This is a genomic window from Mycobacterium sp. NGS51, assembly GCF_059812525.1.
Genome location: NZ_JCALCV010000001.1, coordinates 334,777 through 392,447, shown reverse-complemented (window position 1 = coordinate 392,447; position 57,671 = coordinate 334,777). Strand labels below are relative to the sequence as shown.

The 57,671-nt window shown below is 64.4% G+C and carries 56 protein-coding genes (2 of these 56 only partly in view); 19 read left to right on the top strand and 37 right to left on the bottom strand.

From position 1 onward, the window contains the following. The 13 genes from AC5Y5W_RS02030 to AC5Y5W_RS01970 form a co-directional block, all read right to left on the bottom strand. Positions 1-938, bottom strand: the 5' portion of a protein-coding gene (locus AC5Y5W_RS02030; RefSeq protein WP_500008818.1) for a cytochrome P450. 265 nt of this gene lie to the left of the window's left edge; 938 of the gene's 1,203 nt are visible here — the first part of the coding sequence; the start codon lies at positions 936-938; its stop codon lies beyond the left edge, outside the window. Between the two features lie 769 nt (positions 939-1,707). Continuing rightward, the gene (locus AC5Y5W_RS02025) at positions 1,708-2,013 is read right to left on the bottom strand and encodes a DUF1330 domain-containing protein (RefSeq protein ID WP_500008817.1); all 306 of its coding nucleotides are present in this window, start codon (positions 2,011-2,013) and stop codon (positions 1,708-1,710) included. A gap of 12 nt (positions 2,014-2,025) precedes the next feature. Next, positions 2,026-2,214: a ferredoxin gene (locus tag AC5Y5W_RS02020; protein ID WP_500008816.1), complete on the bottom strand. Its 189-nt coding sequence runs from the start codon at positions 2,212-2,214 to the stop codon at positions 2,026-2,028. Further along, positions 2,211-3,494, bottom strand: a complete 1,284-nt coding sequence (locus tag AC5Y5W_RS02015; RefSeq protein ID WP_500008815.1) for a cytochrome P450 — start codon at positions 3,492-3,494, stop codon at positions 2,211-2,213. Before AC5Y5W_RS02015 ends, AC5Y5W_RS02020 begins: the two co-directional genes overlap by 4 nt. Positions 3,495-3,656: 162 nt before the next feature. After that, entirely contained in the window at positions 3,657-4,160 is a 504-nt protein-coding gene (locus tag AC5Y5W_RS02010) for a hypothetical protein (RefSeq protein ID WP_500008814.1), read from the bottom strand. Continuing rightward, positions 4,157-4,762, bottom strand: coding sequence for a TetR/AcrR family transcriptional regulator (locus tag AC5Y5W_RS02005; protein ID WP_500008813.1), 606 nt, complete (start codon positions 4,760-4,762; stop codon positions 4,157-4,159). Before AC5Y5W_RS02005 ends, AC5Y5W_RS02010 begins: the two co-directional genes overlap by 4 nt. A gap of 149 nt (positions 4,763-4,911) precedes the next feature. Further along, positions 4,912-6,060: an acyl-CoA dehydrogenase family protein gene (locus AC5Y5W_RS02000; RefSeq protein WP_500008812.1), complete on the bottom strand. Its 1,149-nt coding sequence runs from the start codon at positions 6,058-6,060 to the stop codon at positions 4,912-4,914. Between the two features lie 2 nt (positions 6,061-6,062). Next, on the bottom strand, positions 6,063-7,208 hold the full coding sequence (locus tag AC5Y5W_RS01995; protein WP_500008811.1) for a thiolase family protein: 1,146 nt from the start codon (positions 7,206-7,208) through the stop codon (positions 6,063-6,065). Next, positions 7,201-8,007: an enoyl-CoA hydratase/isomerase family protein gene (locus AC5Y5W_RS01990; RefSeq protein ID WP_500008809.1), complete on the bottom strand. Its 807-nt coding sequence runs from the start codon at positions 8,005-8,007 to the stop codon at positions 7,201-7,203. The genes AC5Y5W_RS01995 and AC5Y5W_RS01990 overlap by 8 nt, the downstream gene beginning before the upstream one ends. Next, complete coding sequence (locus AC5Y5W_RS01985; RefSeq protein ID WP_500008808.1) at positions 8,007-9,215, bottom strand: CaiB/BaiF CoA transferase family protein; 1,209 nt, start codon at positions 9,213-9,215, stop codon at positions 8,007-8,009. Before AC5Y5W_RS01985 ends, AC5Y5W_RS01990 begins: the two co-directional genes overlap by 1 nt. Continuing rightward, positions 9,215-9,973 carry an SDR family NAD(P)-dependent oxidoreductase gene (locus AC5Y5W_RS01980; RefSeq protein ID WP_500008807.1) on the bottom strand — a complete coding sequence of 253 codons (759 nt, stop codon included), beginning with the start codon at positions 9,971-9,973 and terminating at the stop codon, positions 9,215-9,217. The genes AC5Y5W_RS01985 and AC5Y5W_RS01980 overlap by 1 nt, the downstream gene beginning before the upstream one ends. After that, positions 9,973-11,139, bottom strand: a complete 1,167-nt coding sequence (locus tag AC5Y5W_RS01975) for an acyl-CoA dehydrogenase family protein (RefSeq protein ID WP_500008806.1) — start codon at positions 11,137-11,139, stop codon at positions 9,973-9,975. Before AC5Y5W_RS01975 ends, AC5Y5W_RS01980 begins: the two co-directional genes overlap by 1 nt. A gap of 132 nt (positions 11,140-11,271) precedes the next feature. Next, entirely contained in the window at positions 11,272-12,567 is a 1,296-nt protein-coding gene (locus AC5Y5W_RS01970) for an amidohydrolase family protein (protein WP_500008805.1), read from the bottom strand. Positions 12,568-12,841: 274 nt separating this feature from the next. Between AC5Y5W_RS01970 and AC5Y5W_RS01965 the strand changes: the two genes are divergently transcribed. From AC5Y5W_RS01965 to AC5Y5W_RS01935, 7 genes are read left to right on the top strand one after another with little or no spacing between them, the layout of a single operon-like run. Further along, the gene (locus AC5Y5W_RS01965) at positions 12,842-13,372 is read left to right on the top strand and encodes a carboxymuconolactone decarboxylase family protein (protein ID WP_500008804.1); all 531 of its coding nucleotides are present in this window, start codon (positions 12,842-12,844) and stop codon (positions 13,370-13,372) included. Between the two features lie 4 nt (positions 13,373-13,376). Continuing rightward, the gene (locus AC5Y5W_RS01960; RefSeq protein WP_500008803.1) at positions 13,377-14,654 is read left to right on the top strand and encodes an aromatic ring-hydroxylating oxygenase subunit alpha; all 1,278 of its coding nucleotides are present in this window, start codon (positions 13,377-13,379) and stop codon (positions 14,652-14,654) included. Continuing rightward, entirely contained in the window at positions 14,638-14,961 is a 324-nt protein-coding gene (locus tag AC5Y5W_RS01955) for a hypothetical protein (protein WP_500008802.1), read from the top strand. The genes AC5Y5W_RS01960 and AC5Y5W_RS01955 overlap by 17 nt, the downstream gene beginning before the upstream one ends. 3 nt (positions 14,962-14,964) lie before the next feature. Beyond that, positions 14,965-16,179, top strand: coding sequence for a metal-dependent hydrolase family protein (locus tag AC5Y5W_RS01950; RefSeq protein WP_500008801.1), 1,215 nt, complete (start codon positions 14,965-14,967; stop codon positions 16,177-16,179). Continuing rightward, on the top strand, positions 16,163-16,582 hold the full coding sequence (locus tag AC5Y5W_RS01945) for a nuclear transport factor 2 family protein (RefSeq protein ID WP_500008800.1): 420 nt from the start codon (positions 16,163-16,165) through the stop codon (positions 16,580-16,582). Before AC5Y5W_RS01950 ends, AC5Y5W_RS01945 begins: the two co-directional genes overlap by 17 nt. Next, positions 16,579-17,670, top strand: a complete 1,092-nt coding sequence (locus tag AC5Y5W_RS01940) for an acyl-CoA dehydrogenase family protein (RefSeq protein WP_500008799.1) — start codon at positions 16,579-16,581, stop codon at positions 17,668-17,670. Before AC5Y5W_RS01945 ends, AC5Y5W_RS01940 begins: the two co-directional genes overlap by 4 nt. A gap of 26 nt (positions 17,671-17,696) precedes the next feature. Beyond that, entirely contained in the window at positions 17,697-18,464 is a 768-nt protein-coding gene (locus AC5Y5W_RS01935) for an acyl-CoA dehydrogenase family protein (protein ID WP_500008858.1), read from the top strand. 77 nt (positions 18,465-18,541) lie between these two features. Here AC5Y5W_RS01935 and AC5Y5W_RS01930 read toward each other — a convergent pair whose 3' ends face one another. Then, positions 18,542-19,714 carry an acyl-CoA dehydrogenase family protein gene (locus AC5Y5W_RS01930; RefSeq protein WP_500008798.1) on the bottom strand — a complete coding sequence of 391 codons (1,173 nt, stop codon included), beginning with the start codon at positions 19,712-19,714 and terminating at the stop codon, positions 18,542-18,544. Between the two features lie 197 nt (positions 19,715-19,911). Here AC5Y5W_RS01930 and AC5Y5W_RS01925 point away from each other — a divergent pair, with 197 nt between their 5' ends. The 5 genes from AC5Y5W_RS01925 (at position 19,912) to AC5Y5W_RS01905 (ending at position 24,595) form a co-directional block, all read left to right on the top strand. Next, positions 19,912-20,568, top strand: a complete 657-nt coding sequence (locus AC5Y5W_RS01925) for a TetR/AcrR family transcriptional regulator (RefSeq protein WP_500008797.1) — start codon at positions 19,912-19,914, stop codon at positions 20,566-20,568. Positions 20,569-20,605: 37 nt separating this feature from the next. Beyond that, complete coding sequence (locus AC5Y5W_RS01920; protein ID WP_500008796.1) at positions 20,606-21,427, top strand: acyl-CoA thioesterase; 822 nt, start codon at positions 20,606-20,608, stop codon at positions 21,425-21,427. 241 nt (positions 21,428-21,668) lie between these two features. Further along, a complete protein-coding gene (locus tag AC5Y5W_RS01915; protein WP_500008795.1) occupies positions 21,669-22,871 on the top strand; it encodes a cytochrome P450 in 1,203 nt (400 codons plus the stop codon). A gap of 47 nt (positions 22,872-22,918) precedes the next feature. Further along, positions 22,919-23,755 carry a mycofactocin-coupled SDR family oxidoreductase gene (locus AC5Y5W_RS01910; RefSeq protein ID WP_500008857.1) on the top strand — a complete coding sequence of 279 codons (837 nt, stop codon included), beginning with the start codon at positions 22,919-22,921 and terminating at the stop codon, positions 23,753-23,755. 15 nt (positions 23,756-23,770) lie between these two features. Then, complete coding sequence (locus AC5Y5W_RS01905) at positions 23,771-24,595, top strand: SDR family NAD(P)-dependent oxidoreductase (protein WP_500008794.1); 825 nt, start codon at positions 23,771-23,773, stop codon at positions 24,593-24,595. Here the strand turns inward: AC5Y5W_RS01905 and AC5Y5W_RS01900 are convergent. The 11 genes from AC5Y5W_RS01900 to AC5Y5W_RS01850 all read right to left on the bottom strand — a co-directional run bounded on the left by AC5Y5W_RS01900 (position 24,592) and on the right by AC5Y5W_RS01850 (position 36,288). Next, positions 24,592-25,392 carry an SDR family NAD(P)-dependent oxidoreductase gene (locus tag AC5Y5W_RS01900; RefSeq protein WP_500008793.1) on the bottom strand — a complete coding sequence of 267 codons (801 nt, stop codon included), beginning with the start codon at positions 25,390-25,392 and terminating at the stop codon, positions 24,592-24,594. The two genes, AC5Y5W_RS01905 and AC5Y5W_RS01900, sit on opposite strands and share 4 nt — an antisense overlap. A 5-nt stretch (positions 25,393-25,397) precedes the next feature. Next, positions 25,398-26,252, bottom strand: a complete 855-nt coding sequence (locus AC5Y5W_RS01895) for an LLM class F420-dependent oxidoreductase (protein ID WP_500008792.1) — start codon at positions 26,250-26,252, stop codon at positions 25,398-25,400. After that, complete coding sequence (locus AC5Y5W_RS01890) at positions 26,249-28,675, bottom strand: CaiB/BaiF CoA-transferase family protein (protein WP_500008791.1); 2,427 nt, start codon at positions 28,673-28,675, stop codon at positions 26,249-26,251. Before AC5Y5W_RS01890 ends, AC5Y5W_RS01895 begins: the two co-directional genes overlap by 4 nt. Positions 28,676-28,677: 2 nt before the next feature. Continuing rightward, entirely contained in the window at positions 28,678-29,628 is a 951-nt protein-coding gene (locus AC5Y5W_RS01885) for an enoyl-CoA hydratase/isomerase family protein (protein ID WP_500008790.1), read from the bottom strand. Continuing rightward, positions 29,621-30,751: a M24 family metallopeptidase gene (locus AC5Y5W_RS01880; RefSeq protein WP_500008788.1), complete on the bottom strand. Its 1,131-nt coding sequence runs from the start codon at positions 30,749-30,751 to the stop codon at positions 29,621-29,623. Before AC5Y5W_RS01880 ends, AC5Y5W_RS01885 begins: the two co-directional genes overlap by 8 nt. Next, positions 30,741-31,970: a M24 family metallopeptidase gene (locus AC5Y5W_RS01875; protein ID WP_500008856.1), complete on the bottom strand. Its 1,230-nt coding sequence runs from the start codon at positions 31,968-31,970 to the stop codon at positions 30,741-30,743. Before AC5Y5W_RS01875 ends, AC5Y5W_RS01880 begins: the two co-directional genes overlap by 11 nt. Before the next feature lie 21 nt (positions 31,971-31,991). Continuing rightward, the gene (locus AC5Y5W_RS01870; RefSeq protein ID WP_500008855.1) at positions 31,992-33,053 is read right to left on the bottom strand and encodes an amidohydrolase family protein; all 1,062 of its coding nucleotides are present in this window, start codon (positions 33,051-33,053) and stop codon (positions 31,992-31,994) included. A 176-nt stretch (positions 33,054-33,229) separates the two neighbouring features. Beyond that, positions 33,230-34,471, bottom strand: a complete 1,242-nt coding sequence (locus AC5Y5W_RS01865; protein WP_500008787.1) for a cytochrome P450 — start codon at positions 34,469-34,471, stop codon at positions 33,230-33,232. Positions 34,472-34,474: 3 nt separating this feature from the next. Continuing rightward, the gene (locus AC5Y5W_RS01860; protein ID WP_500008786.1) at positions 34,475-34,669 is read right to left on the bottom strand and encodes a ferredoxin; all 195 of its coding nucleotides are present in this window, start codon (positions 34,667-34,669) and stop codon (positions 34,475-34,477) included. Continuing rightward, positions 34,666-35,430, bottom strand: coding sequence for a TetR/AcrR family transcriptional regulator (locus AC5Y5W_RS01855; RefSeq protein WP_500008785.1), 765 nt, complete (start codon positions 35,428-35,430; stop codon positions 34,666-34,668). The genes AC5Y5W_RS01860 and AC5Y5W_RS01855 overlap by 4 nt, the downstream gene beginning before the upstream one ends. Positions 35,431-35,475: 45 nt before the next feature. Beyond that, on the bottom strand, positions 35,476-36,288 hold the full coding sequence (locus tag AC5Y5W_RS01850) for an SDR family NAD(P)-dependent oxidoreductase (RefSeq protein WP_500008784.1): 813 nt from the start codon (positions 36,286-36,288) through the stop codon (positions 35,476-35,478). 276 nt (positions 36,289-36,564) lie between these two features. On the opposite strand from AC5Y5W_RS01850, the gene pstS (AC5Y5W_RS01845) reads away from it, so the two are divergent. The 3 genes from pstS (AC5Y5W_RS01845) (at position 36,565) to pstA (ending at position 39,617) form a co-directional block, all read left to right on the top strand. Then, positions 36,565-37,707, top strand: coding sequence for a phosphate ABC transporter substrate-binding protein PstS (gene pstS, locus AC5Y5W_RS01845; protein ID WP_500008783.1), 1,143 nt, complete (start codon positions 36,565-36,567; stop codon positions 37,705-37,707). A gap of 63 nt (positions 37,708-37,770) precedes the next feature. Further along, positions 37,771-38,715: a phosphate ABC transporter permease subunit PstC gene (pstC, locus tag AC5Y5W_RS01840; RefSeq protein WP_500008782.1), complete on the top strand. Its 945-nt coding sequence runs from the start codon at positions 37,771-37,773 to the stop codon at positions 38,713-38,715. After that, a complete protein-coding gene (gene pstA, locus AC5Y5W_RS01835) occupies positions 38,712-39,617 on the top strand; it encodes a phosphate ABC transporter permease PstA (RefSeq protein ID WP_500008781.1) in 906 nt (301 codons plus the stop codon). Before pstC ends, pstA begins: the two co-directional genes overlap by 4 nt. 31 nt (positions 39,618-39,648) lie before the next feature. Here pstA and AC5Y5W_RS01830 read toward each other — a convergent pair whose 3' ends face one another. From AC5Y5W_RS01830 to AC5Y5W_RS01780, 11 genes are all read right to left on the bottom strand, one after another. Further along, positions 39,649-41,652, bottom strand: a complete 2,004-nt coding sequence (locus AC5Y5W_RS01830) for a serine/threonine-protein kinase PknD (protein WP_500008780.1) — start codon at positions 41,650-41,652, stop codon at positions 39,649-39,651. After that, positions 41,639-42,751, bottom strand: coding sequence for a phosphate ABC transporter substrate-binding protein PstS (pstS, locus tag AC5Y5W_RS01825; protein WP_500008779.1), 1,113 nt, complete (start codon positions 42,749-42,751; stop codon positions 41,639-41,641). The genes AC5Y5W_RS01830 and pstS (AC5Y5W_RS01825) overlap by 14 nt, the downstream gene beginning before the upstream one ends. 180 nt (positions 42,752-42,931) lie before the next feature. Beyond that, positions 42,932-43,747 (bottom strand): alpha/beta fold hydrolase, encoded by an 816-nt coding sequence (locus AC5Y5W_RS01820; protein ID WP_500008778.1) that lies wholly within the window; start codon positions 43,745-43,747, stop codon positions 42,932-42,934. A gap of 95 nt (positions 43,748-43,842) precedes the next feature. After that, positions 43,843-44,433 carry an NADPH-dependent FMN reductase gene (locus AC5Y5W_RS01815; RefSeq protein ID WP_500008777.1) on the bottom strand — a complete coding sequence of 197 codons (591 nt, stop codon included), beginning with the start codon at positions 44,431-44,433 and terminating at the stop codon, positions 43,843-43,845. Positions 44,434-44,441: 8 nt separating this feature from the next. Then, positions 44,442-45,431: a cyclase family protein gene (locus AC5Y5W_RS01810; protein WP_500008776.1), complete on the bottom strand. Its 990-nt coding sequence runs from the start codon at positions 45,429-45,431 to the stop codon at positions 44,442-44,444. Continuing rightward, positions 45,419-46,243 (bottom strand): coniferyl-alcohol dehydrogenase, encoded by an 825-nt coding sequence (locus AC5Y5W_RS01805; protein WP_500008775.1) that lies wholly within the window; start codon positions 46,241-46,243, stop codon positions 45,419-45,421. Before AC5Y5W_RS01805 ends, AC5Y5W_RS01810 begins: the two co-directional genes overlap by 13 nt. Then, on the bottom strand, positions 46,240-47,541 hold the full coding sequence (locus AC5Y5W_RS01800) for an LLM class flavin-dependent oxidoreductase (protein ID WP_500008774.1): 1,302 nt from the start codon (positions 47,539-47,541) through the stop codon (positions 46,240-46,242). Before AC5Y5W_RS01800 ends, AC5Y5W_RS01805 begins: the two co-directional genes overlap by 4 nt. After that, on the bottom strand, positions 47,538-49,262 hold the full coding sequence (locus AC5Y5W_RS01795; RefSeq protein ID WP_500008773.1) for an FAD-binding protein: 1,725 nt from the start codon (positions 49,260-49,262) through the stop codon (positions 47,538-47,540). The genes AC5Y5W_RS01800 and AC5Y5W_RS01795 overlap by 4 nt, the downstream gene beginning before the upstream one ends. Next, entirely contained in the window at positions 49,259-50,176 is a 918-nt protein-coding gene (locus AC5Y5W_RS01790; protein WP_500008772.1) for a 3-carboxyethylcatechol 2,3-dioxygenase, read from the bottom strand. Before AC5Y5W_RS01790 ends, AC5Y5W_RS01795 begins: the two co-directional genes overlap by 4 nt. Next, positions 50,124-51,812, bottom strand: a complete 1,689-nt coding sequence (locus AC5Y5W_RS01785) for a bifunctional 3-(3-hydroxy-phenyl)propionate/3-hydroxycinnamic acid hydroxylase (protein ID WP_500008771.1) — start codon at positions 51,810-51,812, stop codon at positions 50,124-50,126. The genes AC5Y5W_RS01790 and AC5Y5W_RS01785 overlap by 53 nt, the downstream gene beginning before the upstream one ends. A gap of 1 nt (position 51,813) precedes the next feature. Continuing rightward, positions 51,814-52,677 carry an alpha/beta fold hydrolase gene (locus AC5Y5W_RS01780; protein WP_500008770.1) on the bottom strand — a complete coding sequence of 288 codons (864 nt, stop codon included), beginning with the start codon at positions 52,675-52,677 and terminating at the stop codon, positions 51,814-51,816. A gap of 128 nt (positions 52,678-52,805) precedes the next feature. Between AC5Y5W_RS01780 and AC5Y5W_RS01775 the strand changes: the two genes are divergently transcribed. The 3 genes from AC5Y5W_RS01775 (at position 52,806) to AC5Y5W_RS01765 (ending at position 56,643) form a co-directional block, all read left to right on the top strand. Further along, positions 52,806-53,471, top strand: a complete 666-nt coding sequence (locus tag AC5Y5W_RS01775; protein ID WP_500008768.1) for an IclR family transcriptional regulator — start codon at positions 52,806-52,808, stop codon at positions 53,469-53,471. 14 nt (positions 53,472-53,485) lie between these two features. After that, positions 53,486-55,102, top strand: a complete 1,617-nt coding sequence (locus AC5Y5W_RS01770) for an FAD-dependent oxidoreductase (protein WP_500008767.1) — start codon at positions 53,486-53,488, stop codon at positions 55,100-55,102. Positions 55,103-55,206: 104 nt separating this feature from the next. Further along, the gene (locus AC5Y5W_RS01765; RefSeq protein ID WP_500008766.1) at positions 55,207-56,643 is read left to right on the top strand and encodes a WS/DGAT/MGAT family O-acyltransferase; all 1,437 of its coding nucleotides are present in this window, start codon (positions 55,207-55,209) and stop codon (positions 56,641-56,643) included. Positions 56,644-56,648: 5 nt separating this feature from the next. On the opposite strand, the gene AC5Y5W_RS01760 is transcribed toward AC5Y5W_RS01765, so the two are convergent. Beyond that, positions 56,649-57,449: a lysophospholipid acyltransferase family protein gene (locus tag AC5Y5W_RS01760; protein WP_500008765.1), complete on the bottom strand. Its 801-nt coding sequence runs from the start codon at positions 57,447-57,449 to the stop codon at positions 56,649-56,651. A gap of 105 nt (positions 57,450-57,554) precedes the next feature. Between AC5Y5W_RS01760 and AC5Y5W_RS01755 the strand changes: the two genes are divergently transcribed. Further along, on the top strand, positions 57,555-57,671 hold the 5' end (the start) of the coding sequence (locus AC5Y5W_RS01755) for an NAD-dependent epimerase/dehydratase family protein (protein ID WP_500008764.1). The gene runs 969 nt beyond the window's last position; the window shows 117 of its 1,086 coding nt (coding positions 1-117); it begins with the start codon at positions 57,555-57,557; its stop codon lies beyond the right edge, outside the window.

The following is a 57,671-nucleotide window of genomic DNA, read 5'->3' as shown; positions in this document are numbered from 1 at the left end:
CCGACGAGAAAGACAGGTTTGCCCGCCGGGATGGTGATGCCGTGCAGCTGTACATCTTTCATCGAACGGCGGACGTTGTATTGCGACGGCGCCTCGTAGCGCAACAATTCTTCCACCGCTGCGGGAACCTTGCTGCGGTCCTCGAGCAGCATCTGCCACTGCCGGGGATTGCGGGCGAACACCGTTGCCGCGTTCCCGATCAACTTGGTCACGGTTTCGGCGCCCGCGCCGCCCAGGAGCGTGGCAAATCCGGCGATCTCGGAGCCCTTCAAGCGCGTCTTCTCGCCGTCGTCGCGTTCGATCTCCGCGGCGATCAGGCCGCTGATCATGTCCTCTTGCGGTTCGGCCCGCCGCTGTCCGATGAGCTCGTAGTACATCATCCAGGCGTCGGCCATCGCCCGGGCCCCAGCTTCCGACATCTCGATCTGGCCCGGCTCGCGATGCAGCAATGCGTCGATCCACAGCCGCACCTTTTGGCGGTGCTCGGCGGGCACGCCGAGCATCCGGGTGATCACCTCGACCGGAAACAACGCCGAAAAGTCTTGCACGACATCGAAGTCGCTAGGATCGACTGCCGCCAGAAACCGCTCGACTTGCTCGGTCACCATCGGCTTGAGCGACATGATCGCCCGTGGGGTGAACACCTTGTTCACCAGGCTGCGCATCTGCCGGTGCTCAGGTGGGTCCATCGAGATGATCATCTTCGCCGGGAGCTTTTGACCCGTTCGCACCATCGCCAGATCCACGCCGTAAGCCGACGAATACGTCTCGAAATCCTTGAACGCCGCCGCGACATCCGCATGCCGCGTCAACGCGTAGAAGTCATACTGTTCGCTGTAATAAACCGGCGCCTCGGCTCGCATCCGGCGATATGTCTCATAGGGTCCGTTGAAGAACTCGTCGGAAAACGGATCGAATACCGGCCCGGCGACCGCCATCACGCGGTCTCGCTCCCAGCAATGAGCTGCACAGCCATACCGTAACACTAACAGTATTGCCGCCAGTATAACCGGCCGGGCTGATTTCGGGTATTCCGTTCCGTCTCAGTTTCACCAGGCTTCTCAAGAAGTTTGGGATGTGGCAATGTGCCCGCCTCGTGGCGACAAATGGCGTTGCACGCAGGTAGGCGCGTGGTGAACTGTTGACTCACGGCACGGAAGTCGCTGTCTGCCACATGAGTACCGCGAAAGCCGGGATATTCAATGCGCCCGGCTATCAGCGACAAACTCGTCGGGTAGCGCAATGCCAACATTCGTGCCAATCCGATGTGTGGCATCGCGCGGCGTCCAACAGGTCCGCTCTCTGCGTCCGAGACGGACTCCGACGCCCGCTCGCTCATGGGGCAGAGCCGTGCAGCGTAGCGCGCCGGCCGCCTATGCTCCAGTTCCCAAGCTGCACCGCGTCGTTCATCGCAAACCGTCAAACGAGGCTCAGACAACCGATTTCGTTGTCCCTCGTAGGTGGGCATCGCGAAATATCACTATTCGCGGTGACGCATGTGGCGGAGCAGGCTACAGTATCGAGAGTGACGAACTCGTCGACATCTTCAAGGATTGGATCCCCCGTTGTCGCTGCGAGGCGGGCACATTGATGCACCGCCCGTTCAGGGTGGCTCCTGTGACACACGTGGCGCGACCGTCCATTCGGTTTCTGGCACTGCTTCAGTGTCACGTTGGAGCCCCGCGAGAAGAGCTCCGCGGTTAGCTGCTAGCCAGGCGTGGTCGGCATGTCGAAACCGGAGAGAATGACGGCATTGCAGTCGGCCGCGGCCTGCCGCAGTTTCGCCGCCTTCTGGTAGCCCTCCGACTCGTACCAGGCGCGGGCCGCATCCACCGACTCGAATTCCAGCACGATGGTCTGGTCACCATGCCAGCTGCCTTCGATGACCTTGGGAGCCGCGTCCACCGCGAGAATGTTGACCCCGGCCATCGCTCCTCCCGCCGCCCGGGCATACGCCTTCATCCCCTCCGGGTCTTTGATGGCCTCGGTCAGGATGACGTATCCCTTGGACATAGCGACAGCTCCTTAACTCGTCTCGATGGCCTGTTCTGGGCACTCTTTGACCGCATCACGAACCGCATCTTCGAACTCGGCGGGTATCTCGGGCACTATCACCGTCGAGTAGCCATCGTCGTTCAACTCGAACACCGACGGGCAGATCGTGGTGCAGATCCCGTGTCCGCGGCAGCGATCCTCGTCGACCCTGGCTTTCACTGAGCGCTCCCTGCCGTGAATTCGAGGTGCAGTTCAGTCAAGCCGCGCAGGATGTAGGTCGGAACATATTGGTAGCGACGGTCATTGGCCGGGCCATGCTGGCGTTCTGAGATCTTGATGTCGGCGGTCCGGTCCAGCAGACGCTCGATGGCCACTCGGGTTTCGGCCCGGGCCAGCGGTGCACCCGGACAGCTGTGAATCCCGCGTCCGAACGAGATGTGCTGCCGTGCGTTCTTGCGGGCAAGCTCGAAGGTCTCCGGGTTCTCGAACCGGCGGGGATCGCGGTTGGCGGCGGCATTGACGACCATTACCGTTGTGCCGGCGCGGATTTCGACTCCGCCCACGCTGGTGCTAACACGAGACAGCCGGAAGTCGCCCTTGACCGGACTTTCGATGCGCAGCGCCTCTTCGATGAAGTTCGGGATCAGGCTGCGGTCATTGCGCAGCTTCTCCTGAATGTCGGGACGTTCCCCGATGACCTGCAGCGCTGCGCCGAGTAGCCGCACCGTCGTCTCCTGACCCGCCGAGAACACATTGGTAGCAACGCGGGCCACGTCGGTCACATCCGGCGTGGACCCGTCGGGGAAGGTCGCAGTAGCCAGACCCGTCAACACGTCATCGCGAGGCGTACGGCGACGGTCCTCGACGTACTGCGCAAACGTGCCGTAGAGAAATTCCAATGGGCTGTGCGCCAGCGACTTTTCGCCCGTGCCACCGACGCCGCCGCCCGCATTGCGGTGAATGCCGGTGACGAATTCCTCGCGGTCTTCTTCGGGCACGCCGAGCAAATCGGCGATGACCAGCAGTGTGAACGGGCCCGCGAAGCCCTTAATGAATTCGCCCTCGCCCGGTGCCAGGAAGTCGTCCAGCACCCGGTCAGCGAGCACCCACATGGCGTCCTCGTTCTCCTTGAGGCGCTTGGGAGTGATCAGCCGCATCAACAGCGCACGATGATCCGTGTGCGTGGGGGGATCCAGTGTCGGCAACTGGTCGCTGAACGGCAACTCGGCGCGGTGCTGCTCGATCAGTTCGGTCACGTCGTCACCCTCCAGCGGCACCGGGAAGCCGGGGAACGGCCCGGTCACCGAAACGCACGACGAGAAGGTCTCCGCGTTGCTGGCGACCTCGACGGCCTCCTCCCAGCCGGTCACCATCGTCACCCCGTAGTGCGGCTCCCGCATGACAGGGCACTGCCCGCGCAGCGCGTCGAAGTACGGATATGGATCCTCGACCAGACGTCCGTCCTTGAAGAAATCCATCGCGGTGAAGTCATCCGCCATCTACTGCTCCGTTCGCGGCTAGTGAGAACGTCCCTCTCAGCGATGAATATTACATTTCCACAGCAGGTCGCCAGCGTCAACGTGGGCTACCGTGGTCGATCTCAATGCACGGCGCGGCACCCGGGGTGCCAGGCGCCGGATCCCCGCCGGCGGAGGCCGGGCTCAGCTGGCCGGGACCAAGTCCGCAGCGACCGACGGGCAGGCCATCACGCCGGTGCGGAAGGTCTCGACCAGCCCGATTCCCTCTCCTACCGAGCCTGCCGCGAGGGCCTGGGCTTTGAATGCCTGTGCCGCCGCGCTCAGCCGGTGATGGACCAGACCGACACTGTCGTTCAGTTCGGCCGGCCACGTCTCACCCCACAGGGTGACTTCGGTGGCGCCGGCATCCAGGGCCTGCAGCACGCCCTGGCGAACCCGGGAATCGCATCCGATGAGATCGGCGGCGGCTGCCAGGGTTTGCGGAACCGGACGGTGCCCCACCGTGGCCAACGCATGTTCGAGGTCGATGACCTGGGCACCGAGAATCTGTAGTGGCCGTTCATCGGAATGGTCGGCGACCAGGACCGTCACATCCCATCCGGCCATTGCCCGGTCGAACAGCCAACCGCCGGCGAACCGCACCACGTCGATGACGTTCGCCGCGACGACGTCGAGTCGGTACCTCATGTCGTGCTCGGCGGCGTCATGTCGCGGGCCAGCGACTCCGCGTACTCCTTGAACACTTCGGTCAGCGGTATCGAAGGATCGAGCAACCATGTGGTCTCCATTCCGGTGATGAAGGCGAGAATTTGCACTGCCTTGACGGCGACGTCCATATCCATCCGAAATTGGCCGGTCTGCTGACCCTGCCGGATGAGAGCGGTGACGATCTCGACGGCGTCCTGGTATCTGCTGAGCAGGCGGTCATGCAGGGGCGCATCGGGATCCATGTTTTCGGCCAGCAGCACGGTGTAGGTGCCCACCAGCTCCGGTGACCGGTAAAAGCGGTCGGCGACCGCTGCGATTTCGGCAATCAGGTCGCCGGCCCGGTCCGCGTGGGCGTCGTCGTCGGCATCGCGGACATCGACCACCGCGTGCAGCAGCTGGTCTTTGGATTCGAAATGGTGCAGCAAGCCAGCCGGGCTGACACCGGCTTCACCGGCGATCTGGGCCAATGTGGTGTTGCGCCACCCGTTGCGGGTCAGCAGCCGCTGCGCGACCTTGAGGATCCGCTGTTTGCGGTCTTCGCCTTTGGCCAGCAGCGTGTCGTAAGGCCGTGTCTCCGGCACCGGACTCCTTCGGTTCAACCAACCGGTGGTGATCGCCAGCGCGGCGGAGCCGGGCGCAGCGGGTCGCCACCAACCAACCTAGTGAACACACAGTAGGTTGGTTTGCGCGTTGTGACAAGGGTCTCAGTGCAGGAGGTTGGCAGCGCCTGTCACAGACCGAGTGACTTCGCGATGATCACCTTCATCACTTCGCTCGTTCCGGCATAGATGCGGGCCACGCGCGCATCGGTGTAGAGCCGGGCGATCGGATACTCCATCATGTAGCCGTAGCCGCCGAACAGTTGCAGGCAACGGTCGACGACGCGGCCCTGCATCTCGGTACAGAACAGCTTCACCTTGGCCGCGTCGGATCCCGACAACTCGCCGGTGACCAGTTCGGCCGTCGCGCGGTCGACCATCGTCTGCGCGGCCTCGATCTCAGCGGACATTGCGGCCAACTCGAACTTGGTGTTCTGAAACGACGCGACCGGCGTGCCGAATGCCTTGCGCTGCTTGACGTAGTCGATTGTCGCGGCGACGGCCGCGCGGGCTTGGGCCACCGACCCGATGGCGACAGTCATCCGCTCCTGGGGCAGGTTGTGGCCGAGGTAGCCGAACGCCTCGCCCTCCTCGCCGAGCCGATTGGACACCGGCACCCGGACGTCGGTGAACGACAGTTCGGCGGTGTCCTGAACCCGGCAGCCCATCTTGTCCAGCGCGCGGCCCTTGACGAAGCCGGGCATCCCGTCCTCGACCACCAGCAACGTCAGCCCACGCCGGCGGTTGTCAGGATCGGTCGACGTCCGGGCGACCACGATGACCAGGTCGGCCAGCAGACCGCCGGTGATGAAGGTCTTGGCGCCGTTGACGACGTAGTCGTCGCCGTCGCGTACGGCGGTGGTGCGGATACCGGCCAGGTCGGAGCCGGTGCCCGGTTCGGTCATCGCGACCGCCGTCAACAGGGTGCCGGCGGCAAGACCGGGAAACCAGCGCTGCCGTTGCTCGTCGTTGGCGTAGTGCAGGAAGTAGGGCAGGATCACTTCCAGCTGGGTGCGGACGGTACCCATGGTGACCAGAGCGCGGGCGGCTTCCTCCTGCAGGATGACGTTGTAGCGGTAGTCGGGCAGGCCCGAGCCGCCGTATTCCTCGGGGATGGCCATGCCCAACATGCCCAGCGCGCCGAGCTTTTCGAAGATCTCGCGCGGCATCCGACCGGCTTTCTCCCAGTCGGCGTAGTGCGGTTCGATCTCTTTGTCCACGAAATCGCGGGCCAATTGCCGAAACGCCTCGTGGTCTTCGGTGAACAGCTCTCGACGCATGCTCAGGCCACCAGTTCCACCAGGGTGGCGTTGGCGGTACCGCCGCCCTCACACATGGTCTGCAATCCATAACGAATACCGTTGTCGCGCATGTGATGTGCCATTCGGGTCATCAGCACCGCGCCGGACGCGCCCAGTGGGTGTCCCAGCGCGATCGCGCCGCCGAGCGGATTGAGCCGCTGGGTGTCGGCGCCGGTTTCCGCCAGCCACGCCAGCGGCACCGGGGCGAATGCCTCGTTCACCTCGAACACACCGACGTCGGCGACCGAGACGCCGGCTTTGGCCAAGACCTTCTCGGTGGCGGGAATGGGACCGGTCAGCATCAGCACCGGATCGGCCCCGGTCACCGCGCCGGCCCGGTAGCGCACCAGCGGGGTCAGGCCGAGTTCGAGCGCGGTTGCTGATGTGGTGACCAGCAGTGCCGCAGCGCCGTCGGAGATCTGCGACGAGTTGCCGGCATGGATCACTCCGTCGTCGACGAAGGCCGGCTTGAGCGCGGCGAGTTTCTCCACGCTGGTCCCCCGCCGCACGCCCTCGTCCTGGGTGACCGCGGTGTCGTCGACGAACACCGGCACAATCTGGGCGTCAAAGGCGCCGCTGTCCTGGGCGGCGGCGGCAAGTTCGTGCGACCGCGCCGAGTACTCGTCGAGCCGGGTCCGGGAAAAGCCCCACTTCTTGGCGATCATCTCCGCAGACAGCCCCTGGTTGAAGGAGAAATCACCATAACGCTCAAGGACTTTGGGTCCATACGGCATTCCGGTGGCTCGGGCTGCGCCCAGCGGCACCCGGCTCATCACCTCCACGCCGCCGGCCACGACGACGTCCTGCTGGCCCGACATCACCGCCTGTACGGCGAAATCGAGGGCCTGCTGGCTAGAGCCACACGCCCGGTTGATCGTGGTTCCCGGAATGCTCTCCGGCCAGCCCGCGGCCAGTACCGCGTAGCGACCGATGTTGCTGGACTGGTCACCGATCTGCGATACGCAACCCCACACCACGTCGTCGACGATCTCGGGATCGATGCCGCTGCGTTGCACCAATTCATTGAGCACGATCGCCGACAGGTCGGCGGCGTGCATCCCCGACAGTGCCCCGTTGCGTTTGCCGACCGGGGTACGCACCGCCTCGACGATGACTGTTTCACGCATCTGTCTGCTCCGATCTCGAAACTGCCCACCGACCAGTAAACGACGGCTCCCGTCGTTCGGCGAACGCGGCATAGGCCTCGGCGGCATCAGCCGTGGCGAAGTTGACCACCTGCGCACGGGCTTCATTGGCCAACGCGTCACGCAGGGTCGCATCGGCGCCCTCGTTCAGCAGCGCCTTGCTGTGTGCCAGCGCGATCTGCGGGCCGGCCGCCAGGCGGTCGGCCAGATCGGTGACGTAGGTGTCGATCTCTGCCGCGGCGACCACCCACGTCACCAGGCTCTGGGCTCGGGCTTCCTCGGCGTCGATGGTTTCAGCCAACAGCGCCAGCCGCTTGGCCTGTTGTAGCCCGACGATTTTGGGCAGTAACCAGGAGCCGCCGAGATCCAGGGATAGTCCACGCTTGGAAAAGATTTGGCAGAAGCTGGATTCCGGCGTAGCCACCACGAAGTCGCAGCCCAGCGCCAGGTTCCACCCGGCGCCCACGGCCACGCCGGTGACCTTGGCAATCGTGGGCACCGGCAGTTCATGCAGCGCCAGCGCCACGTCGGTGAGCAGTCGCAATTTGTAGGTGGGATGGCCGCCATCGGGGCTGGAGATGTCAGCGCCCGAGCAGAACGCGCCGCCGGCGCCGGTGATGATGACCGCACGCACCCCGCGGTTGTTTCGCGCGGCCGTCAGGGCCTCCGCCAATGCAATCCACAACTCACGGTTGATCGCATTTTTGCGGCGCGGGCGGTTCAGCGTCAGCGTCCGGACGCCATTGCGGTCGCTGCATAGCAGCACAGGCTCATCAGACATCAGCGGTAGGCCGCTCCGATGGCGCCTTGCCCACGCAGCGCAGTGATCTCGTCATCGACGATGCCCAGTTCGGCCAATACCGCGTCGGTGTGCTGTCCGAGCCCGGGTACCGCACCCATTGCGGGGCGATAGCCGGAGACGACGGGCGGAGGCAGCAGGGCCGCAATGGGGCCCGCGGGTGTGTCGACTTGTTGCCAGCGGTCTCTCTCGCTCAGCTGTGGATGCGCCAGCACCTCGCTGGGCAGGTTGTAACGTGCATTGCCGATCCCGGCGGCGTCGGCGGTCTTTTGCACATGTTCCAGATCGCGAGTTGCACACCAGCCGCCGATGGCCTCGTCGAGGATGGCTCGGTGGGCAACCCGCCCGGCGTTGGAAGCAAACCGCTGGTCATCAGCCAAGTCGTGGCGCTGCAGGATCTCGCGGGAAAGTCGTTGCCATTCCTGGTCGTTGGTGGTCCCCAGCACCACAGTCTGTCCGTCGGCGGTGCGGTAGGCGCCGTAGGGGGCCACCGCCGGTGAGCTCATGCCCAGCGGCTGCTGGTCGATGCCGGAATGCTGGGTGTAGGTCAGCGGGTAGCCCATCAGGTCGGTCATGGTGTCGAACAGGCTCACGCTCACCGCGTTGCTCACGGCACGGCCGTCATGACGCGAATACAGCAGGGCCAGAATCGAAATCGCCGAGTACAGCCCGGTGCTGATATCGGCCACCGGCGGCCCGGGCTTGGCCGGCGCGCCCGCAGAGCCGGTGACCGCGCACGCCCCGGATTCGGCTTGGGCCAACAAGTCGTAGGCCCGCTTGTGCGACAACGGCCCGCCCGAGCCGTAGCCGTCGATTTCGACGGCGATCACCTGCGGGTGCCGCTGGGCCAGGTCATCGGGGGCAATGCCCAGCCGGGCGGTCGATCCCGGCGCGAGGTTGGACACCAAAACGTCAGCCTGCTCCAGCAGCCGGTGCAAAATATCCAGTCCGGCAGCCGTTTTCAAGTTCAGGGTGACGGATTCCTTGCCGCGGTTGGCCCACACGAAGTGTGCGGCCAGCCCGTTGACGACGTCGTCGTAGTAGCGGGCGAAATCTCCCCCCTTGGGGTTTTCCACCTTGATGACCCGCGCACCGAAATCGGCCAGTACCCGGGTGCACATCGGCGCGGAGACGGCCTGTTCCAACGCCACAACGGTGACACCGGCCAGCGGCGCCGCAGAGTCCGGCATTACATCACCATTCCGCCGTCCACGGGCAGCACTTGCCCGGTGATGTAGGAAGCGGCATCCGATGCGAGGAACACGAACGCCCCGGCTACCTCCTCCGGCTCGGCCCAGCGCCGCAGCGGGATGCGGTTGCGCATGTTGGCCGCGAACTTCTCGTTGGTGCGGATGGTTTCGGTCATCGGCGTCGCCGCCAGCGGCGCCAGCGCATTGACCAGGATATTTTTGGTGGCGAGTTCGCGGGCAAGCGATTTGGTGAACCCGATGGTGCCGGCCTTGGCGGCCGAATAGTTGACCTGGCCGAGCGTGCCGGTCAGTCCGGCCGCCGACGTGACGTTGATGACGCGCCCGGTCCCGTCGGTGGGGATGCGCGGCATGGCCGCCTGCGTGCAGTTGAAGGCGCCCATCACATGGATGTCGAACAGCAACCGGAACGACTCTTGGGAGGTCTTCTCGAACATCGCCGGCCGGGTCACGCCCGCGTTGTTCACCAGGATGTGCAGCGTGCCGTCAGCCAGCGCGGCCGCTTGCGCTGCGGCTGCGTCGGCGGACTCGCGATCCGACACGTCCAGCGCAGCAGATTCGGCTCGTCCTCCCGATGCCGAAATCTGCTCTGCCACCGCGGCTGCCGCGTCTTTGTCCACATCGGTGACAAGTACTGCCGCTCCGGCGTCGGCCAGCGCCTTGGCGACCGCAGAGCCGATGCCGCCCGCGGCGCCGGTCACCAGCGCTGCGCGGCCGGACAGGTCGAAATACCGGCCCATCAGTAGCTCCTCGGCAATCCGAGCACGTGCGAGCCGAGAAAGTTCAGGATCATCTCCTGACTGACCGGTGCGATCTTCATCAGCCTGGCCTCCCTGAAGTACCGCGACACGTGGTACTCCTCCGAATACCCCATGCCGCCGTGGGTTTGCAGCGCGCGGTCGGCGGCGGTGAAACCGGCGTCGGCGCAAAGGTATTTGGCGGTATTGGCTTCTCGCCCGCACGACTTGCCGTTGTCGTAGAGCCACGTGGCCTTGCGCAGCATCAGCTCGGCGGCGTCGAGCCTTGCCAGCGAGTCGGCCAACGGGAATTGGATGCCCTGGTTCATGCCGATCGGTCGGTCGAAGACATGGCGTTCGTTGCCGTACTTCACCGCCTTCTCCAGCGCGACCCGGCCGATGCCGAGGGCCTCGGCGGCGATCAGCATCCGCTCCGGGTTCAGGCCGTCGAGAATGTACTGAAAGCCTTTGCCCTCCTCGCCGACTCGATCCTGCACCGGAATGCGCAGGTCGTCGATGAACAGCTCGTTGGAGCTGACGGCGTTGCGGCCCATTTTGCGGATCGGCCGGATGTCGACCCGGCTGCGGTCCAGGTCGGTGAGAAACAGGGTCATCCCGTCGGTCTTCTTGCTGACCTCGTCGTAGTGCTGGGTCCGGGTCAGAAGCAGGATCTTCTGTGATTCGATCGCTTTGGAGATCCAGACTTTTCGGCCGTTGACCACATAGTGGTCACCGTCTCGCTTGGCGAAGGTGGTGATCCGTGAGGTGTCCAGTCCGGCACCGGGTTCGGTCACCCCGAAGCACACGTGCAGTTCGCCCGTCGCAACCCGGGGTAACGTGCGGGCTTTCAGTTCGTCGGAACCGTGCACCACCACCGGATGCATGCCGAAGATCGACAGGTGAATCGAGCTGGCTGCGTTCATTCCACCGCCGGACTTGGCGACTTCCTCAGCCAGCAGCGTCGCTTCGGTGATGCCCAAGCCGTGGCCGCCGTACTGCTCGGGGATCGTCATCCCGAGCCAGCCGCCACTGGCGATCGCCTGGTAGAACTCGGTCGGAAACTCGTGCGCCTGGTCTTTTTCCATCCAGTAGTGGTCGTCGAACTTGGAAGCCAGTTCGGCGACCGACTTGCGGATCAGCTCCTGGTCGTCGGTCAGCTCGAAGCTCATTCCCGCCACGGCTCTCCTCTTCATCTATCGCGAGCAGACGCAAAATCGCACGATTCCCGGCCGAAAGATGCGATTCTGCGTCTGCTCGCCAGCGGGCGACATCCCCCGCGCAGTTGCATTCCGGCGGCGTGCTCAGTCCTTGTTGCCGGTAAGCGCTTTGGCGTTGGCGGCAAAGTCGGCGAACGACGAGCCCGACCGGTCTTTGTGCTGACTGAGTGCCTGAATCGAGACATCGTGTCCCTCGGCGGCCTTACGCAGCGCGCCGACCGTCGCCTGCTCCCGGGGAATGTGGCTGAACGGGTCGAACGAGTACCAGCGCATCGCGTTTTCGTGGGTCACCTTGTTGATCTCGTCGTCCGGCACGTTGTTGACGGACAAGACATCCCAAAGCTCTTCGGGCGCCCCTGGCCACATCGAGTCGCTGTGCGGGTAGTCGGCCTCCCAGCAGATGTTGTCGATGCCGATCATGTTGCGCAGCTGTACGCCGACCGGGTCGCTGATGAAGCACGTCAGGAAATGCTCCCGGAAAACCTCACTCGGCACCTTGCCGCCGAAGTTCTGATGGGTCCACGTCGAGTGCATCTCGAAGGTACGATCCACACGCTCCAAGAAGTACGGAATCCAGCCGGTGCCGCCCTCCGACAGTGCGACCTTGAGGTCGGGATACTCCTTGATCGGCTTGGACCACAACAGGTCTGCCGCAGCCTGCACAATGTTCATCGGCTGCAGGGTGATCATCACGTCCATCGGCGCATCGGGTGCGGTGATCGCCAGCCTGCCCGAGGACCCGATGTGCACATTGAGTACGGTGTTGGTGTCGCACAACGCCTTCCACAGCGGATTCCAGTACTCGTCGTGGAAGCTCGGGTACCCCATCGCCGCCGGGTTTTCGGTGAAGGTCAGCGCGTGCACTCCCTTCTTGGACACCCGCCTGACCTCGTCGGCGCACTTCTCGGCATCCCAAATCACCGGCAGCGCCATCGGAATGAACCGGGCCGGATAGGCCCCGCACCACTCGTCGATGTGCCAGTCGTTGTAGGCCTGCACCAACGCCAGCGAGAATTCCGGGTCTTCGGTGGCAAACAGCCGCCCGGCGAAACCGGGGAAGGACGGAAAACAGATCGAGCCCAGGATCCCGCCGGCGTTCATGTCTTTGACCCGCTCGTCGACGTTGTAACAGCCCTTGCGGATCTCGTCCAGACCAGTCGGCTCGATCCCGTACTCCTCCTTGGGCCGGCCGGCCACCGCGTTCAGCGCGACATTCGGGATCACAGTGTCGCGGAACTGCCAGGTATCCGAGCCGTCCGGGTTGTGCACCAGGCGCGGCGCATCGTCGGCGTACTTCTTGGCCAAGTGGTTCTTGAACATGTCGGGTGGCTCAACAATGTGGTCGTCGACGCTGATCAGGATCATGTCGTCTTTGTTCACCGGTTGGTCCTTTCCCTCGGATACCTCGGGCCATGGCAGGCGAGGCGGGTGAGGCCCCGCTATGGAAATTAGCTTCTCAGATCGCGAGAATCAACATCTTCAGGCTACCCCCTACGTACGCCGCGCGTCGCCGAGACGTCCGGAGCACCGCCGCCGCCGATGGTGTTTCTGCAGGTGACCACCACCTTTTTTGCCGGTATTGACCAATCCGAGGGATCATGGAAATCTATTGGTCAAATATGAGAATATGATTCTCCACATTGAGGAGGCTGCTATGCGTCTGTCCCCGCTGCCGGCGGATCAGTGGGACGACGCTGTCCGGCATGCGGTGGCGGGCATGCTGCCCGAGGAACGACGAAACCCCGACGACGCGGGAAACCTCCTGGCCACGCTGGTGCACCACCCCGAACTCACCCGCGCGTTCTTACGGTTCAGCGTCTACCTGCTGTACGGATCGACGCTGCCCGAACGTGTCCGGGAGCAGGCCATCCTGCGAGTCGCGCATCGACGCGGCTGTGAATACGAATGGATCCATCACGTCACCATCGGCAAGCGGACCGGACTATCCGACGCCGATATCGCCGCTATCCAGTCCGGCGACCCGCGCGACGAGTTCGACCGTGCGGTCCTGACTGCAGTCGACGAGCTCGACGAGAAGACCAACCTGTCGGATGCCACCTGGGCGGCGCTGTCTGAGCGGCTCGATGAGCGGCAGCGGATGGACCTGATTTTCACGATCGGTGGCTACACCGCGCTGGCGATGGGCCTGAACACCTTTGGCGTCGAAGTGGAACAAGAAAGGTAAAATCGTGCCACATTTCACCAAGCCTGCTGCCGGCAGCTGGACCGAGAACTATCCGGAACTGGGCACCGCACCGGTCGATTACAGCGACTCGATCGATCAGGCATTCTTCGAAGCCGAGCGTGAAGCGGTGTTCAAACGGATGTGGCTCAATGTCGGAAGAGTCAACCGCCTACCACGCACAGGCAGCTACTTCACTAGGGAACTACCCTCAGCGGGGCAAGGCACATCGGTGATCGTCGTCAAGACCAAGGACGGGTCCGTTAAGGCGTATCACAACGTCTGCCGCCACCGCGGAAACAAGCTGGTGTGGAACGACTTTCCCAACGAAGAGACCTCCGGCACCTGCCGGCAGTTCACCTGCAAGTACCACGCTTGGCGTTACAACCTCGACGGTGACCTGACCTTTATCCAGCAGGAGGACGAGTTCTTCGACGTCGACAAGGGCGACTACGGGCTGGCTCCCGTCCGCTGCGAGGTGTGGGAAGGCTTCATCTTCATCAACTTCGACGACAACGCGGCTCCGCTGATCGACTACCTCGGACCGCTGGCCAAGAGCATCGAGGGCTACCCCTTCAGCGAGATGACCGAGGCCTATTCCTACCGGGCCGAGGTTGGCAGCAACTGGAAGCTGTTCATCGACGCGTTCATCGAGTTTTACCACGCGCCGATCCTGCACCAGGGGCAGTACACCAAGGAGGAAGCCGCCAAGATCCAGAAGTTCGGCTATGAAGCACTGCACTACGAATTGGCCGGCCCGCACAACCTGCAGTCCACCTGGGGTGGCCAGGCACCGCCCCCGGACATGTCCATGGTCAAGCCGATGGACCAGGTGTTGCGCAGCGGATTGTTCGGCCCGTGGGACAAGCCGGAGATCATCGAGAACCTGGAGCTGCCGCCGGGTGTCAACGTGAAAAGGGTGCCGCAGTGGGGCATCGACTCGTGGCTGTTCTATCCGAACTTCATGCTGCTGATCTGGGAGCCGGGCTGGTTCCTGACCTATCACTACTGGCCGACCGCGGTGGACAAGCACATCTTCGAGTGCACACTGTATTTCGTTCCGCCGCGCAACGCACGAGAACGCCTGGCTCAGGAGTTGGCCGCAGTGACGTTCAAGGAGTACGCGTTACAGGACGCCAACACGCTGGAAGCGACCCAGACCATGATCGGCACCCGGGCCGTCAAGGAGTTCCTGCTGTGCGACCAGGAAGTCTTGATCCGCCACTTGCACAAGACAACCAGTGACTACGTGAAGGAGTACCAACGCAATGGCGCTACCGTCTGAATTCACCGATCTCGACCCGTATTTGGACTGGGACCTGGCGACCGAGCCCGAGCGCTACGCTAAGCGGCTGGCGTCGTCGATGCCGGAGTTGCAGGCGTTTTACGATGCCGCGTTTCCCCGCTTGGAAGACGTGATCGCCTACTGTGACAAGTACCCCCTCAACGATCTACCCGAGGATGCGCGAAGTCTGATGCACCTCATGCAATCGCTGGTCATGGTGTCGTTTCCAGTCGAAGCGTGGAAGCAGCCGCGCGTACCCGACAGCGGTGCGGCCTGGGTGGAGCTGATCCGGGAGCCGGTGATCTGAACGGTGCTGACACTCAAGGCGGCCGGGCTGCTTGACATCGACGCCGGCGAGATCGTCCGTCCCGGCATCCTGCGGGTGGACGGCGAGCGGATCGTCAGTGTCGGCGGTGATCCCGAGGGTGACCTGATTGACCTCGGCGAACAGATCCTGCTCCCGGGGTTGATGGACATGGAGGTCAACCTCCTGATGGGCGGGCGCGGGGAAACCGGTTTGGCCTCCTCGGTCCAGGACGACCCGCCGACCCGGGTGCTGCGTGCGGTCGGCAACGCCCGTCGCACCCTGCGGGCCGGCTTCACCACCGTGCGCAACCTCGGATTGTTCGTCAAAACCGGCGGATACCTGCTCGACGTCGCGCTCGGCAAAGCGATCGACGCCGGTTGGATCGAAGGCCCGCGGGTGGTTCCGGCCGGTCACGCCATCACCCCGACCGGCGGGCATCTGGACCCCACGATGTTCTCCGCGTTCGCCCCGGACTTGCTGCACCTGACCGTCGAGGAGGGTATCGCCAACGGCGTCGACGAGGTCCGCAAAGCCGTTCGCTACCAAATCAAATACGGCGCTCAGCTGATCAAGGTGTGCTGCTCGGGTGGAGTGATGTCGCTGACCGGAGCGCCTGGCGCGCAGCACTATTCGGACGAGGAGTTGCGGGCAATCGTCGACGAGGCGCACCGCAGGGGTCTGCGGGTAGCGGCCCACACCCATGGCGCCGAAGCGGTGCGGCACGCGGTCGCGGCGGGTATCGACTGCATTGAGCACGGCTTTTTGATGGACGACGAGGCGATCACCGCGCTGGTCGACCATGACACGTTCTTGGTGACCACCCGGCGCCTGGCCGATGCCATGGACGTCTCCAAGGCGCCGCCGGAGTTACAGGCCAAGGCCGCCGAGATGTTCCCGAAGGCACGCACCTCGCTGCTGGCTGCCTACGAAGCCGGGGTGAAGATCGCGGTGGGCACCGACGCGCCGGCAATTCCGCACGGCCGCAACGCCGACGAGCTGGTCACCCTTGTCGAATGGGGCATGTCACCGCTGGCGGTGTTGCGGGCGGCGACAGTCACCGCGGCCGACCTCATCAACGTGACCGACCGGGGACGACTGGCCGAAGGGCTACTCGCCGACGTGATCGGCGTTCCCGGAGATCCGTTGTCCGACATCACGGTTACCCAAAACGTGCAGTTCGTCATGAAAGGCGGCAAGGTCTATGCCAACAAGAACTGACGACCTTGTCGAGATCCAGCAGCTGCTCGCCCGGTACGCGGTCACCATCACCCAAGGCGACATCGACGGGCTGGTGGGCGTCTTCACGCCCGACGGTACCTACAGCGCATTCGGCGAAACCTATTCCCTGGACCGCTTTCCCGTGCTGGTGGACGCTGCGCCCAAAGGCTTGTTCCTGACCGCGACTCCGGCGATCGAGTTGTCCGGCGATACTGCGACCGGCACCCAACCGCTGTGTTTCATCGACCACGCCACCCACGACATGCGGATCGGCTATTACAACGACACGTATCTGCGCACCGCCGACGGTTGGCGGCTGAAGACCCGCGCAATGACCTTCATTCGCCGTAGCGGCACGCACGACTCGGGCCGCCCGCACGCGGTGGGGCGTCCGCCTGCATGAAGGTCGAGCAGTTCCGGGCAAATCTGCGTGCCTGGCTCGACGACAACGACCTGACTCCGGGGCCGGAGCATTCGCTCGAAGGTCACATGCGGCAACTCGCCCGGGTCCACGCCGCGCTCTATGACGCCAATTGGATGCGCTACGGGTGGCCGGTCGAGGTCGGCGGAATGGGCGGTCCCGCAATGCTTCGCGCGATTGTCGGTGAAGAGGTCGTCGGCCGGGGCCTTGCCGAACCGGGACCGTACTCGATGGTCGAGGTGCTGGCGCCGACGATGATCGACTACGCGCCGGCCGAACTCGCCGCTGAAATGGTGCCGCGGCTGCTGTCCGGCCGCGAGCAATGGTGTCAGGGCTTTTCCGAGCCCGGATCAGGCAGCGATCTGGCATCGCTATCCACCCGTGCTGCCCCGAGCGGCGACCACTGGGTTGTCAACGGGCAGAAGGTCTGGACCAGTTTCGCGCAGTATTCGACCCGCTGCATCCTGCTCACCCGCACCGCACCCGGACATGACGGCATCACGGCGTTCTTCGTCGATATGGATACGCCGGGCATCACCGTGCGGCCGCTGCGCACCATGCACGGGGTCGACGAGTTCTGCGAGGTGTACTTCGACGACGTCGTGATCCCCGGCGACCGGATGCTCGGGACGCCGGGTGACGGCTGGCGGCTGGCGATGGACCTGCTGCCGTATGAACGCTCGACCTGCTTTTGGCAGCGAATCGCCTACCTGTATTCGCGATTCGACCGACTCATCTCCGATGCAACCGACCCGGATGACTTCGCTTTGGGCTCGGCGTATCTGGCGTTGCACACCCTGCGCTGCCGCTCGCGTGCCACCCAGCATCGGTTGGCTGAGGATGGGACGCGGCTGGGACCAGAGACCTCGATCGACAAGGTCTTGCTGGCCACCGCCGAGCAGCGACTGTACGACACCGCGCGGGACCTGCTGCCCGGTGTCGTCGAGCTCGACGAAACAGACTGGCGTACCGAATTCCTGTATTCACGCGCGGCGACCATCTATGGCGGAACCGCCGAGATCCAGCGCAACATCATCGCCCGCCGGCTGTTGGACTTGGGCAAGGAGTGAGCGTGGACACCGACTCGTTGGAGCTGATGGAGGATGCGCTCCGCAAGACCATGACCGCGGTCTCGGGCCAGCAACTCGATGCGGCGCTGGCCGACCTCGGCTGGCTGGACATGCTCGACGAAACACCGGAAGCCGCAGTCTCTTTGGTGTTCCGGCTACTTGGCGAGACCGGGGCTCACGCGCCCATTCTCAACGACGTCGTGTTGCGCGAAGCCGGCCGCGGCGGCGGCGACACCGTGGCGCTGCCCTACGCGGGTGGCTGCTGGATCCGCTGGGAACGCACCGACCAAGAAACCTCGACGCTCGGTGAAGGCCTACCGATACACCTTGTGGCCGAAGGGGTTCCGGTGCCGCTAGCCGCCGGTCGGCGCGCGCTTGGCTGGTGGCTGGTCGGAGCCAGCCGGGCGATGTTGTCGCTGGCCCGCCAACATGCCCTGGACCGCGTGCAGTTCGGCCGGCCTGTCGCCTCGTTCCAGGCGATCCGGCATCGGCTGGCCGAAACACTTGTCGCGATCGAGGGCGCGGAGGCCACTCTGCGCGCCGACTCGGCCGAGCCAGACGATCTTGGTGCGCTGCTGGCCAAGGCCGCGGCCGGTCAAGCGGCGCTGACCACCGCGCGGCACTGCCAACAGGTGCTCGGCGGTATCGGCTTTACCGCCGAACACGAGTTGCACCGCCACGTGAAGCGCGCGCTGGTGTTGGACGGAATGCTCGGCAGCGCACGCGAACTCACCCGCGAGGCTGGCGCCATCCTGCGGGCGAAAGGTGTCGCGCCGCGGCTGGCAAACCTCTAACCACATAATTGCGCGAGCGTGCGTGTCCCCGGCCGACACGCCGCGCTACTGCCCGGGTTTGCGCACGCTCGCACGGGTTATCGGGGCAAGCCCAAAACCCGCTGGGCGATGATATTGCGCTGGATCTCCGAGGTGCCGCCGGCGATGGTCCCGGCGAAGCTACGGAAGTAGCGATCGAACCAACTGCCGTAATGGGCATCCAAATTCAGTGGTGCGAACGGACCGGTGACGTCAGGGTGCAGCAGGCCGTCAGCGGCCGCGGCATTGAGCGCATGCTCGGATGCGGTCTGCACTGCCTCCGATCCCAACAGCTTCAGCACCGACAGACCCGGTACGTCCTCCTCGCCGCGGTCGGCACGGGCCAGCGCGGCCGAGCCGAGCAGTCGCAATGCCTCGGAATCCATGAGCAGGGTGGCGTAGTGGTCGCGCTGCAGCGAATCCGACGGTCGATAATCGACGATCAGTTCACGTAGCCGGTCGGCGTATCCCAGCCACAGCATCGTGCGTTCGTGGCCCAGCGAGCCCGTCGCGACCCGCCACCCCTGATTCAGCGGGCCCACCAGGTTTTCGACGGGCACCCTCGCGTCGTTGAAAAAGACTTCGTTGAAATCCAAATCGCCGCGATCCGACGCCGACGCGAAGGGCCGGCGCGTCACGCCCGCAGTGTCGGTGGGGATCAGCAACACGCTGATTCCCTTGTGTTTTGGCGCATCGGGGTCGGTCCGCACGAACGTCAGCAGCACGTCGGCGTCGTGAGCGCCGGACGTCCACACCTTCTGCCCGCTGACCACGAAGTGGTCCCCGTCCAATACCGCGCGGGTCCGCAACGATGCGAGATCCGAGCCTGCGCCCGGCTCGCTCATCCCCAACGATGCCGTTATGTCGGCCTGCAGAATCGGCACCGCCCAGCGCTGCTTCTGCTCGTCGGTTCCGAAAGACAACACCGACGCGGCGATGATGCCGACTCCCTGTGGATTGAAGCTTTGGTAGACACGTCGCCGCGACAACTCTTCGAGATGTACGTATTGCTGCAGGACGGTGGCGTTGCGCCCACCGAACTCCGGCGGGTTGCCCGGAAGCAGCCAGCCGTGCTCGAACAGCAACCGCTGCCATCGGCGCGCCCAGTCCGGCACATGCGACGACGAGCGAGGCCGTTCGCCGGCTTGAGCCTCGTCAGGCAGATGCTCATCGAGGAAGGCCACGAATTCGGAGCGGAACGCCTCTACGTCGGCATCAAAAGTCAGCTTCACGGGTACTCCTCGGCATCGGCGCCCGCAGTTCCACATTTCTGCTTCCGTGAGCACTGCAAAGAGAATAGTATTCTCGTGGTGAGAAAGTTACAATCTCTGACACGTCGTCCGTGAGGGGGTGCGAGACACCGATGGCACGGCGTTCTCCGGTACAGTCCAACCATGTTCTCTCCTCACGGCAACCGTCCGAGCCGTCGGTGACCAGTCCGAGCGAAGAGCCGGCCTGGAAGCAACGGGCGGTCGAGCGGTCGATCAAAACCGCGAAACTGCGCGCGGCCCAGCGCGTTCAGCGCTTCCTGGACGCCGCCCAGGCCATCATCATCGAGAAGGGCAGTACGGACTTCACCGTTCAAGAGGTTGTCGACCGCTCCCGCCAATCGCTGCGCAGCTTCTACCTGCAGTTCGACGGCAAACACGAGCTGTTACTTGCCTTGTTCGAGGATGCGTTGAGTCGGTCGGCCGACCAGATCCGCGCCGCCACGGCCAATCACTCCGACCCACTCGAGCGGTTGAAAGTCGCCGTCGAGCTGCTCTTCGAGGCATCCCGTCCCGATCCCGCCGCTAAAAGGCCGTTGTTCACTGACTTTGCACCGAGATTGCTGGTTTCCCATCCAGCCGAGGTCAAAGTCGCTCATGCACCGCTTCTGGCATTGCTGACCGAGCTGATGGAAGAGGCGGACGGCGCCGGGCAACTGCGCGCCGGCGTCCCAGCCCGGCGGATGGCCGCAATGACGATGCAGACGGTGATGTTCATCGCACAATCGAGCGGCGGCTCTGATGACGCGACCGTGCATCCCATTACCGCCGACGAGGTGTGGGACTTCTGCTCACGGGGATTCGCAGCCGAGAATTAAGTTACCTTGATTCGAGAACTCGACTTACACTAGCTGAGTGCCCGACCTGTGGACGGACCTGCTCGGCTGTTTGAAGCTGCGAGTCTGCGACGGCGAGCAACCCGGACAAGCCAACGTAGCCGTGTTCGAGGGCCGCAACCAACAACTGGAATACCATCGGCTTTTCGGCGGCCAACTGCTGGGCCAATTCGTCCGTGCGGCGATGATGAGCTGCCCGGACAAGCGCATCAAATCGCTGCATGCAGTGTTCGCCCGCGAAGGTCGCGCCGACGAACCGGTGCAATACCAACTGACCCGTCATCACGACGGCCGGTCATTCGCGACACTGGCGATCACCGCCGGCCAGTCCCGGGGCACATTGGCCACTGGCTCGGTCTGCATGCACACCGCCGAGGACGGCCCCGATCACCAGAACACTGAGGGCGTGCCGCCCGTCTTGGACGAGCGACACCGGGTCGAATTGGACCTTATCCCTTGGGAAACGCGCTCAACCGACGATCTCAACGCCTCCACCGCCGGTCCACCCCGGTTCGAACTCTGGATGCGCACGCCGCCAGTTGACACCGAGTTGGCGCCCGCGCTGGCCGCCTACACCACCGACCTCACACTGATCGGGACGGCGCTGCGGCCGATCAAAGGATTCAACCAACGCGGCAATGGGACCGCGTTCACCTCCGCGGTGACCAGCCATACGCTGTGGTTCCACCGCCCTTTCCGCACCGACGACTGGCTCCTGCTGCGCCAGCACAGTCCGATGTTGGCGCACGGCCGGTGCTTTGGCCGCGGCGACGTGCTGAGCGCAGACGGCTCGCTCGTCGCCTCCTATGCACAGGAAGCGCTGCTGCGCTTCAGCGCATGACGCCTGCAACCGAATCCGTTGGCGGCCAAGCTCACTGACCCTGCCCAGTTCCCGGAAGCCGCAATTGCGATGTTCGAATATCGCACCAATCGGCTCTGCTGAGAATTTGATTCTCTCAATGCGAGAACTTTAGATGCCGTAAACGGATTCGAGATTGACACTGGTAGCGGCTGATGACAGAGTTCAGGGGCAACAGGATGCAGGATCCCGTGAGAACACGGTTCCGTGAGAGGCGATATCCGTGACAGTCAGTGCCGCCAGTGACGTCTACTACGACCCGTACAACCCCGAACTGAATGCCGATCCCTACGGAATGTTTCGCCGGCTGCGCGAAGAATCGCCGTTGTACTACAACTCCGAGCACGACTTCTACGCGCTGAGCAGGTTCACCGATGTCGACCGCGCTCTGGTGGACTACCAGACCTTCAGCTCGGCCCGCGGGGCGATCCTGGAACTGATCAAGAGCAACATGGAAATGCCTTCTGGCGTCTTGATTTTCGAGGATCCGCCAGTGCATGACATCCATCGCAAGCTGCTGGCACGGATGTTCACGCCTCGTAAGATCAACGAATTGGAAAACAAGATCCGAGATTTTTGTGCTCGCTGTTTGGATCCGCTGATCGGCACCGACCGGTTCGACTTCGTGGCCGATCTCGGGGCGCAGATGCCGATGCGGGTGATCGGAATGCTGTTGGGTATTCCGGAAGACGACCAAGAGGCGATCCGGGACCGCTCGAATGCCACCATGCGCACCGAGGTCGGCCAACCGATGACGATCGCCTCGGATGGCTTCGACACCGGTGAGGCTTTCGCTCAGTACATCGAGTGGCGAGCGGAGCACCCGTCCGATGACATCATGACCGAGTTGTTGAACGTCGAGTTCGAAGACGAGACCGGCACTACCCGCCGGCTCACCCGCGACGAACTGCTCATCTATGTCAACGTGGTGGCCGGCGCCGGCAACGAGACCACCACCCGGCTGATCGGCTGGGCCGGCAAGGTTCTCGCGGAGCATCCGGACCAGCGCCGCCAACTGGCCGAGGACAGGTCGCTGATTCCACGGGCTATCGAAGAACTGCTGCGCTTCGAGCCGCCGGCGCCGCACGTCGCACGGTATGTGACCCGTGATGTCGAACTCCACGGCCAGACGGTACCCGAGGGCAGCGTGATGATGATGCTGATCGGGGCCGCCAACCGCGACCACCGCCAGTTTCCGCCCGACGGTGATGTTTTCGACATTCACCGGGAAGCTCGTCAGCACTTGGCCTTTAGTGTCGGCACGCACTACTGCCTTGGCTCGGCGCTGGCTCGGCTGGAGGGGCGAATCGCAGTGGAGGAGATCCTCAAGCGCTTCCCCGAGTGGGATGTCGACCTGACCAACGCCACGTTGTCTCCGACCTCCACAGTGCGGGGATGGGAAGCGATGCCGGCGATCATCGGGTGAGCCAGTTCAATGTCAGCGGTTCAACGTCAACAGAAATTGAGGTAATGATGGCGGGACGAGTCGAAGGCAAGGTCGCCTTCATCACCGGTGCGGCGCGCGGTCAGGGCCGGGCGCATGCGGTGCGACTGGCGCAGGAAGGCGCCGACATCATCGCGGTCGACATCTGCAAGCCGATCGACAGTGTCCAGGTTCCGCTATCCACACCGGAGGATCTGGCCGAGACGGCCGATCTGGTCAAGGGTCAAAACCGCCGCATCTACACCGCCGAAGTCGACGTGCGCGATTACGACGCGCTGAAAGCGGCGGTGGACGCCGGTGTCGAGCAGTTGGGTCGGCTGGACATCATCGTCGCTAACGCCGGGATCGGTAACGGCGGGGCGACGTTGGACAAGACCAGCGAACGAGACTGGACGGACATGATCGACGTCAACCTCGCCGGTGTGTGGAAGACCGTGAAAGCCGGTGTGCCGCATCTGCTGGCCGGGGGACGCGGCGGGTCGATCATCTTGACCAGTTCGGTGGGCGGACTGAAGGGATATCCGCACACCGGTCATTATGTGGCTGCCAAGCACGGCGTGGTGGGACTGATGCGGACCTTCGCTGTCGAGTTGGGCCAGCACATGATTCGGGTCAACTCTGTGCATCCCACCAACGTGAACACACCGTTGTTCATGAACGAGCCGACGATGAAGCTGTTCCGCCCCGATTTGGAGAACCCCGGTCCAGATGACCTCAAGGTCGTCGCGCAGATGATGCACACCCTGCCCGTCGGTTGGGTGGAGCCTGAGGACATCAGCAACGCCGTGCTGTTCTTGGCGTCCGACGAGTCCCGCTACATCACCGGTGTCACATTGCCGATCGACGCGGGCAGCTGCCTGAAGTAGATAGAGTCCCGTCTTATGCGCGGGTTTGAAGGGCGCGGCGCGGTCATTACCGGCGGCGCAAGTGGCATCGGTTTCGCCACCGCCAGCGAGCTTGCCCGGCGCGGTGCGGCCGTCGTATTGGGCGATGTCGAAGGTCCTGCGCTCGAGCAGGCCGTCGCGCGGCTGCGCGCCGAGGGCCTCGATGCGCACGGCGTGGTCTGCGATGTCCGCCACCTCGACGAAGTTAACCACTTGGCCGCCGAGGCGTTTCGTCTGCTCGGACGGGTTCATGTGGTCTTTAACAATGCCGGCGTTGCGGTGGCCGGGCCGATCGCGCAGATGTCGCACGACGACTGGCGCTGGGTGATCGACGTCGACCTCTGGGGCCCGATCCACGGCGTCGAAGCGTTCTTGCCCCGACTCCTCGAGCAGGGCGACGGTGGCCACATGGTGTTCACCTCGTCATTCGCCGGCCTGGTATCGAACGTCGGGCTCGGGCCGTATTCGGTCGCCAAATATGGCGTGGTCGCACTTGCCGAGGCGCTGGCTCGCGAGGTCAAGGCGAACAATATCGGGGTGTCGGTGCTGTGCCCGATGCTTGTCGGAACCAATATCGGCGACTCGGAACGCAACCGCAGTTCTGAATACGGAGGCCCGGTAGGGCAGCCTGTTCCGAGCCCCGACACCGCCGAGGAGGGCGTCCTTGACGTCGATGCCGTTGCCGGGCTGACGGTGGAAGCCATACTGGCCAATCGGCTTTACGTCCTACCGCACCAGGCGTCGCGGGGTTCAATCCAGCGTAGGTTCGAGCGGATCGACCGCACTTTCGACGACCAGGCCGCCCACGGCTGGACCCACTAGGCGGGGCCAAGCGTGGGTTCACCAGTCGTCGGATGGTGATACCAGCCGCCCGCAGCCTGTGTCCCGCCGTCGACATGAATCGTCTGCCCAGTGATGTAGCTTGCCATGTTTGAGGCGAGAAACACCGCGGCACTGGCCACTTCGTCCACAGTCCCGGGCCGGCCCAGCGGGATAGCCTGGCCGATATCGGGGCTCAGCCCTCCAAGGTTAGCGAGTCCCTCGGTGATGGTGATGTCCGGCGCCAGTGCGTTGACCCGGATGCCGTACGGCGCGAGTTCGAACGCCGCGGTTTTGGTGTAGTTGATGACGCCGGCTTTGGCGGCCGCGTATGCGGCGTAACCGGGTGCGGCGCGCACGCCTTCGATCGACGTCAGGTTGACAACGCTGCCGGGCAAGCCGGCGGCTACCATCAGCCGTGCCACCCGCTGAGTGCACAACAGCACATGACGGAGGTTGGCCTTGTAGAGCGCATCCCAGCCGTTCTCGCTGGTCTCTAGCAACGGAGAGCGGAACGTCCCGTCGGCGTTGTTCACCAGGATTGTCACCGGGCCAAGTTCCTCGGTCGTGCGCCGTAGTGCGGCGTCGACCTGTCCGCTGTCGCGAACGTCGGTGACAATGCCCAGTGCGCCAATCGATTCGGCGGTGGCAACGCAACTTTCGGCCTCGCGCTCCCAGATCGCCACCGATGCGTCGAAGGCAGCCAGGCCCGCCGCAATGCCGCGGCCGATACCTGCTCCCCCTCCAGTCACCACTGCGACGCGACCACTGAGCTGGATGTCGGTCGGACTGATTGCCACGGAATCTAGCCTGCCGCAGTCGCATTTTCGAAATACTGATCGGCGAAGCGAGCGATGCCCTCGAGTGCGTCCCGGGTTCGTTGCCACGGTGCGACGATGAGCCGGTCGATACCGACGGCAGCGGCGCGCTGGACATCGTCGGCCGAGGAGATCGGTACGGATGTGGTGACTTGTGGTTTGCCGCTGCGCCCATGTTCGGCCCACAGCCCGGACAGTATGCGTACCGACTCCGGTATCCGATCCACGGTGTGGTTCATCGGCAACCAGCCATCGCCCAGCCGTGCGACCCGGCGCAACGCGGCCTTTCCGTCGCCGCCGATGTGCAACGGCGGGCCACCCGGCTGCACCGGCTTGGGCTCGAACATCACTTCGCCGAAATCGAAGAAGCGGCCGTGGTGTTCGACGCTGGGTTGTCTCCACAACGCGCGACACACCTGCAATGCCTCGTCGACCCGCGGACCGCGGCTGTCGAAGTCCAGACCGACCGCCTCCCACTCTTCGCGCAGCCAGCTCGCGCCGACACCGAAGTCGAAGCGGCCGCCCGACACGATGTCCAGGGTCGCAGCGGCGCGTGCGCTGACGAAGGGGTGGCGCAGGCCGATGTTGTAGACATAGGTGCCCAAGCGGATCGTCTCGGTCTGGGCGGCGAGAAACGACAGGTAGTTCAGCGCATCGAAAATCGGTGTCTGGGGCGGAACCGGTGGATGGGCATCGCCCTGGTGAGGACTGCCGCTCATCGCGACCGGAAACACCAGATGCTCAGGGAGCCAGACCGACTCGAAACCCAGCCCCTCCGCCTGCTTCGTCAGCTCGGGCCACAGGCCCGGATGGGCGCGCGCCAACGGAATACCGAACTTCATTGGGCTTTAGCCTTTCTCGCGACGCCCGGTGCCGAGCCGATAACGCCGTCGGCTTCCAGCTCGGCGATCTCGGCCTCGGTGAGCCCGAGTTCGGCAAGTAGTTCATGATTGTGTTGACCGAGCAGCGGCGCGGACTGCTGGTGGAAGCGGTGAGGTCCGCGGGAAAAACGCGCCGGCACTGTGCTGTGTGGGACCGACTGGTTGACCGGGTGGCCGACGGTTTCGAAGAAACCGCGGAAAGCCAGCTGCGGCAGCTCGGTTTGCCGATGCGGCTGGATGACCTTTGCGACCGGGACACCGGCTTCCCAGAGACACTGCACAATCTCGTCGCCGCTACGGCTCTGACACCAGGCGTTGAGCTGCTCGTCGATCCGGTCGTGTCGTTGCCGCCGACCGGCCGCATCGGACAATGCCGGATCCATCGCCCACTGCGGCCGGCCGAGGGCGTCGCGCAGGCCGGCCCACTGTTCGTCGGTTGCCACCGCGACCGCGACCCAGCTGTCGAGGCGGCCGAATTCGTCGACGTCGGCGGTGCGGTAGAGGTTTTGCGGTGCCGCCGTGGGCCCACGGTTACCGGCACGTTTTAGCAGGGCGTCGTAGGCGCTGTATTCGACGACCTGTTCGGCAGCGACGTTGATCGCGGCGTCGACCATGGCGGCTTCCACCAGCACCCCTTTCCCGGTTCGGCGTCGGTGCTCCAGTGCCAGCAGAAGCGCGTTGACCGCGTGTATACCGGCGTTGGGATCGCCAACCGAATATGGGTCATACGGGTTGCGATCGGGATAGCCGGTGAGCCAACTCAATCCGGACGCGGCCTCGATCACATAGGCGAAGGCAGGATTGTCTCGCCAGGGTCCGTCGAGTCCGAATCCGGGCATCCTCAGCAGGATCGCGTCAGGCCGTATGGCCTGTACGGCCGCGAAATCCAGTCCGATCTGTTCGAGCACCCGGGGCGTGAAGTTCTCGACGATCACGTCAGATGTCGCGACGAACCGGCGCAGCAGATCCCGTCCGGCAGTAGTCTGCAGATCGAGCGTCAAGCCCTTCTTGTTGGTGTTGAGGCCGGAAAAGATCGGCGAGCGCTCCCACCATCGGTCTTCGGTCATCGGCACTCCGGCGATCAGCCGGGTGCCGTCCGGCCGTCCGGTCGACTCCACATGGATGACCTCGGCGCCGAGCAGCGCCAGGAAATGCGTGCAGGATGGGCCCGCCCAGAATGTCGTCATGTCCAGCACCCGCAGTCCGGTGAACGGCAGCCGATCCGCGGCGCCGCTCGCCGCCTGGCGCGCGGGCGGGCGGACCTGGCGGTAGTGGGCGGTATGTTCACCGAGTCGCGGGGCGGGTCGTGGTGCCGGCAGCAGAGGGGGCTGAAAGCGGTAAGGATGGCCGGGCTGATTGAAGCCGTCCCGAGGATTGGTGACGAATGACCGGCGCTGTTGGAAGTGATCCAGCCCGGTGATGTTGGCGCCGTGGGCCACTGGAGCGTTGGGAACGCGGAAGGCGGTGGCGAGGTCGCGGATCTCCTCGACCGTCTGCTCTTCGAACCAGGCGTAGATGTCGTCCGCCTTCTCGTTGGCCTGCTCGGTGATCGTGAGCGGCGATTCCTCGTCGATCCAGTCCTGGTGACCGGTCATCGCGCAGAGATCGAACCACTGCTGGGCCGTCCCGCAGCCGACGTCGATGAGGCCGTCCTTGGTCCGCGCGATCCCTGGGACGGTGAGCCGGCGGGCATCGCGCCATGGTCGGCCGAGCATCTCGAAGTAGCTCACTGGGTAATACGTGAGGCCCAGGATCTGAGTCTCCAGCATGGACAGGTCGACGAGCTCACCGGCGCCGCTGTCGATCTGACGCAGTCGCGACGCCAGGGTGATCGCACTGGCAAACGCCCCCGCCACGTATTCCCCGATCTGGCCGCCGACGAATACCGGTGCCCGATCCGCCGATCCGCGACCGAGTCCGACGATGCCCCCCGACCACGCCTGCAAGGTGAATTCGGTCGCCGGCCGATCCCGCCACGGCCCCGTCAGCCCGAACGGGGTGATCGCGGTGACGATCAAATGCGGGTGCTCCCGGCGGATTTCGGCGGGGGCAAACGACGAGTGCTCGGCAACCGCCGAGCCGCGCGACCACACCACCGCATCGGCGGATGCCAGCAGACCGTTGACCAACGCGGCATCGCTCTCGGGATCGGCGACCACGCTGTGCTTGGAGCAGGACAAGAAACTGAACAGGGCTCCGTCGCTGCCTGATTCGATGCCCGAACCCGACGCGGACCATCGCCGCAGCGGATCTCCTTGCGGTGGCTCGACTTTGATCACCCGAGCACCGCCGTCGGCCAAGAGTTTGGTGCAGTAGGCACCGGCGATGGCGGTGGACAGATCGACGACGGTATAGCCGTCCAAGGGGCCGTGTAGCGGCTCCACGGTTACCCGTTCTTCTCGCGGTTTGACTTGCTCAACCGGAACTCGGGCGGAAACTTGCTGTCGTTGTCCTTGACCGCGTCGTTCAGCCCGCTGTCGATGGCGTCGTCGAGCATCAAATTGTCCCCGTCGGGAACCGCACTGCCGCCCAGCGACTCGAACAAACCGGTCAGCAGGCTGCCGAGATATTCGCCCTGGTGCTGTTTGACCACCTCGAAGAAGACTTTCTGCATGAAGATGGTATCGGTGGGGCGGTTACGTGCACACGCCAGCGCGTACTTGTCGACTTCGGCCTCCAGCTGCTCCCGCGGCACGACCTTGTTCAAGAAGTTGCAATGGAACATCTCGTCGGCGGTGAACGGCCTTCCGGTGAAGACCATTTCCTGAAAAGTGCGCAGGCCCATCGTCTGAACCCAGGTCCACATTCGCGGCCCCCAGCCGTAGTAGCGGAACGACGGGTGGCCGAACAACGCATCGTCGGAGGCGATCACCAGGTCGGCGTCGGCGGCCTGGTAGAAATGCCAGCCGTAGCAGTATCCCTTGGCTTCGACGATGCTGATCTTCTTGAATTCCTGCAACGTCCGATTCCCGGCCTGCGCGTTGGCGTACCACTGGCTGATCGTTGCGCCGTGACGAAACGATCCTTTGGGCGGGTACCGAATTCCGTCGTCTTCCAGTCTCAGTTCGGCCAGCCGAGCCTCAGGCGAATCGCGACCCGCCATGAACTCGGGAAGGTCGGCGCCGCTGCCGAGGTCGTCGCCGACGCCGCGGATCACCACCACCTTGACGTCGTCGTCGACGGTGGCGCCGTGCAGCAGATCGGCGTAGCGAAGCCGCGCCGCGGTGGTGGGCGCGTTGAGAAACTCGGGCCGGTTGAACGTGATCGTCGCGATCTTTGTCTTCGGGTCCTTCGCGTAGAGGATGATCTCCTCGGGCGGCGGAGGGTTGTCAGGCATGGACGACGCCTTGCCATGACGGACTCGTGGTCAGCAACTCTGGACCGTCCGCAGTGATCAGCACCGCCTCACGGCCGAACACCGCGCCGACGCGTCGTTCCCAAACGTAACCGGTGACGGCGAGCACCATGCCGGGCTCCAACTGTTCCTCGGCGGCGGTTGCCGGCAGATGCGCCGAGACCACCGGCGGGTCGAAACCCAGCCCCAACCCGCGTGCCACCGGCATCGGCGGCAGCGGCTCCCCCGCAGCGTGGTAGGCGGCGAGCAGTTCAGCGGCCGGAGCGGCTGGCTGACACGCATCATAGAGCCTGTCCCACAGCAATTCCCACCGCCGGTAGAGATCGGCGGCACCATCGACTTCGCCCACCGGCCAGCTGCGGCCGACTTCGCCGGCGTAACCGCCGGCAAGCACACCCGCCGACAGTGCCACCAGGTCACCGGACGCGGCTCGTCCATCGTCGCTGCCCCGCCGCCACGGATGATCGCGCGAGGTCACCCATGCCACGTCCTGGGTGGCCGGGGTGCTCACCCCGCCGGCCGCCATGGCCTCCAGCACGACGCCGGCCAGGGTCTTCTCGCTGACTCCGGGCCGCAATTCGGCCACCGCCGCGGCCAGTCCGTTCTCGGCCACCCGGATGGACTCACGCAGTGCCGTCACCTCTTCGGCTGTCTTGATACGCCGGGCGGCCCGCATCGCCAGCTCCCCGTCCACCAGTTCGGCGTTGGGAAAGGCTACCGGCAGCAACTGTGCGAAGCCGGGGGAAAGCGCGTCGGTGCCAACGCGTTTCGCTGTGGCCGCGCTCTCGATGCCTTGCAGCACCGAGATGGTGTTCATCGGATTCCAGGCGATGCCGTAGAGGTTCTCGTGCGGGATATCCTCGGGCACTCCCTCGTCCCAGGTGCTGAGCAGGTGGATGGCCCCGGTTTCCGCGACGACGACACAGGTCGGACCAAACGGGCGGGTGCCGGCCACCCATAGCTGTGGCGCACCGGTCACGTAGCGCACGTTGGCCTGCCGACCGAGCACCAGGATGTCGAGGTCGTGGGCCGCCATTTGGGCCAGCGCGCGCTCGCGGCGCCCGCAGCGCAGCGCGCGGTCGTCGGGCAGAACCTCAGTGGCCATGGCCATAGGGGTCATAGGGGTAGTCGGTCAACGGGATCCAGCCTTCCTCGGTGATGACGATGATTTCTTCGCTGCGATAGCCGCCGGTGCCGTCCTCCCACACCACCGGCTCCAGGACCAGCACCATTCCGGGTTCGAAAACAAAGTTCTCGTCAAACTCGTCACCGAGATCGGTTCCGATCATTGGTGTTTCAGCAGCGTTCACGCCGATACCGTGACCCAGGTAGAAGTGCGGCAGCCACGGCCGACTGCCACCATTGGCTTTCGTGGCGGCTCTACCCAGCTGCGCGGCGGTAGAGCCGGCACGCGTAACACCGAGCACCGCGGTCATGATTTCCCGCCACCGGTCGAACTGTGCCTGCTGGCGCGGTGTGGGGTCCTGGCCCACCACCCAGGTTCGGCCGAAGTCCGAGCAGTAGCCGGCGTAGGTGATGCTGACGTCGGTCCACAACACGTCGCCGGCAACCAGTTCGCGCTCGGTTGTCAGCAGCGGCAACGCCAGATCGCCGTGGGTGGTCCACACCCCGTCGGCCTTGTTCTTCGGCATCACTTGCCAGATCGGTTCGAGCATGCTGGCCATCGCGCCCAGCTCAAAGGCGCGACGCAAAAATCCGGCCGACAGATCGATTTGGCGAATGCCGGGGGCCAGAGCGGCCTGCACGTCGACCATGGCCTGGTCGGTGATCCGGCACGCCGTGCGGATACAGGCCAACTCGTCGGGAGTCTTGATGAGCTTGGCGGCACCAATCACCTGGGCGGCATCGACCGGTCTGCCCGCCCGGAACAACTGGTCCTGGGCGCGCCGCATCGCTCCGGTGAACTCGTCGACCGCGACGACCGCCTCGGCGGGCACCAATTCGGCGACCACCCGCGCGAAGTTCTGCACGCCCTCGTCGAACTCCAAATAGACCGGGCCGTGCAGATGGTCGGCGGGCAGCCCGGATTCCGATGCCGTACCTTCGCGGAACGGCAGGAACAAATGTGGCCACGGGTCGTCGGCGCACACCACCGCGACGGGGCGCTCGACGTAGGACAACCCGGCATCGCCCAGTGGCCAGCTCGCACCGGTGGCATAGACGACGTTGTTGTTTCCCAGCAGGATCAACGCGTCGACGCCGCGGTCGGCCATCGCCGAGCGTAGCCGCGCACCGGTCTGAAAGCGCATCCGGTCGAGGTCTGGAGTGTCCGGGATCTCGATTGCAGACGGCGCTGCCTGCATAAACGTGGTCACCAAACTGCCTTACAGTCCGAGGAATTGGGTGATGTTGCCGCTCACAATCTGCATAGCCGCCTCCGGACCGACCGCATCGACGACTGCGGCCAGCGACTTCTCGGAATAGCCGTAGGTGCTTTCGTTGTGCGGGTAGTCGCTCGACCACATCACCTTGTCGACGCCGATCTTGTCGATCAACTGCAAACCCAGCGGGTCGACCATGAACGACGCGCTCATGTGCTTGTCCCAGTAGTACCGCACGTCGTGCTCGACGGGACGGTTGAACATGTGCTGATAGGACGCGACGAGATGCTCGGCGTCCTGTAAAGCCCATGGCACCCAGGCGATCCCGCCTTCGAACCAGCCGATCCGCAGCTTCGGATGCCGGTCGAGGATGCCGGAGAAGATGTACTTGGAGAAGGTTTCCCGGAAGCCGTCGATGTTGATCATCATGCCGACCACCACGCTGTTGAATTCGCATGGGGTTTTCGGCGGCGTCTCGCCGATGTGATGGGTGACCGGCAGGCCGGCTTCTTCGATCTCGTCCCACACCGGGCTCATGGCATCACTGGCATAGTCGATGATATTGCCCTCGTCGTCCTTCCCCGGGTTCAGCGGAAGCAGGAACGTCTTGAGGCCAAGCGATTTCAGCTCCGCAAGCGTCCGGCGGGTACCTTCCGGGTCCCACCAGTTGATCAGGCCCGCACCGTAAAAGTGACCGCCTGATCGCTCCTGCAACTCGGCGATGTACTCGTTGTAGATGCGGAACGCGAGTTCGCGAAGCATTTTGTCCGGGTAGTGGAAGAGCGCCAGGATCGCGTTGGGGAATGCCAACTCCTTGGCGACCCCGTCGTCGCGCAACTCCTGGATTCGCGCTTCGATGTTGGTGCTTCCGGCCCCCGGTAGGTCGTCGTACTGCATCAGCACCGCGCTGAAGTCGCCCGGCAGGAACGACTGCCCTTTGCGGCCGACCTGATAGGCGCCATCCTCGTACCAGATTCGCGGCGCCTTGTCTTTGAGGTCATCCGGGAAACGCTCGTAGAAGATGTCCTCGGCAAGCGAAATGTGGTTGTCTGCAGAGAAAACCACCGTGCCTGCCGGCAATCCGGTGCTTTTGACGTCGGCGTGTCCACGTCGATCCTTGGGTGCGCCGTATCCTCCGGGCGGGTAAAGCGAGAGGGTGGACTGGCTGGACATCGTTGATCCTCCAATCGGATCGGCTTGGTTTTCGAGGGTAGTCATCTAGGCCTGGCCCGTATAGGCGATCACCAGGTCACCGGCAACTCGTAGACGCCGTAGGCGAGGCGGTCATTTTTGAACGGGATCTTGTCGAACGGCACAGCCAGTTTCAGGGTGGGCATGCGCCGGAACAATTTGTGAAAGACCATCTGCAACTCCACGCGGGCCAACTGCTGGCCGACGCATTGGTGCGGGCCGAAACCGAACGCCAAATGCTGGCGGGCGGGCCGATTCAGATCGACTACCTCGGGGTCCGGGAACTCGGCGGGGTCCCAGTTCGCCGGAGCCAAGTCGATGATGATGCCCTCGCCGGCACGGATCACCTCGCCGGCGATCTCGATGTCCTCAGCGGCCACCCGGCGCTGCCCGTTCTGAATGATGGACAGGTAGCGCAGCAGTTCCTCGACCGCGTTGGCGATCACGGTGTCGTCGTTGGTGTCTCGGACCACCGCCAACTTCTCGGGCTCTTGTAGCAGCGCAAGAATCCCCAGACCGATCATGTTCGCGGTGGTTTCGTGGCCGGCTATCAGCATCCCGGTGCCCAGCTGAGTCGCCTCCTTGAGACTGAGTTCGCCGGATTTCACCCGGTCCCCCAAATCCGACACCATGTCTTCAGTGGGTTCGGTTATCCGGGCCTCCAACAGCCGGATCAGATACTTGGACAGCTCGGTCGCACCTGCGGCGGTGTCCTTGGCGGTCGCGTACCGGGAGACGCCCATCGTCGCGTGCTCTTGGAAGAAGCCGTGATCTTCGTAAGGGACGCCGAGCAGTTCACTGATCACCAGCGACGGGATCGGCAACGCCAGCGCCGTCACCAGATCGGCGGGTTGCGGGCCGGCCAAGATGGCGTCGACGTGCTCGTCGATGATCTGCCCGATCGCTGGGCGCATGGCTTCAACTCGCCGGGAGGTCAGCGGGCGGGACAGCATGCGCCGGAAGCGAATATGTTCGGCACCGTCGGAGGTGAACACCGACCGGGGACGCTTGTGCACCGTCGCCAGCATGCCTTCGTTCCAGTGCGGAAAGCCATCCCGCCGGTCGTCGACACTGACCCGCGGGTCACCGAACAGTGCCCGCGCCTCCTGGTAGCCGGTGATCAGCCACGGCATGCTGCCGTCCCAGATCCGCACCCGGGAAAGCGGTTTCGTCTGTGCAAGCGCCATCACGTCCGGCGGCGGCGCGAACGGGCAACCGCCCGACCTCGCCATCGGGTATTCCGGAATTCCCGACGTGGTCTCGGTCGCGGCGCCGGTGAGCGTGTCGGACACTTCTCACTCCTCGATGTGAATGGCTTGGGCGGGGCACACCGCGGCGGCGCCGCGGGCGTCGTCAGCCTGCTCGGCTAATGGGTTTTGGTTGAGCAGCACCACGACACCGTCCTCGTCGCGTTGGTCGAAAACTTCGGGCGCCCGCATCACGCAGTTTCCCGAAGAGGCGCATGCGTCTTGGTCGACAGTTACTTTCACCGGCCGCTTCTTTCACTGACCGGGGCAAGCCACAAACCCACGATCGCGTCGATGAGACCGGAACCGGCGGCCTGCCAACTGGTTCGGGGCACCGATGCGCCCGTCAATAGCGGCGACCCGTCCCCCGCAAGCGGGAGGTGCCCCCGGCCCTCGGCTACGCCGAGCTTGCGATCGCCGCGATTCGATGCCGTCGATCCGCTAGCCATGGCCCGTTCCCGATCGGCGCAGGTGTGCATCAGCAGGTTGCGGGCCATCAGATTGCGCTCCACCCGAACCTCGACCGGCAACTCGGGCAGGCAGCCGTTGATGCCGTCGATCACCTGCACCAGCGACGGGGATGTCAGCGCATCCTTGACGACGATGTTGTGATAGGCCGGGTCGGTCATCACCTGTGCGGCAAACCGCGCGTACCAAGTGGGGTTGCCCAGCTCGGCGAGATGCTCGGTGAGCGGACGCACCAGGCACGCTACCCAGTCGCGCATCTCGTTAGACGCGCCGGCCTGCAAAAGCTGAGCAACCATCTTGTCGCGCAGTCGCTCGATGGGCGCCCGGTGCTTGTGTTCAATGGCTCGTACCAGATCAGTTTTGGTGCCGAAGTGGTAGCCGACCGCAGCATTGTTGCCCTGGCCGGCGGCCTCGCTGACCTGCCGGTTGGACACCGCGAAAACCCCGTGTTCGGCGAACAACCGCTCAGCCGCAGTCAGGATCGCCTCCTGAGTCGTGCTGGCCCGCTCGGTGCGCGCGGGCCTGGCCGTAGTCACGCCGCCTAGTCAACCGCGCAGCGCGGTTTAAGTCAAGCGATTGATTTAAACGGTCGGACGACGCCGGCGGATCGCTTTGCCGGCCGACGTTCCGCCGTCGACCGGAAGCACCGTCCCAGTGACGTAGCGGGATCGGTCGCCGGCCAAATAGAGCGCGGCTTCGGCGACGTCGTCCGGCGTGCCCTCGCGCTGCAGCGGCCGGTCGGCCCGCATCTGCTCCCGGATCGTGTGCTCGAAGCGTTCGAGCTCTTCAGGCGACTTGGCGGAGGCCGACGATGCCAGTATCGGAGTGGGAATATTGCCCGGAGCAATGCAATTGACCCGGATCTCGTAATGTGCCAGCTCGATTGCCACAGACTTGGTGAACTGGATGACCGCCGCCTTAGAAGCGCGATACGTCATCACCCCGCCACCGGCCTGGATACCACCGATCGACGACACATTGACGATCGAACCGCCGCCGGCGGTCGCCATGTGCCGCGCCGCCTCGCGGGTGCCTGCCATGACGCCGAGCACGTTGACCGCCATCACCCGCTGGAAGTCGGCGAGGTCGTCCTCCAGAAAACTGCGGTGCATCCGACTGGAAATACCGGCGTTGTTGACCATGATGTCAAGGCCGCCGACCTGCCGAACCGCCCACGACACCAACTCGGTGACCTGGTCGGGGTCTGCAGTGTCGGTCTGACGGAAATCCGCTTGGGCGCCATGCCTTTCGGCTAGCGCTTTGCCCCGATCGGCATCGACATCACCGATCACCACCCGGGCGCCCTCCGTCAGGAACCTCTCGACGATGCCAGCGCCGATGCCCGAGGCACCGCCGGTGACGATCGCGACCTTGCCGGCTAATTCGTTGACCACACCGATGAGTTAATCGACGCAATCTCGGTTAAGTCAAGCGATTGATTTAGGAACGACTGTTTCCCGTCGTCGGCGATCTTGAAAAACCGGTGGATTCCCTGGCTGGCTGATCTTCGTGCGTGATACGTTCGCGTCGGTGGGGCCTTTAACTATGCGTCTACACGGTGCCGGCTTGGAGCAGCCGCGGACCCACCCCACTTGCATGGCTGCGGAGCTTGGCGTGACCTGGTGGCGCAGTGAATGCAGTCGTCATCCCTTCCGTTCAAAGGAGCCGATTTGAAACTCAAACGATGTGGCGCTGCGCTCGGTGTGATTGCCACCGGCGCACTGGTGCTGTCGGCGTGCGGCAATGACAACAGCGCGAATCAAGGCAACCAAGGGAACAATCAAGGGGCGCAGCCGTCTGGTTCGGCGGCTTCGTCGTCGGCGAACGTCACGTGCGGTGGAGCCAAAACGCTCAAGGCCAGCGGGTCGACAGCGCAGGCCAACGCGATGGCTCGATTCGTCAACGCGTTCGAACAAGCGTGCGCAGGTCAAACCTTGAACTACACCGCCAACGGCTCGGGTGCAGGGATCAACGAATTTCTGGGTAAACAAACCGATTTCGGTGGCTCGGACGTACCGCTGAGTGCAGATGAGGCCGGCAAAGCGCAGGAGCGTTGCGGCTCGCCGGCATGGAACCTGCCCACGGTGTTCGGCCCGATCGCGATCACCTACAACGTCAAGGGCGCAGACAAACTGGTTCTCGACGGGCCGACGGCCGCCAAGATCTTCAACGGTGCCATTACCACCTGGGATGACCCTGCGATCAAGGCGCTGAACACCAACGCCACGCTGCCCGCCGAGCCGATCCACGTCGTGTTCCGCAGCGATGAGTCTGGCACGACAGCCAACTTCCAGGAATACCTCGATGCCGCGTCCGACGGCGCGTGGGGCAAGGGTGCCGGAAAGACGTTCAACGGCGGCGTCGGCGAGGGCGCCAAGGGCAACGACGGCACTTCGGCTGCCGTCAAGAACACCGAAGGGTCGATCACCTACAACGAGTGGTCGTTCGCGCAGGCGCAGAAACTGAACATGGCTCAGATCGTCACGTCCGCGGGTCCCGAGCCGGTGTCGATCAGCAGCGACTCGGTCGGCAAGACGATCAGCGGCGCAACGATCAAGGGACAGGGCAACGACTTGGTCCTCGACACGATGTCGTTCTACAAGCCGACGCAGGCCGGCTCCTACCCAATCGTGCTGGCGACGTATGAGATCGTCTGCTCGAAGTATCCCGACCCGCAGGTTGGTTCGGCTGTCAAGGCGTTCCTGCAGGCCACCATCGGCCCAGGGCAGAACGGCTTGGCGGACAACGGGTACATCCCGATTCCCGACTCGTTCAAGTCGAGACTGTCCACCTCGGTCAACGCTATCGCCTGATCTGAGGCCGCCATTTCCCGAGAATCGCTGACCCGGCCCAATCCGACCGGGGCAAAGCCTGGGTTGACGGCGACAGGTAGCGGCGCAGGACGGCACGGCGACCGACTGTTCAAGTCGGTCGCCGTTGCCGCCGGCGCGACGATCGTGATCGCGATCCTGCTCATCGCAATCTTTCTGCTGGTCAACGCCGTGCCGTCGCTGCGCGCCAACCATGCGAATTTCTTCACCAGTGCCGAATTCGACACCCGTGACGCCAAGAACCTGGCATTCGGCATTCGCGACCTGTTCATGGTCACGGTGCTGAGTTCGATCTTCGCCCTAGTGTTGGCCGTGCCGGTCGCGGTCGGAGTGGCGGTGTTTTTGACCCAGTACGCCCCGGTACGACTGTCACGTCCGTTGGGGGCGATGGTTGATCTGCTGGCGGCGGTGCCGTCCATTGTCTACGGGTTGTGGGGGATCTTCGTGCTGGCACCGCAGCTCGAACCGATCGAACTCTTTCTCAACCGCCACCTGGGCTGGTTGTTTCTGTTCGACAAGGGCAATGTGTCCTTGGTCGGTGGCGGCACCATCTTCACCGCCGGCATCGTGCTGGCCGCGATGATCCTGCCCATCATCTCGTCGGTGTCGCGAGAAGTGTTCCGCCAAACCCCGCATATGCAGATCGAAGCAGCGCAGGCACTCGGCGCGACGAAGTGGGAGGTCGTGCGGATGACCGTGGTGCCGTTCGGTCGGAGCGGTGTCATTGCAGCCTCAATGCTGGGGCTGGGCCGTGCCCTGGGAGAAACCGTGGCGGTGCTGATCATCTTGCGCGCGGCCGCCCAGCCCGGACATTGGTCGCTGTTCGACGGCGGCTATACGTTCGCTTCCAAGATCGCTTCGGCCGCAAACGAATTCACCGAACCATTGCCGACGGGGGCCTTCATTTCCGCTGGATTCGTGCTGTTCGTGCTGACGTTCATGGTCAACGCCGCCGCCCGTGCGGTCGCGGGCGGAAGGGTGAACGGGTGAGCACCGCAGCGCTCGACCGGCCGGTTAAAGCTGCGGCGTTTCGCGGCATCAGCATTCGGCGGCGGATCACGAACAACGTCGCGACGATGCTTTTCTTCGGCTCATTCGTTGTCGCGTTAGTGCCGCTGGTCTGGCTACTGTGGGTCGTCGTTGATCGTGGCTGGTACGCCGTCACCCGATCAGGCTGGTGGACCCACTCACTACGCGGCGTGTTGCCCGAGCAATTCGCCGGCGGGGTCTACCACGCGTTGTACGGGACGGTGGTGCAGGCGGCGGTGGCCGCCATCATCGCCGTGCCGCTGGGATTGATGGTCGCGGTGTACTTGGCCGAGTATGGTCCCGACCGCTTGACCCGGGTGACCACCTTCATGGTCGACGTGCTGGCCGGGGTGCCCTCGATCGTGGCGGCGTTGTTTGTATTCAGCCTCTGGATCGCCACTTTGGGCTTCGAGCAAAGCGGATTCGCGGTGTCGCTGGCGTTGGTCTTGCTGATGTTGCCGATCGTGGTGCGCGCGGGCGAGGAGATGCTCAAGCTGGTGCCTGACGAACTGCGGGAAGCCAGCTACGCGTTGGGCATCCCGAAGTGGAAAACGATCGTGCGGATCGTCATTCCCGTTGCGCTGCCAGGCATCATCTCCGGTGTCTTGTTGGCGTTCGCACGCATTATCGGAGAAACCGCACCGGTACTGGTGCTGGTCGGCTACAGCCGCTCGATCAATTACGACATGTTCAGCGGCAACATGGCGTCACTGCCGCTGCTGATCTACACCGAACTCACCAACCCCGAACACGCCGGTTTTCTGCGGGTCTGGGGCGCGGCGCTGACCCTGATCATCGTGGTGGCCGTCGTCAACGTGGTGGCCGCTTTGGCGACCAGGATTCTGTCCATCGGGCGGCGGTAAGCCGTTCCGCCGCTGAGACTTCCGGGGCAGATCAACTGGGCGGCAACTTCTCCACCCTGTTGTTGCCGCGGTCGGCAACGTAGACGTTTCCGTCGTTGTCTACCGCGACATCCAACGGGGTGTTGAGGCCGGTGAACGGCAACACCACCGGTTTGTCCGACCCGGCCGGCAACTTCACCACCTGGCTGTTGTCGTGTTCGGTGACGTAGACGGTGCCGGCCTTGTCGACTGCGATACCCCAGGGCACCGCAAGACCGGTGAACGGCAGTTCGATCTGCTGGTTCGTCCCAGCCGTCAGCTTGAGCACCCTGTTGTTGTCGGAATCGGTGATGAAAACGTTGCCGGTGCTATCCACCGCCACACCATCTGGGTGGTTGAGACCGTTGAAGGGCAGATCAGTCTGCTGGTTGGTACTCGCGTCGAACTTCACCACCCTGTCGTTGCCCCGGTCGGCGACGTACACGTTGTTGGCGCTGTCCACGGCCACACCTTCGGGATAGTTGAGACCGTTGATCGGCAGGTCCGTCTGGTCGTTGGACCCGGGCGCCAACTTCACCACCCTGTTGTTGAAGTCTGTGACATACACGGCGCCGGCACTGTCCACGGCCACCCCTTGGGGTTCGTACAGGCCGGTGAACGGCAGTACGGCCGGGCTACTCGAGTCGGGCGCCAACTTCACCACCCGGCCGTACATGCCCTGGTTGGTGACATAGACGTTGCCGGAGCTGTCCAATGCGACGCCACCCGGGGAGAGGTGGAAGTTGAGGCCCTTGAACGGCAGGTCAACTTGCCCGTTCGCCGACTTCGGGCCGGACGACGACCCGAATATCAGAATCGCAACCGCGACGAGGACGCCAACCACGACGAGCGCGATTGCCCCGAGGAGGACCCACCGCCTGCGTTGCTCGTCGTCGGCCCCCGGCGGTTTGCTGAAGTCCGGTGTGTCGCCCGGGCTGCCCGCCGCCGGGATCCCCGGTTGGCTGGGCCAGTTGCCGCCGCCGGTCTCCGGCGGCGGTGCCCACGCCGGCTGGGTCCATCCGTCGCCGCGCGGACGTGACCCCGTGGACTGGTTGCGGAAACCGGCAGGGCCCGGGTCGGCGACGGGGGCCATTTGGGTGGCATCTTCGCCTCGCCGCAGAATCGTGGCGGCTTGATGCTGGTCGGTTGCCGTCAGCGCCTCGTGGGCGGCTGCAGCCAGATCACCGGCGGTGCGATAGCGTTCCTCGGGCTTTTTGGCCATGCCCTTGGCGATCACCTGGTCGAGGGCCGGCGGAACCTTGCCGGGTTGCATTTGGCTGGGCCGCGGCACCGGCTGCATCAAATGCGCGGCGACCAACTGTTCGATGCTGTCCACCCGGTAGGGCGGCGCACCCGTCAAACACTCGGCCAATACACAGGCGAGCGCATAGATGTCCGCGGGATAACTGACCTCGTCGCCGGAGAACCGCTCCGGGGCCATGTACTTGTAGGTCCCGATCGCGGTGCCGGTCTGGGTCAGCCCCGGATCGGTCGCGGCGCGCGCAATACCGAAATCCACCAGATAGGCGAAGTCGTTCCCGGTGATCAGAATGTTTTCCGGCTTGACGTCGCGATGCATCACGCCGCTGGCATGCGCCGCGTCCAGCGCGGCGGCGATCTGGCTGACGATTGCCACCGCCCGCCCCGGCGGCAACGGCCCGCCGCGCGCCAGAATCTCACGCAGCGACGTGCCCTCGATCAGGCGCATGTCCACGTAGAACTGCCCATTGATCTCGCCGTAGTCGTGGATCGGCACCACATGTGGCTCGGTCAGCCGTCCCGCGGTGTCGGCCTCGCGTTGCATCCGGGCGCGGAACTCCGGGTTTCCGGAAAATTGCGAGGAGATCAGCTTCAACGCCACCACTCGCCGTTTGCGGGTGTCCTCAGCCTCGTAGACCTCGCCCATTCCGCCGCGGCCCAGTAGCCGCTTCAGCTGATAAGGCCCGAACCACGAACCCACCCGCGAATCTGGGTCGGTCACCGTCGACGCTCCCTTCCGCTGATCACGAGATCGCATTCACCGCCGACTCGAGTTTCGATTCGAACGATTTCGGTAGCGGAATGTATCCGTACTCGTCCAAACCGTCCTGACCGGAACCGATGGCGGCCTGCATAAACGCTCTCACCGCCGGGCCGGTGGCGGGATCCGGATACTTCGAGCAGACGATCTCATAGGTCGCCAGCACGATCGGGTAGGCACCGGACTGGGTGGGCTTGTAGAACGACGACGTGTCCACCACCAGGTCGTTGCCCTGCCCCTTGAACTTCGCACCGTCAATCGTCTTGCCGACGGATTCGGAGGTGATCGTCACCGGATCCGGCCCCGCTGAGGTAATGACCTGGGCCATGTTCAGCTGACGCCCCACCGCGTAGGACCACTCGTTGTAGGTGATCGCTCCGTCGGTGGTCCGCAGCACCGACGACGTGCCGCCATTGCCGACGGCGCCCTGCCCGACACCTCCGTTGAACGTTTTGCCGCTGCCTTTGCCCCAGGCACCGTCGGAGGCAACGTCGAGGTAGTTCTGGAAGTTGTCGGTGGTACCGGACTCGTCGCTGCGGAACACGACCAGAATCGGCGTCGGGGGCAGATTGGTGCCCTTGTTGAGCGCCGTGATCGCCGGGTCGTTCCACATCGTGATGCTGCCGTTGAAGATCTTCGCCGTCGTGGGCCCGTCCAGGTTCAGGGTGTTGACGTTTTTGATGTTGTAGGTGATCGCGATCGGGCCGAACACCGTCGGGAGATCCCACGCCGGCGAACCGCACCGCGCCGCCGCTCTGTCGGGCTCACCCTTCGACGGATCCAGAGCCACGTCGGAGCCGCCCAGATCAGTCTCGTTGCTGAGGAACTGCTCCACGCCCTTGCCAGAGCCATTGGCGTCGTAGTCCAGCGTGTAACCGGGGCACGCCCGGATGTAGGCATAGACGAATTGCTCGATCGCGTGCGTTTGCGCGGTGGAACCACTCGCCTTGAGCTTCTTTTTGCCGCCGCAGTCCACGGGCACCGCCGTTGCACTGGATTGCGACGACGAGCTGTTGTCATGGCTGCTGCACGCCGACAACACCAGTGCGGCGGCGGCCAGCAAGCTCAGGGCGGCGCTGAATCGATGGACCTTCACGCAACTCCTTTGAAGCGTCACGGTGACGAATACGCTCACTCCGCCGCCGGATCGAGCCGAGTGCGGAAGCACCCTCCGTCGCACAGGCGCATCGCTGCTCGGCAATAGTCGGCAACAGAACGCTGAGCTTACCGTGAGTAGGTAACACCCGAGGATGAACGGTCGTTTGTCGCTGCGCGGTCAGCGAAAAAATTCCAGCAGCAATTCGTTGACAATTGACGATTGCTCGATTTGCGGGCAATGGCCCGCCGCTTCAACCACAGCCGAGCGGCCGTCGGGAATCTGGTCGGCAATCTGCTTGGCCCAACCGAGCGGAAGTAGTTTGTCGCACGCGCCTTCGATTACCAGCGTCGGAACCGAAATGCGCGGATACGCACGGCTACTCGACGGGTTCGGTGGCGGCGGGGCGCCGGGACGACGAAACCTCGCCGCCGCGACGGCTTCCCAGGCACCAGGCGCGGTGCTGGATTCGTAACGGCGCCGCACATAGTCGTCGTCGGCCGGGTAGGCGGAATCGTGGAAGAGTGCCGCCACGATGCGGCGCATGCCCTCGAGGGAGGCGTCGTATTCGTACAGCGCCTCCATGTGATGGTTGCGCTGGATGTCTCCGCCGCCGCAGATGACCACCATGGCGCGTGTCGGCAACAAGGCCGAATCCGACGTGGCGTCGTTGAGCAGCATGATGGCGCCCATCGAATTGCCGACGAAGTACGCGGAGTCAATCCCCAACTCAGCGCAGAACCGTGCGACGTGGCGGACTCGCATACCGCGCCCGTCGTTGAAATCGATGACCTTGGCCGACTGCCCGAAACCCAGTATGTCCGGTGCCAGGACCCGATGATTGGCGGCCAGGGCCGCGATGTTGCGTTCCCAACCGATTTCCGCACTGGCACCGAACTCCCCGCCGTGCAGCAAAACGACCGGATCGCCGGCTCCGGCTTCCAGGTAGCTGGTGACGAGCCCGTCGATCATGGTGGTCTTGTGCTGGATCTCCAACGAAGCTCCTCAGTTCGGGGACTTGGCAATCGTGCGTGTCCAACACCACCCGGCATGGAAACCGCCGTGTACCAGCACAAAACGCATGCGGTCGCTCAGCCGGCGCTCGGGGCGGGAGTCGACCGCGCAAACGTCAGCACCTGGGACGCCAACAGGTCGAGCTGGGCCTGCACACCTGCATCGGCCAGTGCTCCGGCCGCATCCCAGATCTGGTCTGCCGAGTTGATCGCCACGCCCAGCGGAGTGGGCCAGGCGCGCAGCGCGTGACCGACCACCCGGAGTTGGTCGAGCGTGCCCACCGCCGCCTGCCATCCGTAGGCGCAGCTGATACACCCCCACGGCTTGTTGTCCAGGTACACCCGGGAATCGTCACGCATGTCCTCGATGTAGTCGAGCGCGTTCTTCACCAATCCCGAGATGCCGCCGTGGTAGCCGGGTGAGCCGACGATGACGGCGTCCGCCTCGCGCAGCGCGCCGATCAGCTCGATGGCTCTGGCTGTTCGGGCCGGTTCGTGCGGGTTGTACATCGGCAGATCGATGTCCTCGCCGCAGTACAGCTTGGTGCGTCCACCTTGGCGCTCAACGGCTGTCAGACAGTTCCGTAGCGCCCGTTCAGTCGACGAGTTCGATCGCAATGTCCCGCCCAGACCGACGACCAGTGGTCCGGCCTCACCTAATGTGGTCATCTTCGCCCTTACTTGATTGCGATGGGATTTACCGGAGACCCCACTGCACCAACGACTCTCAGCGGCGGGGCCACCAGTTGAAACTCGTAGACCCCGTCGGCTGCGCAGTCTGCTGCCAGTGCGGTCAGGTCCCAGTACTCGCCGAGCATCAAACCCATGTCGCGCAGGCACAGCATGTGCATCGGCAAAAACGTTCCCTTGACCCCCGATACCGGGTCTTCGACCATCAGGTTGTCGGCGGCCACGGCAGCGATGTCGTGGTCGTGTAACCAGGAAGCACAGCGCCAGTCCAAACCCGCACCAAGTTCACTGCCATCGCCGGTCTCGAGAAACCGTGCCCACCAGCCAGTCCGGATCAACACAATGTCCCCGCGCTCGATCGTCACCTGCTGTGAGCGGGCCACGTCGTCGAGTTCGCCGGGCGTGATGGGGTTGCCGAGTTCGAGGAACGTGTCCGCGCCGCGGTGGCGCACCAAATCCAGCAGCACACCGCGGGATGTGATGCCTTTGCCGTCGACCTTGTCGATGCCGCAGTGAAATGCGCCGAAACTGGTGACCGAACCCGCCGGAAAGCCGTTGTAGAGCTGGTCGTCGTAGTAGACGTGCGACAACGCATCCCATTGGGTAGCGGCCTGCAGCGGCATGATGATCATGTCGTCGTTGAAGCGGAACGGATTGTCCTGAAAGTATTTACTGAGCTCCTGCGCGCCCGGGTTGCGGTCCCACTGCGGTCCATGCTGGGCTAACGTGCTGGTATCGCCGCCGTCGACAGTCATGACGTGAATCGGATTGTGCCGGAACTGAAACGCGCCCTGCGGGCCCGCTGACCCGAAGTCCACCCCGAGCGGAAAGACCTTACCGTGCTTGACCAAACTCGCTGCTTCGGCGATCTTCTCCGCGGTGATGAAGTTCAGGGTGCCCAACTCGTCGGTATCTCCCCACCGGCCCCAGTTGCTGACCTCGCGTGCGGCGCGCCGAAATTCGGTCAGGCCGGCCACGATGCGGCTCCTCCCTCGAGTTCGCCGGCGATCGCGGCACCCACGGTTCCGCCGTCGACCCAGATGATCTGTCCCGAAACGTAGCTGGCGGCGCGGCTATTCAAGAACACCAGAACCGCGGCTTGTTCGTCGGGCTCGGCGACTCGGCCCAGCGGCTTGGGGATATCGTCGAGATAATCCTGACCGTAGGCGGTCCGCAGTTGGTCGAGAATCGGTGTTTCGGTCACCCCGGGGCCGGTGCAGTTGATCCGGATGCCCCGGGCGCCGAGGGCAGTGGCACATTTCATGGTGTAGAGAATGATCGCTTCTTTCGACAACCGGTAGCCCCCACCGGTCAGCGCGTCGGGGTGGCGGCGGCACCACTCGATGCCCTCGGCCATCGTCGCGGTGTGCAGCAGCCCGGCCGTTGTCTGGTGACGATCCCGGTAGCCGGCGGCCGCCAGCGAGGACACACTCACCACCGACGACCCGGCGGGCATCTTGGGAATCACCGCCTCGGTGAGATGCCGCAGGCCCAGAAAGTTGACCGTCACGACGAGCAGCGGATCGCCGATCCCGGAGGACACACCGGCGACATTGAACAGCGCATCCACCTGCCCGCCAACGGCTGCCACCGCACGATCGATCGACCCGGCGTCAGTCAGGTCAACCTGGTGAAACTCGTCGATTGCAACGGCCGGTCTCGCACGGTCCAGACCGACGACCTCGGCCCCGAGTTCGGTGAGTTGGGCCACCACCTGCGCACCGATGCCCGAAGCACATCCGGTCACGACCGCCCGGCGGCCGTCGTAGCGCCACAGTTGCTCGATCACGAACCTTGTTCTTTGGCACGCTGCGCCGCTTGGACGCGGCCCTCGTTGATCTCGGCCATGGCTTCGGGGATCTCGCTGGCGGTGAACTTCCCTCCCCGGCCGGTGGGCAGCCCGCCGAAGGAGTAGCTTTCGTCGAACTCCGGTGCGGTCGAGGCCGTGCGGCGCCCCTCGATCTTTTCGACGACCGGCGCTAACCGCTTGGCCTTCTCGGCCACCGCTTTGGCATCACGCTCGATGAATTCCGGCAGTACTTCTTTGCCCATGATCTCGATGGATTCCATCGTGCCCTCGTGGCTGCGCGGATTGAGCAGCAGGATGATCTCGTCGACGCCGCTGTCCTCGTAGCCCCGCAGGAACTCTCGCACGGTGGCCGGTGAGCCGATCGCGCCGCGGCCGGGTCCGTAGGCCAGCGTCGGGTCTTTCTCGCATTCTTCGAGATACCGCTTCCAGACGCCGGTGCGTCCGGGGGTGTGCACACCGGTCATGTAGTAGTGCATGATCCCGAACGAGAAGAAGCCGCCGCCCATTCCGAGTCGGTCAAGGGCCTGCTCGTCGGTCTTGGCCACCATCATCGACAGGTCGCCCCCGATGGCCAGGATGTTCGGGTTGATCTGCGGAGTGACCGGAACGCCGCTTTCCTCGAGTTCCTTGTAGTAGCCGTTCACCCGCTCGGTCAGCGGCCCCGGCCCGGTGTAGGCGAAACTGAGTGCGCCGATGCATTTTTGGGCCGCCATTTGGACGGATGCCGGCCTTGTGCAGGCTACCCACACCGGCGGGTGTGGCTTTTGGGCCGGTTTGGGGATGACATTGCGGGCCGGCATCTCGATGTGCCGGCCTTTGAATCCTGTGAACGGCTCCTCGATCATGCAGCGGATCGCCACCTCGAGTGCCTCTTCCCACTGCGCGCGCTTGTCGGCGGGATCGATGCCGAAGCCGCCGAGTTCGCCGACCGACGACGACTCGCCGGTGCCGAACTCGACCCGACCGCTGGAGATCAGATCGAGGGTGGCGATGCGTTCGGCGACCCGGGCCGGATGGTTGACGACCGGCGGCAGGTGCATGATGCCGAAGCCCAGGCGAATGTCCTTGGTGCGCTGGCTAGCCGCGGCCAAGAACATCTCGGGCGCGGTGGAATGGCAGTACTCCTCCAGGAAGTGGTGCTCGGTCAGCCAGACCGTGGAGAAGCCGGCCTTGTCGGCCGCCTCCACCTCGTCGAGGCAGTCCTGCAGCAGGATCCGCTCGTCGTCGGGCTGCCACGGGCGGGGCAGGGCGAATTCGTAGAACAGCGAGATCTTCACTGGTTACCTCCGATAAGTGATGAGCTTTGGCTGACAAGGTGTTTGGCGGCAACGTAGCCGAATGTCATGGCCGGGCCGATGGTCGCGCCGGCACCGGCATAGCTGCGTCCCATGACGGGTGCTGCGGTGTTGCCGACCGCATAGAGACCACCCACCACGGTGTCGTCGTCGCGAAGCACCCGGGCGCACTGGTCGGTGCGCAGTCCGCCCGACGTGCCGAGGTCACCGAGAATGACCTGGAAGGCGTAATAGGGCGGTTTGCCCAGTGGATACAGGTTGGGGTTGGTCAGGGTGGGATCTCCGTAATAGTTGTCGTAAACGCTGTCACCTCTGTTGAAGTCGTCGTCATGACCGTCCCGGGCCAGCTGGTTGAAACGCGTTGCGGTGTGGCGTAGTTGATCGGGCGGGACCCCGATCTGGGCGGCGAGCTCATCCCAGCTGTCCGCGGCTTTGACCACACCCGACGTCAGCCAGGCCTTCGGCACCTTGCGTCCGGTAGGTACCGGGGCGCCCGGAATCTTGGGTAGCGGCAGATGCCCGGCGACAACGTAACGGTTCCAGGACCGGTGGTCGGTGATCAGCCAGCACGGGATGTGGGTGACCCCGGATTTCTGCCCGTCGAGCATGGCGTGACCGAAATCCATGTACGGCGCCGCTTCGTTGATGAAACGCTTCCCCGCACCGTTGACGATGAACTGCGCCGGCATCATGCGCTCGTTGAGCATGAACTGCAGTCGGCCGTCGGGCCATTGGATGGCAGGGAACCACCAGGCTTCGTCGAGCAGCTCGGTGGCGCCGCCCACCTGTTGACCGGCACGGATACCGTCACCAGTGGCCGCGGGGTTACCGAAGCTCCAATCACGGTCGACGACGGGTTGGTGCTCTTTACGCCAGGCCAGATCGTGGTCGAATCCACCGGTGGCCAGAATGACTCCCCGGCGGGCGTGGATCTGCTGCGATACCCCGTCTTTGACGACGACGGCGCCGATGACCGATCCGTCATTGCCGATGAGCAATTGTGTCATCGGCGAGTCCAGCCACAGCGGGATGCCGTGGTCTTTCAGCGCCAGCCGCAGCCGTGCCGCCAGCGATTGACCGATGGCCGCGATGCGGTCGCCGAGAATCCGCGCCCGGATCATCCGCCATACCAGCTTCACTAGGACGGCCTTGCCCGCCCAGGATTGGCGCACCTGATAAAACGATCGAAGCTCCTTGGGGCCCAGCCAAATTCCCTTAGGCGCCAGCGCCAAAGGTTGCAGCAGGTTTTGCTCCTCTTCGGCCAACTCGCGCAGGTCGATGGGAGGCACGTTGATCGTGCTGCCGAGTTCGGAGCCGCCGGGCAATTCCGGGTAGTAGTCGGCATAGCCGGGCTTCCACACAAACTCAAACCATGGGCTAAGTTGCTCGAGAAACGCCATCATCTCCGGCGCGGAGTCGACGTACTGCCGGATCCGCGCATCGCTGACCAACCCTCCGGTGATGCGCTGCAGATACTCGACAACAGCGTCGCGAGGCGGTGCGTAACCTTCCCGGCGTTGCGCCGGCGCGCCCGGCACCCAGATTCCGCCACCCGAGAGCGCCGTGGAACCACCGAAGTGGTGCGACTTCTCGACGACCAGAGTGTCCAGCCCCGAAGCATGAGCCGTCAGGGCGGCGGTCATTCCGCCGCCGCCGGAGCCGACGACCAGCACGTCGACCGTGTGCTCGACAGTGTTCGTCATGTCGATACCGCCGTGCGGATGGCGAACCCGGCGATAAGTTCGGCGGCTGCTTTGTAATAGCGGACCTCGGTCTGGTAGGGACCGGCCGCCGCCAGTGCAGCGAAAGCCGCTACCCAGGTGCGGATCTCGTGCGCGGAGTTGCCGCCTTCATGGGCGATGAACGAGTTGGACCACTCATCGAGATCGGCAAGCTGTCCGGAGTCGACGATCTCGAGGAATCGGTGATCCCAGGCCGGGTTGATCGGTTGACGATCGCTGCGTCCTTCGGCCAGCTCCTGCGCCGCCTCAATTACCGCGGTCTGACGGGCCTGACGCTGCTCGGAGGTCATCGGTTTGCCGTGCACGATTCGTTCCGCCATTTTCGGAGTTGCGCTCGCCAAGGTCGCTATCGGCGGATCATGGGAAAGCCCACCGGATCCCACCACCAGCACCCGCTTATCCAGCGTGGCCAAATGGTGGCCGACCGCGGTTCCCAGCGCTCGGGAACGCTGAAGCGGGCCGAGCGGTGTGGCGACCGAGTTGATGAAGATCGGCACTACCTGGGGCGCGGTCGCGTCGCCGAACAGTTTCTCCAGGGGTTGGACGGTCCCGTGGTCGACGGCCATACTCGCCGAAATCGCGAGGTCGACGCCCGCATCGAGTACCGCTTTGGCGCAGGCGAGCGCGATCGCGTCGGGAACGTTGAGTGGTCCGGCGTGGGTGCCGTAGTCGCCGACACCCGCTGCGCCGGTGGCGATGCAGAACGGCGGCATCAGCTTGTAGAAGAATCCGTTGTAGTGGTCGGGCGCGAAGATGATGACGAGTTCGGGGTCGAACTCGCGCACGAAATTCTGGGCCTGCGCCACCGCACTGTCGATGTCATCAATGAGGTCCTTGGGCGGCCCCGGCAGATTCAGTAGCGGGCTGTGGGACATACAGCACAGGGCTATGGGCACTTCGAGAATCACCCCCTCCCGGAGTCAAGGTGAGGACGTCGAAGAGTGCCGCGCTCAGTTCCGGTGCGAGCTGTGCGATTCCGGCGGCAGCGATGCAACGGTCGGGACGCAGGAACAATACAGATTCCTGGTGGGCATCGAACCAGATTTTCAGATCGCCGTCGCGATCGCCGACAACCACCACGTCGGGATCGTCGTGACCGGTCCACTGCAGCTGAGGCAGTGGACGCGCCGCTATAAATTTCGCGCCGAGCGCCTTCCAGCTCGCAAACGCCTGCTCCCCCAGGATCTCCCGCGGATTGTTGTTCCAGGCCAGCACCGCGAAGTTGGCGCCCAGCACGTCGTCGAGCATGACGTTGCACCGTTGACGGGTATCTACCCGCGGTTGGACGAACAAAGTGCCGACCGGCGAGTCTTCGCGGCGAGGTTCGGAATGCACCACCGCCCCGTGCTCGTAGCGCGGCATCGGCTTGAACCGCATCTCCAGCACATACCGCTTGAGCGAGGGCACAATTGAGGCTGACCGCACCATGAGGTCGCGAATGGCGGCGACCCTTCGGTTAGTCGGGGAGATGACCCGGCCCACCATGGTGGACAGGTCGATCATGGCCCGGGCATGCTTACGCCGTTCGACGTCGTAGGTGTCGAGCAACGCGTCGTCGGCTTGGCCGGTCACCACCGCGGCAAGCTTCCAACCCAGGTTCGCCGCGTCCCGGATACCGCTGTTGTAGCCCTGCCCTTGCCACACCGGCATCAAGTGTGCGGCGTCGCCGGCAAGAAGCAGCCGACCACGACGGAACGCACCCGCGATCCGGGAGTGATGGGTGTACACCCGCCGCCGGATCACCTCGACCCGGTCGGGATACGGCACGAACGGGGCAAGCATGCGCACCAGGAAATTGGGGTCCTGCGCCTGCTCATCGGATTCGTCGGCGTGAATCATGAATTCGAACCGGCGGATTCCGTGCGCGATAGAGATCGACGCATAGGGCCTCTCGGGGTCGGCGCCGACTTCACTGTTGGGATGACCGAGTGGATCATTCGCCAAGTCGACGACCAGCCATCGGGTCGGCGAGGTCGTGCCGTCGAAGGACACGCCCATCAGCCGGCGGGCGGTGCTGCGCCCGCCGTCGCAGCCGACGACATAGCGCGCCTGCACGCTCGACGGATCGCCGTCGCCACCGAACTCGACTGTCACGGCGTCCGGTGCTTCCGCGTATGAAGTCATCGGGCGATTCCAGCACACCTCGACGTGCTCGAATCTGTCCAGACCGCGCAGTAATTCGGCATCAACCAGTGGCTGCACGAAGCCGTTGCGCTTGGGCCAGCCGAACCGGGCATCGGCGGGGGCCATCTCGGCCAGCACTCGGCGCTTGGCGTCGACGAATCGCAGAATTTGGTTCGGCACGGTGTGGGGCAGGATCGCCTCGACGAGGCCGATGGTCTGGAAGGTCCGCAGGGCCTCGTCATCGAGGCCCACCCCGCGCGGATAGTCGATCAACGTTTCTCGCTCGTCGACCACCATGGTGCGAACACCGTGCAGGCCAAGGATATTGGCTAACGTCAGGCCGACTGGGCCCGCCCCGACCACGACGACGTCGAGATCCGTTGTCACGTCAACGGCCCAGCAAGAAGTCGAGATGCAACCGATTGAACGTCTTGGCGTCCTCATACTGCGGCCAATGCCCGCAACCGCCCATCACCTCGAAGCGCGCACCGGGAATCATCGACGCGATGCGGCGGCCCTCGCTGACATCGGCGGTGGGGTCATCGCTGGTCCACAACACCAAGGTGGGCGCGGTGATCCGCCCGTACTCCGCCGGCCCCAACAAGTTGCGCGCCCGGATCTCGGGGTCTTGCAGCGCCATGATGTCGCGCATCGCGGCGACGAAACCCGGCTGCCGGTATACCCGCTGCCGACTGGCGACCAAGTCGTCGTAGCCCTTCGACTTGTCGGCCATCAACCACTTGATCCGGGCCTGCACGGTCTCCCAGGTCGGGTTTTCTGCCGCCGCCATCGACAGCGTGATAATGCGTTGCATCACTTCGGGATCGGCCTGCGAACCGCCGGCGGTGTTCAGCACGAGCCGGTCGACTTTGTCGGGGTGATCGGCAGCGGCGCGCGCGACCACCCAACCGCCGAGCGACTCGCCCGACAGGCTGGCCCGCTCGGCCCCGATGGTGCGCAAAAACGCCAGCAAATGTTCGACGTAGTGGCTGATCTCGAGCGGATGACCGGGCTTGTCGGTGTAGCCGTGCCCCAGCATGTCGATGGACCACGTCCAGAAATGCTCGGCATGTGCTTCCAGATTGCGGACGTATGCCTCGGCGTGGCCGCCTGATCCGTGCAACAGCACGAGCACCGGTTTGCCCGGATCGCCGGTGCGCAGGTAGCGGGTGCGAACGCCCTCGACGTCCAGGTAGCCCTGCTCGAACGGGACACCCTGGAGGTCAGTCCAGACGCTCTCGTACTCGCCCACCTGGTTCCCTTCTCCGGAAATTCAGCTCTCGTCGAGCGCAACCTTGTGTGCTAAAATCGCACGGTGATGTGCACTATATATAGAGCATCACTCGCCGCCGGTGGTCTGTCAAGGGAAGCGCCGCGGTCGTGAACGGGTCACAGACGCTGGCCAGAGGGCTCAACGCCCTGCAACTGGTCGCGGGGGCGCCTTCGGGCCTGAACGTGCAACAGGTCGCCGACGGCCTCGGGGTGCACCGGACGATTGCCTATCGCCTGCTCGGCACGCTGGCTGAGTTCAGGTTGATCGCCAAGGGCGACGATGGCCGCTACCGCCCGGCCGCGAACCTTGCCGTGCTGGGGGCCTCGTTCGATCGCAATCTGCGCCAGCTCAGCGTGCCGATTCTGCGGGCGTTGGCCGACGACCTCGGCACCACCGTGTCATTGCTGGTGGCCGAGGGCGATCAGCAGGTGGCGATCGCGGTGATCGTGCCCACCCAGGTTCCCTATCAGCTGGCGTTTCACGAGGGCAGTCGGTACCCGTTGGACCGGGGTGCGGCCGGGATCGCGCTATTGGCGAGCATGCCGGCGCGGCCGGCAGAACGCGATCTGGTCGCCGAGGCGCGGACACGTGGCTGGGTAATCACCCACGGCGAAATCGAGCCCAACACTTATGGTTTGGCCGTGCCGGTGCACCGGGAAGCACCCTCACCACCGACGTGTATCAACTTGATCTCACACCGGGAAGACGTCGTCATGGGCGGACAGGACGCCGTCATCAAGGCGGCCAAGCAATTGTCGGAAATCCTCAGCTGAAAGGACGTACACCCATGCCTTCTTGGGACCATGAAGTCGACGTCGTCGTGCTCGGCAGCGGCGGCGCCGGCCTCACGGCCGCCCTGACGGCAGCCGCCAACGGTGCGTCGGTGGCGGTCTACGAAAAGGCCGCGACCGTGGGTGGCACCACCGCGGTGTCCGGCGGCGTGGTATGGATTCCGGCGCATCGTCGTTGTCCCGACGAAGAATTGACGATCGCCGACGCGTTGCGCTATCTGCAGGCGCAGTCGCTCGGTTCGATGGACGAGGCGCTGGTCGACACATTCGTCCGGACCGGCCCGGCCATGCTCGACTTCGTCGAGGCGCACAGCGGTCTGCGCTTCGAAATCGCCACCGGCTTCCCCGATTACAAACCCGAGCTTCCTGGCGGGCGGCCCACCGGAGGCCGGTCGCTGAGCGCTGCACCCTTCGATCTGAGCCGGCTCGGCCAGTGGCGCGACCGGATCACTTCGTTTCCCGCTGACTGGTCCAACGTCGGATTTGACGCCGAGACCCGGGCGCGGCTGCACGCGGAGGTCGATGAGACCACATCGGAGCTGTGCGTGGCCGGCACCGCGCTGATTGCCGGGCTACTCAAGGGATTACTCGACCTGGGCGTGACACCGCAGACCAACGCGCGTGCCGAGGAGCTGGTGGCCGACGACAACGGGATTACCGGCGTCCGGGTCGTCTGCGCCGGGCAACGGCTGACCGTGCGAGCCCGTCGCGGCGTCATCCTGGGCACCGGCGGCTTCGAGTGGAACACGACATTGGTCCACGCGTTTCTGCGCGGGCCGATGCACGGAGCGGTCTCACCGCCCAACAACACCGGTGACGGCTTGCGGATGGCGATGGCGCACGGGGCCGATTTGGCCAACATGGGCGAAGCGTGGTGGGTACCCATCGTGCAGATCCCCGGCGACACGATCGACGGCGAACAACGCAGCCGCAGTGTCCGCCTGGAGCGGACCCGACCGCGCAGCATCATCGTCAACCGCGCCGGACGGCGATTCGTCAACGAGGCGTGCGACTACAACTCGATGGCCGGAGCCTTTCACTACCTCGACCCCCGCGACGGGTACGTCAACGATCCGGCGTGGATGGTGTTCGATTCGCTGCACCTGAAACGCTATGGGTTTCTGGGCGTCGCCCCCGGGGACCCGGTGCCGGACTGGTTCTGCGCGTCACCGGATTTGGCTGAACTGGGCGCCAAGACCGGTATCGATTCCGACGGGCTGGCCCGCACGGTCGCAGCGTGGAACCGTAATGTGGCCGCCGGACACGATCCCGACTACGGCCGCGGATCGAGCGCGTACGACGGATATTGGGGTGACGAGCGAGCGACGACGCTGGCCGAGAAGACGCTCGGGCCAGTCGATAACGCTCCGTACTACGCGGTGCCGGTATCAGTGGGTGCGATGGGGACCAAGGGCGGACCGCGCACCGACGGCGACGGTCGCGTCCTGCACGTCAACGGCGAGCCGATACCGGGGCTGTTCGCCGCCGGCAACGCGATGGCGGGTGTGACCGGCCGGGCTTACGGCGGTGCCGGCGGAACCATCGGACCGGCAATGGTTTTCGCATTCCGCGCCGCGCACGCCGCCGCAACCGGTCGTTCGGTCGACGCCTGAAGCGTTCTGCCGCCGAACACAACATTTCCCCGAAACCACCGATCAGCACCGCGCGGATGGTTCGATAGCTCCATCAACCGAGTCGCTAGTGATCGAGGTGGGCAATGAGGCGACTCAACGGCATGGACGCCATGTTGCTGTACACCGAAACCTCCAGCTTGCACACCCACACGCTGAAGGTCGGAATCATCGACGCCACCGACTTCGACGGTGAGTTCAGCTTCGAGGTGGTTCGGCAGACCTTTGAGCGCCGCCTGCACCTGCTGGACCCACTGCGCTTCAAGCTCGTCGATATTCCCTGGCGGCTACACCACCCGATGTGGCTGGAGAACTGCGAGGTTGATCTCGATTACCACTTGCGTCGGGTGCGGGTTCCGCAGCCCGGCGGTCGACGAGAGCTTGACCAGGTGATGGGCGAGATCGCCAGCACGCCGCTGGACCGTAGCCGACCGCTGTGGGAGTTCTACTTAGCCGAGGGCCTGAGCGACGAGCGCTTCGCGCTGATCGGCAAGGTGCACCATGTGCTCGCCGACGGGGTTGCCTCAGCGAACCTGCTAGCGCTGCTGATGGATCTGAAGGAAGCGGCCGGCGACGAACATACCGACTACGAACGCTGCGCCCCGCCCACCAGGACCGAGCTGTTGCGGGCCGCTGGACGCGATCACATGCGGCAGGTTGCCGCGCTGCCGCGGCTGGTTACCGACGCCGCCCGTGGCATCTCCCGTGTCCGGCGGCGCTCACGGCATCGCGGCGAACACCCCGATCTGGCCGAGAATTTCAAAGCGCCGCCGACTTTTCTCAACCATGTCGTCTCGCCAGTGCGCACGTTCGCCACCGCTGTCCTGTCGCTGGCCGAGGTCAAGGAGACTGCCAAACACCTCGGCGTGACGTTCAACGACATCGTCCTGGCAATCGCGGCGGGCGGGCTGCGAGAGCTGTTGCTGCGCTACGACGGCAGGTCTGACCGCCCGATCATCGCCTCGGTGCCGGTCAGCACGGACAGATCACCAGACCGGATCTCCGGTAACGAAATCAGCGGACTGTCGGTGTCGTTGCCGGTGCACGTCGACGATCCACTCGAGCAGGTTCGTCTGGTCTCGGTGTCCACGACTATCGCCAAGGAAGATCACGATCTGCTCGGCCCACAGCTGCAGGGCCGACTGATGGCGTATCTGCCGCCGCCGTTGACCCCGGCCCTTTTTCGATTGTCGTCCAAGCGGGCAGCACAGAACAGGGCAATGAACGTTGCGGTCTCCAATGTGCCCGGGCCGCGGGAACGCGGCACGATCGGAGGCGCTCCGGTCACCGAAATCTATTCGGTGGGAATCCTTTCCGCGGGCGCCGCGGTCAATATCACGGTCTGGAGTTACGCCGACCAGGTCGACATCTCGGTACTCTCCGATGATCGGACCCTCAACGACGTCCACGAAGCCACCGACGCGATGATTCATGCGTTCGGTGAAATCCGGCGGGCCGCAGGCTTTTCCGGCGAGCCAGCCAGGGTCGAAACCGCGATGGCACCGGCAACCGCCAACGGCTAGCCGCTTCACCCGAGCACGGGGAAACGGCGTTGCTGCGCGAGCCGGTCGAGAGCGGCCTGCATCACCGAACGCACATGCGCGTCGACCTCGGCGATATCCGGCTCCGGCCCGAACCGGACCGCGACGTCGATGGGCTCCAGCACCTCGGTGACGATCTTGCTGGGCAGCGGCAGGTTGGGCGGGAAGATCACACTGAGTCCGAACGGGACACCGAAGCTGACCGGCAGGATCTTCATTCGCGCCCGATACAGTCCCAGCAGTTTGGCTATCCGGTCACCGCGCAGCAGAAACAGTTGACTCTCCTGGGCGCCGATGGAGACCATCGGCACGATGGGGACGCCGGTCTCGATGGCGGTCCGCACGTATCCGGTGCGGCCCTGGAAGTCGATGATGTTGGCGCTCAGCGTTGGCCGGTACGAGTCGTAGTCGCCACCGGGAAAGACCAGCACCACACCACCGGACCGCAGTGCCTGGGCGGCGTTTTCGCGGTCTGCGTGGATGACGCCGGCCCGGATCAGCCATTGGGCTAGCGGCCCGATGAACAAGCCGTAGTGGCCCAGTGTGTAGACCGGCCGGTCGTATCCGAATTTGTGGTAGAAGGCGGGCGCGAAGATCAGTACGTCGGGGGTGAGCATGCCGCCGGAGTGATTGGAGACCACCAATGCACCGCCGGCGGCGGGAAACGACTCCAAGCCGTGTACTTTCGCCCGGAACCAACGCTTGACGACCGGACCGATCGTGTTCGTGAGCTGTCGGGTGAGGCCCGGGTCCCACTTGGTGATGTCCGGTTTGCCGTTACCGCTCACGAACTCCCCTGTCCTGCACCGGCCTGGATCGGCGTTTACCTGCGGATATGCTACTCTCCATATTCGAGAATGTCATAATCCATCGTCGTTCAGCTGAGGAGGCGCATGCCTGCGACCGTCCTGGTGACCGGGGGGTTCGGGCTCGTCGGGTCGGCGACCGTGCGGCGGCTGGCCGCCGGTGGCAGACAGGTGGTGGCCGCCGACCTCGGCACCCCCGCCAAT

Coding starts and splice junctions, on each gene's coding strand:
- AC5Y5W_RS02025 (WP_500008817.1), bottom strand. CDS start 2,013: ATGTCCAAGGGATACGTCATCCTGACCGAGGCCATCAAAGACCCGGAG.
- AC5Y5W_RS02015 (WP_500008815.1), bottom strand. CDS start 3,494: ATGGCGGATGACTTCACCGCGATGGATTTCTTCAAGGACGGACGTCTG.
- AC5Y5W_RS02010 (WP_500008814.1), bottom strand. CDS start 4,160: ATGAGGTACCGACTCGACGTCGTCGCGGCGAACGTCATCGACGTGGTG.
- AC5Y5W_RS02000 (WP_500008812.1), bottom strand. CDS start 6,060: ATGCGTCGAGAGCTGTTCACCGAAGACCACGAGGCGTTTCGGCAATTG.
- AC5Y5W_RS01995 (WP_500008811.1), bottom strand. CDS start 7,208: ATGCGTGAAACAGTCATCGTCGAGGCGGTGCGTACCCCGGTCGGCAAA.
- AC5Y5W_RS01990 (WP_500008809.1), bottom strand. CDS start 8,007: ATGTCTGATGAGCCTGTGCTGCTATGCAGCGACCGCAATGGCGTCCGG.
- AC5Y5W_RS01985 (WP_500008808.1), bottom strand. CDS start 9,215: ATGCCGGACTCTGCGGCGCCGCTGGCCGGTGTCACCGTTGTGGCGTTG.
- AC5Y5W_RS01980 (WP_500008807.1), bottom strand. CDS start 9,973: ATGGGCCGGTATTTCGACCTGTCCGGCCGCGCAGCGCTGGTGACCGGC.
- AC5Y5W_RS01975 (WP_500008806.1), bottom strand. CDS start 11,139: ATGAGCTTCGAGCTGACCGACGACCAGGAGCTGATCCGCAAGTCGGTC.
- AC5Y5W_RS01965 (WP_500008804.1), top strand. CDS start 12,842: ATGCGTCTGTCCCCGCTGCCGGCGGATCAGTGGGACGACGCTGTCCGG.
- AC5Y5W_RS01955 (WP_500008802.1), top strand. CDS start 14,638: ATGGCGCTACCGTCTGAATTCACCGATCTCGACCCGTATTTGGACTGG.
- AC5Y5W_RS01945 (WP_500008800.1), top strand. CDS start 16,163: ATGCCAACAAGAACTGACGACCTTGTCGAGATCCAGCAGCTGCTCGCC.
- AC5Y5W_RS01940 (WP_500008799.1), top strand. CDS start 16,579: ATGAAGGTCGAGCAGTTCCGGGCAAATCTGCGTGCCTGGCTCGACGAC.
- AC5Y5W_RS01935 (WP_500008858.1), top strand. CDS start 17,697: ATGGAGGATGCGCTCCGCAAGACCATGACCGCGGTCTCGGGCCAGCAA.
- AC5Y5W_RS01910 (WP_500008857.1), top strand. CDS start 22,919: ATGGCGGGACGAGTCGAAGGCAAGGTCGCCTTCATCACCGGTGCGGCG.
- AC5Y5W_RS01905 (WP_500008794.1), top strand. CDS start 23,771: ATGCGCGGGTTTGAAGGGCGCGGCGCGGTCATTACCGGCGGCGCAAGT.
- AC5Y5W_RS01895 (WP_500008792.1), bottom strand. CDS start 26,252: ATGAAGTTCGGTATTCCGTTGGCGCGCGCCCATCCGGGCCTGTGGCCC.
- AC5Y5W_RS01885 (WP_500008790.1), bottom strand. CDS start 29,628: ATGCCTGACAACCCTCCGCCGCCCGAGGAGATCATCCTCTACGCGAAG.
- AC5Y5W_RS01880 (WP_500008788.1), bottom strand. CDS start 30,751: ATGGCCACTGAGGTTCTGCCCGACGACCGCGCGCTGCGCTGCGGGCGC.
- AC5Y5W_RS01875 (WP_500008856.1), bottom strand. CDS start 31,970: ATGCAGGCAGCGCCGTCTGCAATCGAGATCCCGGACACTCCAGACCTC.
- AC5Y5W_RS01830 (WP_500008780.1), bottom strand. CDS start 41,652: ATGCGATCTCGTGATCAGCGGAAGGGAGCGTCGACGGTGACCGACCCA.
- AC5Y5W_RS01815 (WP_500008777.1), bottom strand. CDS start 44,433: ATGACCACATTAGGTGAGGCCGGACCACTGGTCGTCGGTCTGGGCGGG.
- AC5Y5W_RS01795 (WP_500008773.1), bottom strand. CDS start 49,262: ATGACGAACACTGTCGAGCACACGGTCGACGTGCTGGTCGTCGGCTCC.
- AC5Y5W_RS01790 (WP_500008772.1), bottom strand. CDS start 50,176: ATGTCCCACAGCCCGCTACTGAATCTGCCGGGGCCGCCCAAGGACCTC.
- AC5Y5W_RS01770 (WP_500008767.1), top strand. CDS start 53,486: ATGCCTTCTTGGGACCATGAAGTCGACGTCGTCGTGCTCGGCAGCGGC.
- AC5Y5W_RS01765 (WP_500008766.1), top strand. CDS start 55,207: ATGAGGCGACTCAACGGCATGGACGCCATGTTGCTGTACACCGAAACC.